Genomic DNA, 56,237 nt, shown 5'->3' on the forward strand with positions numbered 1-56,237 from the left:
CGATCCTAAAGCCCTGCCAAAATCTCGCTATTCGGCCGCTTTTGGTGAGGCTTTCACGGTGTTGATAAGACCCCTTTCTGAGGGTCAAAATGCCGTATCTGCTAGAATTCATGGTCTGTCCGAAAAGAAACAAACGTACGTCGCAAGCAACCAGCCTCTTTAAGGGGATGAGCAAATGCCCATAGACCCAAGCACGATTCAACCGGAAACAGGTGTCAACGACACCACAGGCCCATCGAAGAATCGAGCAAAGAAAACTCGCCTGCCCACACTAAAAAAGCGCCGTCTAGGCGTGGATGACGTCAATATTGTCAACGGGCCCATGCTGAAAAAAGCACTCAGTGGCACTGTGGTGGGCAACACCATGGAATGGTATGACGTAGGCGTCTTTGGGTACCTGATCGGTACCATGGGCCCTGTCTTCCTCCCTGACGCCGACAAAGACGTACAGACACTATTTCTTCTGGGAACTTTCGCAGCCACCTTCTTAGCCCGTCCACTCGGTGGTGTGGTGTTTGGTTGGCTGGGCGACAAAGTGGGGCGACAGAAGGTGCTCGCAGCCACTCTAATGGTCATGGCAGCATCCACGTTCGCTGTAGGACTGCTGCCCGGATATAGCCAAATTGGTATCTGGGCGGCCGTGCTGCTTGTGGTGGTCAAGCTGATCCAGGGCTTTTCCACCGGCGGTGAATACGCCGGTGCCACCACATTTGTCAGTGAATACGCCCCCGATAAACGCCGCGGCTTCTTCGCCAGCATCTTGGACCTGGGCAGCTATATGGGGTTCGCCATCGGTGCCGCACTGGTGTCGGTAATGCAGCTGACACTGGGGCAAGAAGCCATGGAGCAATGGGGCTGGCGTATCCCGTTCCTGATTGCGGGACCGCTGGGCTTAATTGCCGTCTACTTCCGGATGAAAATTGAGGAATCCCCCCAATTCCAGGCAACGTTGGATGCCAATGAGGCCAATTCCAAGTCTGCCGCAGCAGCAGACGAGGACGCTTCCGGCGGGCCCGTCCGCCTTGTCAAGGTCTACTGGCGTCAGATCGTTCTCGCCATGGTTCTCGTGGCCGCGGCGAACACGGCGGGCTATGCGTTGACCTCCTATATGCCCACGTACCTAAGTGACTCAATGGGTTACGATCCCGTGCACGGAACAATTCTGACCATTCCCATTCTTGTTGCCATGGCGGTGTGCATACCCCTAACGGGCCGCCTCTCTGACAAGGTGGGGCGCCGGCCCATTCTCTGGGTTGGTGCACTGAGCACAGTGGTGCTGGCCGTGCCAGCCTTCATGCTCATCGCCGTTGGGCCCGTGTGGACCACGCTGCTCGGCTTGGCACTGATCGCCTTCCCAGTGACGTTCTACGTCTCAAATCTGGCCTCCGCACTGCCAGCACTCTTCCCCACGTCCAGTAGATACGGAGGCATGGGGATTTCCTACAACTTTGCGGTGGCGATCTTTGGCGGTACGGCCCCTTTCATCATGAAGGGTTTGATCAAACTCACAGGCAACGACATGATGCCCGCGTATTATCTGATTCTGACCTCGGCCATCGGCGCGGTGGCCATTTACTTCTTGCGAGAATCGGCCCAGAAACCACTGCCCGGCTCCATGCCGAGTGTGGCAACTCTAGAAGAGGCTCACGAACTTGTGGCCACGCAGGATGAAAATCCGCTGCTGGACATGGACTACCTGCCCTTTGACGACTCCTACGAGCCGCCAACTCCAGGTACAGGCATCCCCGTTACTGTGGGTAGGCCGGAAGCTGTGGACGCATAGTCCCCACGTCCTCCCCTAGCCTCGTCCCTCAGCCGGGGCCCCTCGGACGCGTGGGCCCACCCACGTCCTCCCCTAGCCTCGTCCCTCAGCCGGGGCCCCTCGGACGCGTGGGCCCACCCACGTCCTCCTGCTGCGTCGAGAGCGTGCCAACGTCTCGAGGGCGGGTGAAATTTCACCTGCCCCGGTTGCCAGCCGCAGCGGCTAACCCATCCGGGACTAGTTTCGCCAACCCCATGAGCACCCGGTAGCGCCGCGACGGGATGGACACGGCTTTGCCCGCCGCGTTAGCTGCCAGGCCTTCGCGCACCACTTGATCGGCCTCAAGCCACATCCATGGCTTCACGCCGCCCATGTCCGCACCCATGCGCTCGTGGAATTCGGTGTGCACAAAACCCGGGCAGATGGCCGTAACTTTCACCCCACGCGGGCTGTACCTAAGGTTGGCGAACCGGCTAAAGCTTAAGCCCCACGCCTTGGCCGCTCCGTACGTTCCGCGTGGAATGAAGGCGGAGACGCTTGAAACATTAATGATGCGGCCGTTGCCGCGTTCCAGCATCCCCGGCAGCACGGCGTGAGTGAGTTCCATGGGAGTCTGGGCCAGAATGCGCAGGTGTTCGGCTTCATCCTGCACCGTGTTCTTCTCAAAGGCCTTGACCAGACTGAATCCGGCGTTGTTCACCAGCACCGAGACGGGAACGGCAGGGTCCGCCAGCCGGGCAGCGACGGTGGCCACGCCGTCGTCCGTTATGAGGTCCGCAGGCAAAACATCAACGTCAATGCCAAAGTCATTGCGCAGGCGCACAGCTTTGACCTCGAGCCGGTCCACATCACGGCCCACCAGCACCAAATCATGCTGTGCCCGGCCAAGCTGCTGGGCGAATTCGGCCCCCAGACCGGAGGTGGCGCCGGTAATCAGCGCCACGGGGCGGCCCATCTACGCTGCCTCGGGGAAATCTGTGTACTGCAGATACGGTTCGGGATGTTTTTCTAAAAACCTGACCACGTAGCTGCAGTGCGGGATGATCCGTTTGCCGGACGCCACCACGTCATCCAGCGCGTAGCGGGCCAGCACCTTCGCCAGTCCGCGGCCCTCAAAGCCGGGCTGGCCCACGGTGTGGATCAGATCAATGTGCCCTGGCAGCTCCTCGAACGTGATGATCACGGCCAGTTCCTGCCCCGCATAGAGCTCATACCGGAGCCGGGCATCGTTGCGCACCAGGCGCACTGTGGCATCGAAGGGGTCTGCTTCCAAGGCTTCGTTCACGCTCATAATGTGAGCTTGGCACACTGTGCTGGCGCTGGCAACAGTGCAGCGATCCCCGGCTCGCCCCACATGTTAGGCGCGCATGCTGCCCTGCCACAGAGCGGTGAACGGGGCACCCGAAACCACCCGGTTTTTGATGCCCTCAGTGACAAATGCCTTGGCTGTGCGGGCCGCTTCCAGCGGGGTGGCACCCTTTGCCAATTCCGCCGTCACGGCTGCGGCCAGTGAACATCCGGCGCCGGAAACTGCCACCTCACCAACTTTCGGCGCGGTGAGGACTTCCATGGTCTGCCCATCAAAGAAAACGTCCACGGCGTCTTCCCCCTCCAGCCGCACCCCACCCTTGGCGAGGACTGCTGCACCGCTGATGGCATGGATTTTGCGGGCGGCTTCCTTCAGGTCCTCAACGTTATTAATGCTCATGCCCGAGAGTGACTCGGCTTCGAAGTGGTTAGGTGTGACAAAGGTTGCCAGCGGCAGAAGCTGAGCCTTGAGCGCCTGATCGGTGTCCAGCGCATGACCCGGTTCCTGGCCCTTGCAGATCAGTACTGGGTCCAGCACCACGTTCTTGAAAGCGGCCGCTTTGAGCGCGGTTTCCACGGTGCTGATGGTGGCGGGGCTACCCATCATGCCGAGCTTGACGGTGTCCAAGGTGGTGGGGGCTCCCGAGTTTGCGCCGTAGGCAGCCAAGGTAGCTTCCAACTGGTCCGCAATGACTTGCTGCTCCACCGGAACAAAGCGGTGGTTCCAGTTGTCCTTCGGGTCAAAGGAGACAATGCACGTCAGGTTGACAATGCCGAAAACGCCCAGCTCTTGGAACGTTTTCAGGTCAGCCTGGGCACCGGCGCCGCCGGTTGCTTCGGATCCGGCAATGGTCAGGGCAAGCGCAGGGGCATTATGTGTCATGGAACTATCTTGCCACTTCGCGTTGCCCTACCAATGTTGCCGGGCCGCAGGTAGATTCAGCGTTGCCATGAGATTTTTTGTGCCAACCTCTAGGAGATTGCCTTGGATAAGGAATCAACAGCCGTAGTTTTTATTGAGTTTCAAAATGATTTCACCTCAGAAGGCGGTGTCTTGCATGAGGCCGTGAAGGATTCCATGGCAGCCAACAACACCTTGGACAATGCAGAGAAAGTGTTGGCGGCTGCACGGGAGGCCGGAACCACCGTGATCCACTCCCCCATCAGCTTCGCCCCCGGCTACAACGAAATCTCCAAACATCCCTATGGAATTCTCAAGGGCGTAGTTGATGCCACAGCGTTTGTGAAAGGTGCTTGGGGCGCCGAAATCATGGAGCGTTTTGCACCGCTCGAATCAGACATTGTGATTGAAGGTAAGCGCGGTCTGGACGCTTTTGGCAGCACCAACCTTGACTTCATTCTGCGTTCCAAAGGCATCAAGACTGTGGTGCTGGCAGGTTTTCTGACCAACTGCTGTGTGGAGTCAACCATGCGCACCGCTTACGAACGCGGCTACAACGTCATCACCCTGACGGACGCTGTGGCCGCCACAAGCGTTCAGGAGGGCGAGAGTTCAGTCCAGTTCAACTACCCCATGTTCTCCACACCAACCACCACCGACGAGTTCATTGCTGCCTTGGACACGGCCGCAACGCTGGAGGATTCCTCACGCGGCTACTGACCGTCGTTTCATTCCCCGTTTTCGCTTTTGCGCTTTTTCGCTGAACTTCGGTGAAGAAAAAGCAGCAGCCCGGAACCATGTTTCATGATTCCGGGCTGCTGAAAAGTCGGTGGGCCCTGCGGGGCTCGAACCCGCGACCCACGGATTAAAAGTCCGATGCTCTACCAACTGAGCTAAAGGCCCGACCTAAACGTCGCCCTCACAACAATGAATCCACTGCTGCAAAAGTTGACGCATATTAGACTACCGCACAGCATGCACCAGAATGCAATCGAGCCACGGAATGTTGTTTGCGCCCGGCCCGTTCTCTCGACCCGGCCCGGTGGCAGGGGTAGTGTCGTGTCATGAATGATCGACCAGTTTCCAACGCACCCCGCCCGCACAAACCAGTGCCGTTCTCACCTGCGGACTTTGAGAACCACGCTGGCGGCATCGATCCGGCTCGTGTCTCCGAGGCCGCCCACCTTGCCGCCCGCGCACTGGTCCGCGGCGGCCGTGAAAGTAACGATCCAGAGATAACCAAGCGCCTTGTCAAACTTGCAGATAAGCAGGGGCTTGAGGCCATCGCAGAAATGTGGGCGGCAAGCCCCGCCCGCTCACTCCCCGGCGCACTCTGGCGTCTCTACGCCCTGCGCGCAGCAACATTGCACGATCCTGAAGGCATTAGCGTGTTTTTCCGTGCAGGCCAGCAAAAAGCCCAAGTAGCCAACGCCGTCGCCGGAGTCGCTGAGCCGCCCGGCGCGGAAGAAATCACCGTCATGGCAAACGCCATCCTCTCCGGCGCCTTTGACGGAGATTTTGACATTGCCCTGGACCGCTCCGCCGCGTTTTGCCGTGTAGTGGCGTTAGGTCAGGCCACCTTGGCTGTAGAACGTGGAGTTGCTCACCCCGAACACGCCACTGCCTTGACGAAAAAAGCCCACCAACTGGTGCGCACGGCCGAAGATTTAGAGAGCGCAGCCAAGTCATGGAGGAAAGGCGAACTCGACTAATCAGTCTCACGCATGGGCCCCCAGTTGACACTCGAGCCCAGACGTATAAGACTGAAAGTGGTGCCGAACCGTGGAACCCCCGGGCTCCATTTTATAGCCGCCTAGAGCGGCCTAGTGCCGAGAGGCGCTCCCGGTTCGGCACCACTTTTTTGCCCTGATGCTACCGGGATAATCCGTGCGAATCCGCTAAGAACAAAGGTCTTGCCGTGAAGTTTCGACTTTTTCCCCAAGAGACTGCAGGGCTGCAGGCCCTGACCCGCATGTCAGAGCACATTTTATCCGGCACACAAACCCTGGCCGAGCTACTGGGTGCCGGCCGGGCAGATTTCACCCCCTTGGCGGAAACGCTGCGTAAACAAGAGGCGGAATCAACCGCCAACTTCGCCACGCTCCTGACAAATATGCGCACCAGTTTCATCAACCCGCTGCCCCGCGAGGACCTGTACATCCTGGGCCAGCTATTGAATGAAACCAGTGAGATCCTCACGGGCGCCGGCGAAGTGGTTGAACTCTACGTCCTGGACCGCATTCCCACACGCATTAGCGACCAATTGGAAATTCTCTCCCGCCAAGCAGAACTCACGGCGACGGCCATGAAATCGCTCAATGATCTGGACGGCCTAGAGGATTACTGGCTGGAGGTGCTGCGCCTGTCCAAGCGGGCCGATCACACGCACAGAGTGGTTGTTGCAGAATTGCTGGAAGCCCACAGCCCCACCATATTTACAAAGTACAGCAGCCTGTCCAATCAATTCGCAGCAGCCAGCCGTCAATTGCGCACGGTGGCCACACAGGTGGGCAGCATTATCGTCAAGGAATCCTGACCTTGATAGCGTTCCTCCTCGGAGCCGTGATCGTCACGGCCGCAACTTTCGCCTTCCTGAACGGTTTCCGCGATGCCTCCGCCGCCGTCGCACTTTCCGTGCGCACCCGCGCCCTGACACCCAGCATTGCGGTGCTTTTGGCCAGCCTGTTCAACTGCCTCGGCGCCGTGGCCAGTGTAGCTTTGACGGCAGCCTTTGCGGACAAAATTTTCATGGTTCCCACTGGACGCATCGGGCTGATTCTGCTGCTGGCCGCCCTCATTTCCTCATGCTTGTGGGGTATTTATCTCTGGTGGCGCGGCTTTCCTTCCTCGTCCACACATGCCCTCATCAGCTCCCTGGGCGGCGCGTCGCTGGGCTCGGCGGTCATTGGTTACGCACCCGTGGACGGCATCAATACCACCATGTTCACGCTGGTGCTGCTGCCACTGTTGATTTCCCCGCTGGTGGCGTTTGTGCTGGGTTTCGCCGCGGTTTACCCTTCCTCCTGGGCGGCGCGGAATACGGCTCCGAACCGGGTCAACCGGCGTGCCCGGCAATTGCAGTCAGTAGCTGGCGCCGCCGTGGCTTTTGGTCATGGTCTCCAAGATGGCCAGCGGACCACGGCGGTTGTCCTGTTCGCGCTAGTGGCGGCCGGGTCCATTGGTGCTGGGGAAATACCCGTGTGGGTGGTGGTGTTCACTGCGGCACTGCTCGCCTTGGGCACCTTGTTTGGTGGCTGGCGAATCTCCTACACTTTGGGCCACCGGCTAGTGCGGGTAGATCCCATGCGCGGTTCCGTGGCCCAGATGCTGGGAGCCGGGCTTTTGTTCGTTGGTGCCATTGGTCTGCACATGCCGCTGTCAACAACGCACACTGTCACTGCCGCTATTGTGGGCGCCGGAGCCAATCAGCGTTTCTCCGCAACCAACGGGCGGGTACTGCTCAAAATTGCGCTGGCGTGGATCGCCACACCCGTTGTCTGCGTTATGCTCGGCGCCTTGTTCTTCCTGGCACTGTCCCCGCTTGCCTAGGCTTAGCCGCCAGCTGGATCAGGCGTTGGCTGCTTCGATGATCTCTGCGTGCAAGCGCAGCAGGGGGGCCGTGCGTTCGGCCGGGCCGCGACCAAAACCACACTCTGTGGCGATGCCAAAGGACTCCAAGCCTGCACCGGCCAGCGCTGGGCGGGCGGCGGCGATTCGCTTGGCCGCGCCGTCAACACCGTCTTCGTGGTGTACCAGGCCCAGGAACAGCCTTGTTTCGGGGTGCAGGGTCAGGCTGGCCAGCGGAGCAAAGTAGGCGCTGTCATGGCGCTCTATGGGGACCGGCAGGTGCACAAACTCGATGGGGCGGGTGATCTTGGCGGACAGCGCATTGGCCACGGCAGTGAGGTTTGCGGCGTCGGCGGGCTCAACGAAGTGTTTCTCGGCAACGTCGCCGTAGCAAAGGTGGATGCCAAACTGCACATCAGCGGGGATTACGGAGGCAAAGGCGGCGGCCATGGTGGAAACTGCATCGATGATGCGCGCCGGGGTGGGGTTGGCGCCGTCCATGTACCAGAACTCAGGGATATTGGCGCCCGCGCAGACTTGTTCAATGTGGCTAAATTCAACGGCCAGATCTATTTGGATGGCCAGGTCCGTGGCGGGGATACCGGCAGCTATTTGAGCAATTTCACGTTCCATGGCTGCGGCGTAGGCCGGGTAAACAAGGCCCTGGTCAGCGTCGTTTAGGTATGAACTCAGCGGGGCCATCGGTGTCGGCAGGGCAACCTGGAAGCGGGTGCCCTCGGCGATGGTGCCGGCCTCGCGCAACGCCTTGAAATTCTGGTAGCTGGCCAGCGCCGCCTCGGCATAACCCAGCGGGCCAAACGTCAGCTCGGCGGCGGGCACTGAGCCGTCAAATCTAATTTTACGCAGATCGAAACCTGCAATCATGAACGGCTCACCCGGCACACGGCTCAGTCCCGGGGTGGCTTCGATTCTGGCGCCCTGAAAGAGTATCCAGTGGAACCTCTCACCCACTTCGCCGTCCGGGATGCGTGCGGCGTGAGTGCCGAGGTTCTCCGCCACAATGCGCAGCGTGTCCGCAGCTGTGGGCTGGTTGATGGAGCCTACCAGGTGGGCGCCGCGGACAGCAGGGAGTGAAGTCATGTTTCCAGCGTATCGCCCGGGGTGTCCAGAATGGAAAGCGCGCCCGCCTCCCACATCTGCGCCCGGTCTACGGGGCGCAGATGTGGGAGGCGGGCGTATTTTTTGCGGTATTCAGCGTGGCGGAGGTTAGCCGAAGCGGCCGGAGACGTAATCCTCAGTGGACTTCTCTGCGGGGTTGTTGAAGATGGTGGCCGTCTCGGCAAATTCAATCAACTTGCCGGGCTTGCCGGTGCCGGCAATGTTGAAGAACGCGGTCTTGTCAGAGACGCGGGCGGCCTGTTGCATGTTGTGCGTGACAATCACCACCGTGTACTCATCTTTTAGCTCATTGATGAGGTCCTCGATGGCGAGTGTAGAGATGGGGTCCAAGGCCGAGCAGGGCTCATCCATCAAGATCACATCCGGGGAGACCGCGATGGCGCGGGCAATGCACAGGCGCTGCTGCTGGCCGCCGGACAGGCCGGAGCCGGGCTTTTCCAGCCGGTCCTTGACCTCGTTCCACAGATTGGCGCCGCGCAGCGACTTCTCCACGAGATCATCGGCATCGCTGCGTGGCATGCGCCGGCTGTTCAACTTCACGCCGGCCAGAACGTTATCGCGGATGCTCATGGTAGGGAACGGGTTGGGGCGCTGAAAGACCATGCCAATTTGGCTGCGCACCGTCACGGGGTCTACACCGTCGGCGTACAGGTTGTCGCCGTCAAGCAGTACCTTGCCCTCTACCCGGGCGCCGGGGATAACCTCATGCATGCGGTTCAGTGTGCGCAGGAAGGTTGACTTGCCGCAGCCTGAGGGGCCAATGAAGGCGGTGACGGACTTGGCGTCGAGGGTGATGTTGACGTCCTCCACAGCCCGGAAATCGCCGTAGTAGACATTCAAATCGCTGACATCAATACGTTTTGACATGGTTCAAGGTTCCGTTCAGAAGAATTTAGCGGCCGGTTTTCGGCGCGAAGAGGCGCGCCACTAAGCGGGCGCCGAGGTTCAGTAGCATGACGAGCAGGATCAGCAGCAACGCCGCAGCCCAGGCACGTTGGGTGGACGGGTCAGAGTTTGAGGGCGAAGTGGGCGTCATAATCTGCGTGTAAATGAAGGTGGGCAGCGATGACATCCAGCCGGCAAAAACGTTCATATTGATGCTGGTGGCGAACCCGGCAGTGACTAACAGTGGTGCGGTTTCACCAATAACCCGTGCAATGGCCAAGGTCACACCGGAGGCAATACCTGAGATCGCCGTCGGAATAACCACCTTGACAATGGTCCGCCACTTGCGCACGCCCAGTGCGTAGGCGGCCTCGCGCAGTTCATTGGGCACAATCTTGAGCATTTCCTCACTGGAGCGCACCACCACAGGGATCATCAGCACGGAAAGGGCCACTGCGGCCACAAACCCGGTCTTGGTGCCCGGCCCCAGGATCAGGGCGAAGAAGGCGGCCGCGAACAGGCCGGCCACAATCGAGGGGATGCCGGTCATGACGTCCACCAGGAAGGTGATGACTTTGGAAAACTTGTTTCCGGCACTGTATTCCACGAGATAGATGGCGGTTAGCAGGCCCACCGGAACCGAGATGATGGTGGCCCAGAGGGTGATCAACACCGAGCCCACCAGCGCGTGATAGACACCGCCCAGCACCGGGGTGCCATCGGCCACGGCGGCGTTGTCGACGGCGCCCGTCACACCATTCATGGAGGTACTCAGGAAGCCGGGGGTCAGCAAGCCCGGGACCCCATTGAGCAGAACAGTCCAGATGACCGAAACCAGCGGCAGCAACGCCACGAGAAAGGCGCCGTAGATGAGGGAGCTGGCCAGCTTGTCAGTGGCTTTGCGGCGGCCCTCAACAATGGCGGCGGCCGTGACGTTGGCTGCGGCAAAGAGCACCGCGGAGAGCACGGCCCAGCCAAAAACGTTGAAGCCAATAAGAGACAGGAGAGCCGCAGAGACAACAACGGCGCTGGCCGCAATCACCCAGGGAGTGTAGCGGGGCAGGCGGCCGCGGGTCAGTGCGGAACGTTTGCGTTCAGTTATGAGCGTGGCCATACTAGTTGGCTCCCGAGAATTCTTTGTGGCGGTTGATAACCCAGCGGGCCACCATGTTCACTGCCAAAGTGATGAGGAACAGCACCAGACCGGCTGCGATGAGTTCGTGCATGCGCAGGCCAAAGGCCTCCGGGAAGTCAAGGGCAATCTCCGCGGCAATGGTCTGATTGCCGGAGCGAATCAAGGAGGCGATCAGCGGCCCGGAGGAGAGCACCAGCGCAACCGCCATGGTCTCACCAAGAGCCCGGCCCAAACCCAGCATGACGGCGCTGATGATGCCGCCGCGGGCAAAGGGCAGAACTGCCATGCGAATCATTTCCCACCGGGTGGCCCCCAACGCCAACGCCGCTTCTTGGTGCAGCATGGGGGCCTGCAGGAAAATCTCCCGGGTGAGTGAGGCGATGATGGGCAACACCATGACGGCCAGCACAATGCCCGCCGTCAAAATGGTCTTGCCCGTCCCGGACGCCGGTCCGGCGAAGATGGGAATCCAGCCTAAGTGCTCAGCCAGCCACGCGTAGGGCGCTTTGAGGGAGGAAGCCAGAAAGCTGGCTCCCCAAGCGCCGTAGACAACTGAGGGAATCGCTGCAAGAAGGTCCACCACATAGCCCAACCCCCTGGCCAGGCGCCGCGGGGCATAGTGCGAGATGAACAAGGCCACTGCCACCCCGATGGGCGTGGCGATGAGCAGTGCAATCGTGGCTGCAATCAACGTGCCAATGACAATGGGGAAGATGTAGGAGAAGAACCCCTCTCCCCCCGTGATCTCGGCAGGGTTCGCACTAAAAGTGGGAAGTGCCTGGACAACCAGGAACAGCGCCACGGCAAACAACACGGCAACTATCAGCGCACCGGCGCCCAGTGCCGCACCGGAGAACACTCGGTCTCCTGTGCGGCCTGACGCAGAGCGCCCTGCCCCCGATGTGGGTGCGAGCTTTGTGGTGGTCAATCTAGTACTTTCTACTGACTCTTGCTTCGAACTCTTGCCTAGAACCGGCGCTTACTTACTGGCGACGCTGATGGAGTCAATTGACGCCTTCGCCTTGGCCGCCAACTCGGCGGACAGGGGCGCGCTCTTGGCGGCGTCGGCTGCCTGCTTCTGACCTTCGTCGCTGAGAACAAAGGAACCGAAGGCCTTGACCAGGTCAACTGCGCTGGTATCCGGGTAGGAGGCGCAGAACACGCCATAGGAGACCAGCACTGCCGGGTAGGCTCCGGCAACGGTGGTGGTGCGGTCCAGCTTCAGGGATAGATCGTTGGCACTGCGCCCTGCCACAACAGTTGCAGCGTCAACTGCTTTGGCTGCAGCCTCGGCGGTGACGGGCACAAACGCGTCTCCAACCTTCAGCTCAACTTTGCCCAAGGCGTCAGTGACTGCCGAGTCATCAGCGTAGGTGATAGCGCCGGCTGTCTCGATGACGGTTTTGACAACCCCCGAGGTGCCCTTGGCGTTCTCGCCGGGCAGAGCTGAGGGCCAGTCACCGGACTTCTTATCAGTCCACACACCCGAGGCGGCTGCGGCCAAGTAGTCGGTGAAGTTCTCGGTGGTGCCAGAGTTATCGGAGCGGTGCACGGGCGTGATGGCCAAATCCGGCAGTGTGGCGTCCGTGTTGGCTGCCTTGATGGCCGGGTCATTCCAGTTCTTAATTTCGCCCCGGAAAATCTTGGCGATCGTGTCGGCGTCGAGCTTGAGGTCCTTGACGCCGTCCACATTGAAGGCCACCGCGATCGGTGAGATGTACCAGGGGACGTTGATGGCGCCGTCGGGCCCGCACTTTTCCTTGGCGGAGGTGAGCTCTTCGTCCTTCATGAACGCGTCCGAGCCGGCGAACTGCACGGCTCCTGCAATCAGTGCCTTGCGTCCCGCGCCGGAGCCTTCGGGTGAGTACTGAATCTTGGCGCCGGAGTTCGCGGACTCAAAGCCGGCCTTCCACGCGTCCATAGCGGCGGAGATGGAGCTGGCGCCCGTACCGGTCAGTGTTCCGGTGACCGTTGAGCCGGTGCTTGCCGTGGTGCCCCCGCCGTTACCGGGGGTGACCACGTTGTCCGTACCGCATGCTGTAAGTGCCAATGCGCCGACGGTGAGAACTGCTGCTACGCGGCCAATGTGAAGTGCCTTCACGCTTTTACCTCTTCGATGGGTTGCATTCTTCTTTTTCATTACTCTTCGAGAGTAGGAGGCTGAAGTGAAGCCGGGGCCCCTCCCAAGTGAACGCAAGGTTAACGCTTCAGGGATTCTTCGCCTTCACTTACCGCAGCTTTAATGCCCGACGCCGGTCACCTCCTTCTTGTTTCGGCCCACCAATCGGGATCAGCCGCTGCGCATAGACTAATTCCATGCCAGGTTCAGCCCCGTCGGAGCCCACTGGGACGGCCGCCACAGTTCTCTTTCTCAAGCGCCGTATCCGGCTCGGCCTGCGCCGCAGCGCAAGCTCAGTTCTGCCCGCCTTGTTGATGGCCATTTGCGCTGTTTCCGCCTACTACTTTTCAGAGCTGGTGTTGGGGCATCAAGGCCCCTTGTTTGCCGCCACCAGCGCCATCATCGCTCTCGGCTTTTCTAGGGACCCGCGTGTGCGCCGCGTCCTTGAAGTGGGCCTGGGTTGCACCATAGGCATAGCCCTGGGAGACATGTTGCTGCACTGGCTGGGCTCCGGGATCTGGCAGGCCGCCTTAATATTGTTCCTCTCCATAGTGTTGGCCCGCTTCTTGGATAGCGGAGCCATCTTCACCACGCAGTTGGCACTGCAGTCCCTTCTTGTGGTGCTGTTACCGATCCCGGCCGGCGGCCCATTTACTCGCAGCCTGGACGCGGTTGTAGGTGGCTGCTTCGCCTTGGCAGCTACGTTCTTGATCCCCCGGGACCCGCGCCGTGAGCCCAAGGATGATCTCAAGGAAGTGCTCGGTGAGCTTTCCCTGGTGTTGCGTGAATGCGCCTCCGCCTTGGCGTACAACGATTCCACCACTGCCTGGCATGCACTGGTCCGCGCCCGCGGCCAGCAACCCCGCATTGACGCCATGCGGCAGGGTTTGCGTGGCTCTGTTGAGATTGCCCGACTTTCCCCCTTGTACCGCCGGCATTTACAAGAAGTTGAGGGGCTGGCGAAGCTCATGGTGCGGGTGGATTATGCCATGCGTTCGGCCCGGGTTTTAGCCCGGCGGCTGGCCAGTGTCATCAACAATGCGGCCCTTTCTGAGGCCGGGTCCATGCACTTGGCCGAAGTTATGAGTGAGACGGCAGCTGCCGTGGATGAGCTGGGTGCGGCCCTTGCCGATACCACTTCACGCATTACGCTGAGCCACGCCCGTGATTCCCTGGCAGACATTGCCATTCGTTTGCACCCGGCTACCTTGGAAATAACGCGCATGGAGGGAGAAACAGTGGTGTTGCTGTTCCGCACACTCATGGTGGACCTGTTGGAAGCCGCCAAGATGGACCCCGCCGACATCCGCTCATTATTGCCAGCACTCTAATAAGCGGGCGCAGCGCACTTCACCTGAGGTGCCGCGGGCACTTCACCTGAGGTGCCGGAGCGCCGGGCCGCCCGCGGATGTCGGTGCCCGGCGCTAGGCTTGAACCATGGCAGCAAAGAGCGCAAAAACAAACTCGGGACAGAATTTCCGTTGCACGGAGTGCGGCTGGAGCGCCGTGAAATGGGTTGGCCGTTGTGGCGAATGCCAGGCTTGGGGCACCTTGGAAGAAATTGGCACCGTGGTTGTCAGGACCACGGCGGCCACCACTGTTCTGCGCCCAGCCCAGCTGATTGCGGACGTTGACGCCTCCAAGGCCGCGCACAACCTCACGGGAGTCCCGGAGCTGGACCGTGTTCTAGGTGGTGGCATGGTGCCAGGGGCCGTGATCCTACTGGCGGGGGAACCCGGTGTGGGAAAGTCCACCCTGCTGCTGGATGTGGCTGCCAAATTTGCCCGTAATGACCATGGCCGTGCACCCCAAAAGGTGCTGTACCTAACGGGTGAGGAATCGGCGGCCCAGGTGAAGTTGCGTGCCGAACGTATTGGCGCGGTTGCGGACACTTTGTATCTGGGCGCCGAAACGGATCTTGGCACCGCTCTGGGCCAGGTGGAAGCAGTGCAGCCGGCACTGTTGATTGTTGACTCGGTGCAGACCTTTAGCAGCGCCATGGTTGATGGGGCAGCGGGTGGGGTCTCGCAGGTGCGCGAGGTGGCGGCCTCACTCATTGCTGCCGCCAAGCGGTTGAACATGACCACTTTGCTGGTGGGTCATGTGACCAAGGACGGTTCCATTGCCGGTCCCCGCCTTTTGGAACACTTGGTGGATGTGGTGTGCCAGTTCGATGGTGAACGCCACTCCCGTCTGCGCCTGTTGCGAGCCGTGAAAAACAGGTACGGGCAAACCGATGAGGTGGGCTGTTTTGATTTGACGGACAACGGCATCGAAGGTCTGGCAGATCCCAGCGGGCTGTTCACCTCACGTATTTCGGCACCCGTTTCAGGCACCTGCATCACGGTGACCATGGAGGGACGGCGCCCCCTGCTCGCCGAGGTTCAAGCACTTCTAACCCCGTCCCTGGGGTCCTCGCCGCGGCGCACTGTCAGCGGTCTGGATTCCACCCGTGTTGGCATGCTGCTTGCCGTGTTGCAGCAGCGGGCAGGGCTGCGGTTGGACGCCGATGACAGTTATGTGGCCACGGTGGGCGGGGCCCGGTTGAGTGAGCCTGCCTTGGACCTTGCTGTGGCCATGTCCATTGTTTCGGCTAAAACCAACAAGGTTGTCCACGCCAAGATGGTGGCTTTTGGGGAGGTGGGACTAGCCGGTGAGGTGCGCCCTGTGCCAGGCATCAACCAGCGTATCCAAGAGGCCAGCCGCCTGGGTTACACACATGCTCTGGTGCCGGCAAGCGCCAATGGCCCCGGTCCCATTCCACCGGACTTCACGGTCAAACAGATCGAGCACATCGCCGAGGCAACGGAACTTCTGCTGCACCTTTAGGGGTTTTGGAGGTGATCAGGACACAGATCGGTCAAGATGCGCGCGCCTAAAGGCAAGGCGAGGCTCAAAGGTGTAGGGCTCCTACTATTATGGGCACTGTGACTTGCGCGGATTCCCGCGCTTGAAAAGAAGGAACCGCCCATGCTTCGCAGCCCCGAAGAGGCCCTCAAGGCCACTCTTGCCCGTGTCGCGCCGGGAACGCCACTGCGTGATGGGCTGGAACGTATTCTTCGAGGCCGCACGGGTGCACTCATTGTGCTCGGTTCAGATAAGACCATTGAAAGCCTGTGCTCTGGCGGCTTTGAGATCGGCATAGACTTCGCCCCCACCAGCCTTCGTGAACTGGCAAAAATGGACGGTGCAATAGTCTGCGACAAGGACGCCACCAAGATACTCCGCGCTGCCGTCCAGCTGGTCCCTGACCCCAGCATTGAAACCCAGGAATCAGGCACCCGGCACCGCACGGCCGAACGCGTAGCAATCCAAACCGGTGTCCCGGTAGTTTCCGTTAGCCAATCAATGCAGATCATTGCCCTCTATGTGGATGGCTTGCGCTACGTCCTTGAAGGTTCGGAAAAAATTCTGGCCCGCGCCAACCAAGCCCTGGCTACTTTGGAACGTTACCGGGCACGGCTGGACCAGGTGACAAGTTCATTGTCGGCGCTGGAAATTGAGGCCATGGTTACTGTCCGCGACGTAGCTATCACCTTGCAACGCCACGAGATGGTGCGCCGCATTTCCGAAGAAATTGCCCAGTACGTCCTTGAACTGGGTGTGGATGGGCGCTTGCTCTCCCTTCAGCTCGAAGAACTTTCCGCAAGCCGCGGCTCCGGTGCGGATATGGTGATCCGCGATTACACCGACCCGGAAACAACAGATGTTGACGCCGCTGTGGCTGCCCTGCAGGAGATTGACCAGGCTGACCTCATAGACCTGAACGCAATTGCCGGCATTGTTGGCCTGGTCTCTGGCAATGACTCCATCGACGCCATCATCCAGCCTCGCGGCTACCGCCTGGTTTCGGGCTTGAAGGCCGTCCCGCCCGCCATTGCGGGGCGTCTTGTTGACCATTTTGGTGGCTTGCAGAACCTGATGGCAGCCACCATTGACGAGCTCATGATGGTTGATGGGATCGGCGAGCTCCGCGCCCGCAACGTCCGCGAGGGCCTCTCCCGCATTGCCGAAGCCAGCTTGTTGGACCGTTTCCTCTAACCCGCAGCTGCGGCAGGGGTGCCACAAGCTAGTCCACGGGCGCCAGTTGCTACGTCAAGGTGAAGGTGACCTTTTCGCTGGACCATTTCCCTAGGGTGGCCACCAGAACATACGTGGCGCCACCGCGGCCGGGTTGGGAGACTACCTTGGCGCAGTCAGGTGCCGTCCGGTTCTGCTGCCACACAAAGTTGGCTTTCTCCGAAGCACCCGGGGCCAGGTTCTTGACCAGATCCGTGCTATCCATTTGGCAGTACGCGGAGTTGAAGATGATGTCTTCGCCACTGGTGATCAAAAATTCCATTTGGCTGGTGCCCACGTTGATATCGCAATGGGTCTTGCCGGAATTTGTCACCTGCAGGGTGAGCACTGGATGATCATCTGGCCCATAGGAGGGTTTGTCTACGCTGGCCTTGACTTTGATCCCGGCCTCATCGCACACATCCGACGGCGGAGTTCCCGCCTTGGCAGCGGGCTTGGCTTTTTCAGTAGGGCTGTTGCCAACCACAGCAGGTTGGGTATCATTTTTGCTCCCACCGCCAAGGAACCCGGAGATCAAGAAGGTTCCTGCCACAATCGCGGCTACAACCAGCAGCGTCAGGACCGCCACTACCATGCGACGCCGGCGGTAGACCTTGGCTGAAACACCGGGCTGCCGTGGTGGCTTTCCCTGAGGCCCTGCGCCCGTCGATGCGGGTTTGCCACCGGGCGCAACTGAGGAATTCTTGCCACGTCCGGAACTACTTGAATTTCCCACAAACCCAAGCCTAGCGAAATCCCGGAGCTGCGCCTGACCAACCACGCCGTCAGCCGCCTAACCGTTAGCGGCTACGCTAAAAGGAACGCTCACCTTCCCCGCTATGTTCATCACCCTGGCCACCGGCCAGTTCTCCCTCGCAAGGAAATTCATGCCCACCACAGCGCCCTCCCGCGTTCCCACAGAAGTCCTGCACCACCGCATCAATGCCTGGTTCCAGCGCGAAGCCAGAGACCTGCCATGGCGCCATGATTGCTCTGCCTGGGGCATTCTTGTCAGCGAGATCATGTTGCAGCAGACACCCGTGGTGAGGGTGCAACCGGTGTGGGAAGCGTGGATGGAGCGCTGGCCCACCCCGGCAGACTTCGCGGCGGCTCCGGCCGCCGAGGTGCTGCGCGCCTGGGGCCGTTTGGGCTACCCCCGGCGAGCTTTACGGCTGCATGCTGCCGCCACTGAAATTCTTCAAAAGTACGACGGCGCTGTGCCGAACACGTACACGGAACTTCTGGCGCTTCCCGGCGTGGGGACGTACACGGCTGCGGCGGTTGCCGCGTTCGCGTATGGCCAGCGCACCACCGTGGTGGACACCAATATCCGTAGAGTGCACGCCCGGCTAGTCATTGGCCAAGCACTGCCGGCACCGGCACTAACTGCTGCCGAAATGACATTGGCGGCCCAGCTCCTGCCCGAGGACCGCGATAAATCTGTGCTGTGGAACGCATCAGTGATGGAATTGGGGGCTTTGATCTGCACGGCTAGGAGCCCAAAGTGTGAGCAATGCCCTGTGTTTGAGCAATGTGCCTGGATTGCTGCGGGCCAGCCGGAACCTACCTACATTCCAAAAGGGCAACCATGGGCTGGGACAGACAGGCAGGTGCGCGGGGCGGTTATGGCTGTGCTGCGGGCTGCCAGCTCGCCCATCCATGCAGACCTCCTGTGGGATGCACAGGCTGCCCAGTTACACCTGGAAGTAACGGCCGAGCTGGCAAAACTGCACCAGTTGAACACCCACGCGCCCCAACTAGAGCGTGCCCTCGCAGGCCTGGTGGTAGACGGCCTAGCCCAGCTCTCACCCGCCGGGTACCAACTCCCCGCGTAACCCTCAGGCCGCTGGAGCTGAAATGACGGGCAGATGACAGCAACGGAGGTAGTTGTTAAGATCGGAGGCCTGTGGACAGGCCTCCGATCTTAACAACTACCTCCGCATCGCCTTGCCGGCGCGCGAACCACCCGAAAATGACAGCCACCACGTCCTGGTATCTCAGATCTCTCCGAATCCGGCTTCCACTTGCGTGCGCACCAGTTCCACGGCCCGTTGCGCGTCCGGACCCGTGGCCGAGACGTTCAGCTCCGTGCCCTGTGCGGCACCGAGCGTCATCAGCATCATGACCGACTGCCCGTCCACCCCGTTGATTTCAATATCCACATCCATGGCCCCGAGTGCGCCTGCCAGTGCCCCCGCCGGGCGGGCGTGCAGGCCCATGGGGTTGATGAGCCTCAGCACAGCCGTCACAGCGGTATCAGCCACGGCAGCGGATGAAGCTGGCCCCTCGGCAGCGGCCGGCGCGGGTACGGCGGATATGGCTGGTGCAGCCAGCGCCGTCTCGGCGGCCTTGAGTACCACCTCGAGTGATGCCCCGGATTGTGCGGCCACCGCGGCAGCAACCGCACCTTCAACCAAAGGCGCGTCGGCCAAGCGGACCAGCTCGGGGCTGCCCATGAATTCCAGCGCGGCTTCGGCCGTCATGACGGCCGAGCCAAGATCGGTCAGCACCACTGCCCCGGCCCCGGTATCTGCCTGCCCCAGCGCACTCATGACCTTTTCCAGCGATGTCCCAATGCCGCCGTCGTCCATGCCACCGGCGGGAATCAAAACCACATCGGGGGCCATCTGCTCGGCCAGTTCAACAACCCCGGCCGCCAGCTGGGTGCTGTGGGAGACAATGACCAACCCTACGCTCATGCGCCCTCCCCCGCGGCCTGTGCTGCTGCACGCAAAATCAGTGCCGAGGAGACCGAGCCCGGATCGCGGTGCCCAATCGCCCGCTCCCCCAGATAGCTGGCGCGGCCCTTGCGGGCAATCAATGGATCCGTGGAGACGGAACCGGCCTCGGCAGCCGTGGCTGCCGCAGCCAAGAGGGCCGCCGGAGTGGCCCCGGAGGCAGCAGCTGCGGACGCGGCGTCCACGGCCGGGGTCCAGGCGTCAATCATGGTCTTCTCTCCCACTGACGCCTTGCCACGGGCAACCACACCGTCCCGTGCGGCGGCCAGGGAGGCGGCGAGCGTGTTTGAATCCAGCTCGGCTGCGTCCCCCACGGCTGTGGCGGCACGCAGGAATGCCGTGCCATAGAGCGGCCCTGCAGCCCCTCCCACCTTCGACATCAACGTCATTGCCACCAGCTTGAAGGCGGCTCCGGGGGTGGCGGGCGGCTCGGCGTCGAGCTTCGCCAGGACGGCACTGAAGCCGCGGTCCATATTTTCGCCGTGGTCCCCGTCTCCAATGACCCTGTCCAGCTCAATCAAGGCCATCCGGTTTTCGGCAATGACCTTTGCTGCCAGCCGCAGCCATTGCACGGCCCAGGCAGTGTCAAGTGTCGGTTTCATTTACATCCCCCAGCGCAGTGCAGGCGTGTTCACGGGTGCATCCCACAGCTCAATCATTTCATCGTCCAGGCGCAGCACCGAGATTGAGCAGCCCTGCATTTCCAAGGCGGTGATGTAGTTACCCACTAGTGAGCGTTCCACAATGAGTCCGGCAGCTTCCAGGACCTTGGCGGCGTGCCGGTACACAATGTACAGCTCACTTGCCGGGGTGCCGCCCATGCCGTTGACAAAGAGCAGTACCCGCTCCCCTGCCGCCGGAGCAAGGTCGCTCAAGATCGGCTCCAGCAGCCGATCGGTAATTGCGTCGGCGTTCTCCATGGGAATCTTGTGGCGCCCCGGTTCGCCGTGAATGCCAATGCCAATCTCAATCTCATCCTCGGCCAGTTCAAAACTGGGCACCCCGGCATGAGGGACAGTACAGGCGGACAGTGCAACACCCATGCTGCGCACGTTGTCGTTGACGCGCTGGCCAATTGCGGCCACGCCGTCCAGATCATCCCCGCGCTCTGCGGCAGCACCTGCGATCTTTTCCACCAGCACGGTCCCAGCCACCCCGCGGCGCCCTGCCGTGTATAGCGAGTCCTCCACGGCAACGTCGTCGTTGACTAGGACGGTGCGGACAGAAACGCCTTCAGCCTCAGCCATTTCGGCTGCCGTCTCAAAGTTGAGCACGTCACCGGTGTAGTTCTTGACAATATGCACCACGCCGGCACCAGCGTTGGCTGCGATGGTCGCCGGAATAATGGCGTCGGGAGTAGGCGAGGTGAACATGGGGCCGGGAACTGCGGCGTCCAGCATGCCATATCCCACATAGCCCGCGTGCAAGGGTTCATGGCCACTGCCACCGCCCGAAATCAGGCCCACCTTGCCGGCCCGGGGCGCGTCCTTACGGGTCACAAAGAGCGGATCAGTGTGCACCCTTACATGTCCGGCATGTGCCTGGCCAAATCCCTCCACCGATTCATCGACTACCGTCTTGGGATCATTGATGAGCTTTTTCATGACTAAACCCTCCGAAATCACACAGCGATTAGTGGGGTGCCTTGGAACGGCCCCCCTCTGAACCCTACCCGGGCCTATGCCCCGTTGGTAGAGATGTCAGCTCTTCGCTGCGGTTACTACAACTGGCAGATCATCCTGGTATTGCCCAGAGTATTGGGTTTAACCCGGGCAAGATCCAAAAATTCGGCAACACCTTCATCGGCGGATCGCAGCAGTTCGGAGTAAACGGCGGGATCAACAACGCTCTGGTCGGCCATGACGGTGAAACCACTGCGGAGAAAGAAGTCCACCTCGAAGGTCAGGCAAAAGACACGGCTGACGCCGAGTACTCTGGCATTTACCAGCAACTTTTCAACGATCGCCCGGCCAATTCCCCTGCCCCGTAAGGTATCAGTAGTGGCGAGGGTGCGGATCTCTGCAAGGTCTTCCCACATGACGTGCAGCGCCCCGCAGCCAACAATTTCGCCATCAATTTCTGCAATCAAAAATTCTTGGATGGCCTCGAAGTAGGTGACGGACTCCTTGGAAATCAGAATTCTCTTCTCGGCCAGCGGGGCCACCAGATTCTTGATGGCGTGGACATCGGCCGTCCTGGCAGGCCGGAGGACAATAGCGGGGGCAATGATTTGTGCAGTCACCGCTTCAGTCTATGACCCCGGGGGCACCTTAAACCGCCACCACTTAAACCACATCCCACTTAAACCACAGACGCCCGGTTAGCTAACTAACCGGGCGTCTGGCGAGGTACTACTTTGTTGCTTTAGGTTTGGTTCTTTAGGCCGAGGCCGTGATGGCGTCCGGGATGTTCGGCTTGGCCGTGCCCACAAAGGTGAACTTCGCCTCGTCGCCCTCGCCCTCAACGCCCACTGAAACGATGTCGCCATCCTTGAGCTCACCGAAGAGAATCTTTTCGGAGAGGTTATCCTCAATCTCACGCTGGATGGTGCGGCGCAGCGGCCGGGCACCCATCGCCGGATCGTAGCCCTTGGTGGCCAGCAGGACCTTCGCGGCCGGGGTGAGCTCAATGCCCATGCCCTTATCTGCCAAACGAGTCTCCAAGCGTGCAACCATGAAGTCCACGATCTCGATGATCTCGTCCTGTGTGAGCTGCGGGAACACCACAACGTCATCAACACGGTTCAGGAACTCGGGGCGGAAGTGCTGCTTGAGCTCCTCCGAGACGCGTGCCTTCATCCGGTTGTAGCCGGTCTGTGTGTCCGAGCCGGACTGGAATCCAGTGGCAATCGACTTGGAGATGTCGCGCGTTCCCAAGTTGGTTGTCATGATGATGATGGTGTTCTTGAAGTCCACCACTCGGCCCTGGCTGTCGGTCAGACGACCATCTTCGAGAATCTGCAGCAGCGAGTTGAACAGATCGGCGTGAGCCTTCTCCACCTCATCGAAGAGCACCACGGAGAACGGACGGCGGCGGACCTTCTCGGTCAGCTGGCCACCTTCTTCGTAGCCAACGTAGCCCGGAGGGGCACCGAACAGGCGCGAAACCGTGTGCTTTTCCGAGTACTCGGACATGTCCAAGGTGATGAGTGCGTCTTCGTCGCCGAAGAGGAACTCAGCCAAGGCCTTGGCCAGCTCGGTCTTACCAACACCGGTGGGACCGGCGAAGATGAACGAACCACCCGGACGCTTGGGGTCTTTCAACCCCGAACGCGTACGGCGGATCGCCTGCGAGATGGACTTGATGGCTTCGTTCTGACCCACCACACGCTTGTGCAGTTCATCTTCCATCTTCAGCAGACGCGTGGACTCGGCCTCGGTCAGCTTGAAGACCGGGATACCGGTGGAGTTCGCCAATACCTCAGCGATGAGTTCTTCGTCGACCTCGGAGATCTCATCCAGGCCACCTGACTTCCACAGGCGTTCTTTCTCGGCACGGGCGGTGATGAGCTTCTGCTCATCGTCGCGCAACGAGGCGGCACCCTCAAAGTCCTGAGCGTCAATGGCGTCTTCCTTGCGCTTCTTGACAGCAGCAATTTCACCATCCATGGCCTTGAGCTCGGGTGGTGCAGTCATGCGACGGATGCGCAGACGGGCACCGGCCTCATCGATCAAATCGATGGCCTTATCCGGTAGGAAGCGGTCACTGATGTAGCGGTCAGCCAAGGTAGCAGCCGCCGTCAGCGCACCGTCGGTGATCGAGACGCGGTGGTGTGCCTCGTAGCGATCACGCAGACCCTTGAGGATCTCAATGGTCAGCGGAACGGTGGGTTCCATCACCTGGATGGGCTGGAAGCGGCGCTCAAGAGCGGCGTCCTTCTCAATGTGCTTGCGGTACTCATCCAAGGTAGTGGCACCAATGGTCTGCAGTTCACCACGAGCCAACATGGGCTTGAGGATCGAGGCAGCATCGATGGCACCTTCGGCGGCACCGGCACCCACAAGGGTGTGGATTTCGTCAATGAAGAGGATGATGTCCCCGCGGGTGCGGATTTCTTTGAGGACCTTCTTCAGGCGCTCCTCAAAGTCACCTCGGTAGCGTGAACCAGCCACAAGGGAACCCAGGTCAAGGGTGTACAGCTGCTTGTCCTTGATGGTCTCAGGCACGTCGCCGCGCACAATGGCCTGCGCCAAACCTTCAACAACGGCTGTCTTGCCCACGCCGGGCTCACCAATGAGGACCGGGTTGTTCTTGGTGCGGCGAGAGAGGATCTGCATGACGCGTTCCATCTCATGCTCGCGCCCAATGACCGGGTCAAGCTTGTTTTCCCGTGCCGCCTGGGTCAGGTTCCGGCCAAACTGGTCCAGCACCACCGAACCCGCGGGCTGGCCCTCGGGTTGCTGGCCGCCACTGGCCGCCGGCTCCTTGCCCTGGTAGCCGGAAAGCAGCTGGTTGACCTGCTGGCGCACGCGTCCAAGATCCGCTCCGAGCTTTACCAGCACCTGCGCGGCAACGCCTTCGCCTTCACGGATCAGCCCGAGCAGGATGTGCTCGGTGCCAATGTAGTTATGGCCCAGCTGTAGCGCCTCACGCAGTGAAAGTTCAAGAACTTTCTTGGCGCGCGGGGTGAAGGGGATGTGCCCGCTAGGAGCTTGCTGCCCCTGCCCAATGATCTCTTGGACCTGTTCGCGAACACCGTCCAGCGAAATGTTCAAGGACTCCAAGGCCTTGGCGGCAACACCTTCACCCTCGTGGATGAGACCGAGCAGAATATGCTCCGTGCCAATGTAATTGTGGTTGAGCATGCGGGCCTCTTCTTGGGCCAGCACAACAACACGTCGGGCTCGATCAGTGAATCGCTCAAACATTTCGCCACACTCCTTTTACTGCGTACTTTGATGCTACGCAGTAGCCGGGCCTCGTGGGGGCGTGTTCGCCACAGGGGAAATAAGAATCCTTGATCCTGCTGGTTAAAGTACGACGGCGGGGCCACCTCATGAGGTGGCCCCGCCGTCGTTCTTGGGTGGGCTAAGCGTGGAAAAGCTTACGCCTGACCGCCCTGCGCTGCATGGTAGGCATCGCGAATCTCTGCCTGAATGCGGCCCCGTTCGTGGACTTCGAACCCATTTTCACGAGCCCAAGCACGGATCTGAGCTACGTCGCTGCCAGATTTGGGGGCAGTCGCAGCTCCGCGACCACGGACCGCACGGCCTCCTGCACGGCGCCCGGCAGCAATGTATTTGCCAAGTGCCGTACGCAATGCTTCTGCATTCTCGTTTGAGAGGTCAATTTCATAGCTGATACCGTCCAGCCCAAAGGTGACATTTTCATCAGCGGGGCTCTGGTCAATATCGTCTACAAGTGTGATGTGAATTTTCTGTGCCATGGGGAGTAATCGCCTAACATAGATTTAATGAATACTTCTGAATAAATTATGGTTCGAAAATTCTTTCACGTCAAAGTTCAATCAATAGCAGCGCCGTTAGCTGCCTTGTTCACCGGAGGAATCCGCTTCCCGCTCCGCCTTTATCATTGCTTCACGCTCTGAACGATCCGCATTGAATATTGCCTTCATGGCGAAGTAGAAAAGTGCACCAACACCCAATGATGGCAGAATAACTGCAATGTATTCCATTTTCTTTGCTGCTCCTACTCTGGCTTCATCAAGGGAAAGAGAATGGCTTCCCGAATACCAACACCTGTGAAGAGCATGACCAAACGGTCAACACCCAGGCCCAGACCCCCCATGGGTGGGGCACCGTATTCCAAGGCCCGCAGGAAGTCTTCGTCCAACTGCATGGCTTCAGGGTCTCCTGCCGCCGCTGCCAGTGATTGCTGGGTCAAACGTTCGCGCTGGATTACCGGGTCAATGAGCTCAGAGAATGCTGTTCCGGTTTCCCGGCCGTCAATAATCAGGTCCCACGCCTCAATGAGGTTTTCCTTGTCCCGGTGCGGACGGGCCAGGGGCTGGGCCGAGGGCGGGTAATCGCAAACGAAGGTGGGCTGAATTAGTGTCGGTTCTACAATTTCACCAAAAAGTTCCGTGACAAGCTTTTCAGCATCCCAGGCCGGATCAATTTTGATGTTGCGCTCGTTCGCAATGGCGCGCAATTGCTCTGCCGTTGTCTCGGGGGTGATTTCCTGGCCAACACCGTCGGAGAGGCCCTGATAGACGGGTAGCCATGGCCATTCTCCGTCGAGGTTAATTGGTCCGCGATCAGTTTCAATGACACGTGAACCCACGGCATCTGCTGCCGCAAGAATAATGCGCTGCATGATTTTTGCCATGGTGAATTGATCACCATAAGCCTCATAGGCTTCCAGCATGGTGAATTCCGGGCTGTGCGTTGAATCGACCCCTTCATTGCGGAAGATTCGGCCCACTTCAAAGACCTTATCCATGCCCCCAACCACTGCACGCTTCAAGTACAGCTCAATTGCAATACGCAAAGTCATGGGCTGGTCAAAAGCGTTAAGATGCGTGTGGAACGGGCGGGCTGAAGCCCCACCATGGATGAGCTGCAAAATGGGCGTTTCAAGTTCAATGTATTCTTCGCCGTGGAGCGTGTCCCTGATGGCCTTGACGATGGCTGAGCGCATCCGTACTTGGTCGCGGGCGGTGTCGCGGACAATCAAGTCAACATAACGCTGGCGCACACGCATTTCTTCGGAGAGTTCTGCGTGCAGAACAGGCAGCGGGCGAAGCGCCTTTGATGCCATAGCCCATTCGGATGCCATGATGGAGAGTTCACCGGTACGGGAGCTGATGACCTCACCCTTGAAGAAGACGTGATCGCCTAGGTCAACCAGAGCCTTCCAGTCGGCCATCGCGCCTTCGCCCACATTTGCGAGCGAGAGCATGATCTGCAGACGTGCTCCGGCACCCGATTGAAGTGTGGCGAAGCACAGCTTGCCCTTGTTACGTATATACACAACCCGGCCGGTGACACCAGCCACATCACCTGTTGCTGTGTCTGCTTCAAGTTCCAGATATTTTGCGCGGATCTCTTCGAGTGTGTGGGTCCGCGCCACCCCAACCGGGTAGGCCTGTTCGCCTCGTTCAAGCAACTTGGTTCGCTTGTCCAAACGGACAAGCATTTGCTCAGAGGCGTCATTGGGTTCAGGGGAAAGGGTATTTTCTGCGCTCACGAGTTAACAGCTTAGTTGGTGAATCTGGGTGAATCCTACGTGCCTAGTTTTCCACCCTCTTACTAGCCTCCCCTCACCTTCCCTGCAGAAGAGTTCTACTCTTCTTTGTGACGGTTCTAGGCGGGCTCTGCGGTAGAGCCGCGCACTACCAGCGTGGCCGGCAACGTCTTGGGTACCGTCTGCGCAGCCTCTCCAGCCATGAGCTTCTGTAATTCCCTACCGGCGAGCCGCCCCATTTCCAGTGCCGGTAAATGCACTGTGGTGAGGCCAGGATTCGAAGTTGCAGAATATGGCAGATCGTCAAAGCCAGTCACTGCTAGCTCTTTCGGAACAGCCAGTCCCGCAACACGCGCTTCCTGCAGAACCCCGTAGGCGTGGGTGTCTGTTGCACAAACGACGGCGGACACCCCCTTGTGCGACCAATCCGACCAGGAGTCAGTGAACGCCAGAGCCGCCGCACCGACGTCAATCATGGAACTGCCTTGGGCCACCACTTTGAGTCCGAGCTGGGCTGCGGAACGGTGGAAGGCCTCGCGGCGCACACGGAACGTCTCCGTACCTGTTGAGCTGTCAAGATAAGCCACCGCAGCGTGCCCTTGCGCTTCCAGGTGGAGTGCCAGCAAGTGGGCGCCGTGGGCAACATCGAAGTTGATTGAGGGTGCTGCGCTGGTAATACCGGCGGCATCCAAAAGCACCATGGGATCGCTCATTTGAAGCTCGGCCAAAAAATGTGCACTGGGGGCGTCAACTAACAAACCCGCCGGGCGCAGCGCCAGCAGCTTGCGCACATCTTGCGGTGCGGGGGTTTGCCCGGCCTCGGTCACCGAGAGCAGTAATTGGAAGCTCTCGCCTAGAACTTCCTTAACACCGGCAATGACCTTGGCAAAGAAGGGATTGGAAACATCCGGGGCCACCAAGATGACAATATTGCTGCGCCCCTTGGCGAGTGAGCTGCCCAAACCGTTGACAACATAACCCAGCTCGGCAACAGCTTCTTGGACCTTGGCAATGTTTTCCTTTGAGACCCGGCCCGCGGTCTTGCCGCTGGTCACCAGTGAAACCGTTGCTACTGAGACTCCGGCCCTGGCTCCCACCATGGCAGCCGTGACACGCACGGACCCTTCGCGGGGTACAGAGGAGGTTTTAAAATCATCCATGCAGCGATCCTATCGAGGCCACTGCGGAGTTGTTATAAGCGCAATGGATCAAACGCTTAACGTAAAGTGCGTTAAGCGTTTGACGTGAGGTGCTTTTCGGTGCCAGACTAAGCGCTGAGCAAGATCCCGGCCCGCCGGAATCCCCCCAACGACGTGGAGAATTAAGTGAATACGGAACAGAACCTCACCGCAGGTCTCACGGCCCCCACCGGCGCGCCCCGCAAGATCATCCTTGACTGCGATCCCGGTCATGACGACGCTGTAGCGCTGCTTTTGGCACACGGCAACCCGAACATTGAGCTGCTCGCCGTGACCACGGTGGTGGGTAATCAGACCCTTGAAAAGGTCACCCGTAACGCCCTTTCCGTGGGTACCATTGCCGGCATCACCGGCGTCCCCTTTGCCGCGGGCTGCGACCGCCCGCTGGTGCGCACCATTGAAACGGCGCCAACAATTCATGGCGACTCCGGCATGGACGGCCCCGATCAGCCCGAGTCAAGAATCGAGCTTGACCCGCGCCACGCCGTTGACCTCATCATTGAAACTGTTATGGCGCACGAGCCCGGCACAATCACCTTGGTGCCCACTGCCGGCTTGACCAACATTGCTATGGCTGTCCGCAAGGAACCACGCATCGTTGAGCGCGTGAAGGAAGTTGTCCTGATGGGCGGCGGTTATCACGTGGGTAATTGGAGCCCTGTAGCTGAATTCAACATCAAGATTGACCCCGAGGCCGCACACATTGTCTTCAATGCGGGCTGGGAAGTTCTCATGGTGGGCCTTGACCTCACGCACCAAGCACTCGCCACACCCGAGGTTGTTGCCGCCATCGAGGCTGTGGGCACAAAACCGGCCAAGTTCGTTATGGAACTCATGGAATTCTTCACGCAAACCTATAAGGACGCCCAGGGCTTCGACTACCCACCGGTCCACGATCCCTGCGCCGTGGCCTACGTCATCGATCCAACAGTTATGACCACCCAGAAGGTTCCCGTTGACATTGAGCTCACCGGCACACTGACCTTGGGTATGACCGTGGCCGATTTCCGCGCCCCGGCACCGGCCGGCTGCAAAACCTCAGTGGCTGTGAGCCTTGATCATGAGAAGTTCTGGAACATGGTCACCGATGCCCTGGTACGCATTGGCGAGGTTGACTTGTGAGCCACCCTCTCTCCACCACGAATAAGTTTGCCAAGACCGGCAACATCACGGCCCTCATGGTGGCGTTGCTAACTGCCTGCATTGCCTTCCAGCTCAATGCCTCCATGCTCAGCCCGGCGCTGGTCACGATGGGCGAGGAACTCAACGCCAGCCAAGCGGCCATTGGCCTGTCCCAAACGTGGTTCTTCACCGCGGCAGCTGTGTTCTCCTTGTTCCTGCCCCGCCTGAGCGACATCATCGGGCGCAAAAAGGTCCTGATCTCCATGATGGCAATGATGGGCGTTGGTTCCATCATCTCGGCCATGGCCCCAGACATCACGTGGCTCTTTGTAGGCCGGATCATTCAAGGCATTAGCGGACCCACTGTTCCGTTGTGCCTAATCATGCTCCGTTCCGCCGTGCGGGATCCCAAGAAGTACGGCGCACTGATGGGCCTTGTCACGGCCGTCAATGGCGGGATCGCGGGCATTGACTCCTTCGTGGGCGGCTACTTTGCCGAACACTTTGGCTTCCGCAGCATTTTCTGGCTCATGGTTGTTGTGGCCGTGATCGCTACTGTGCTAATCGCGTTCCTCGCCCGTGAATCAAAGCCCGGCGAAGGCACGAAGATGGACTGGCTTGGCGTATTTTTCATTGTTATTGCCGTTGGCGCCCTGCTGACCGCACTGAACGAGGCCACCAAGTTGGTGGGCAGCTTCACGCCCGGTCCGTTGCTGAGCGCACTGGCCTTGGCTCTGGTCTCCGTGCTAGCTTTCATGGCGTTCTGGACAGTGGAGAAGCGTTCGGCGCATCCCATGGTGGAGATTGTGCACCTGCGCCAGCGCTCCACTTGGGCGCCGCTGCTGACAACAACGCTGACCATGACCGGTATTTTTGCCGTGATCAATGGCATTGTGCCGGCCTTCGTGCAGGGCGCCGATCCCGGATTTGGGATCGGCGCCACCGAGATGAGCCTGCTAATCCTGACCCCTTACGCTCTACTCGGCTGGGTTTTTGGCCCCATCACAGGCCGTCTGGCCCCGGTGTTTGGCTACACCAAGATGCTCAGAATTGGCCTGCTGGGCAGCATTGGCTCCCTCGCCATCATCGGCTTCCTGGGCTTGCATAGCCTGCCGTGGATGATTGCTGGAACCGTATTGCTGGGCATTATGTATGCCGGTACGGTGAACATCATGCTCAACGGTCTTGGTGTGGTGCTGTCCCCCGAAGGAAACCCTGGCTTCCTGCCTGGCATGAATGCCGGCGCTTTCAATCTAGGTGCCGGGCTCAGCTTTCTAGTGCTGCCGGCCATTTTAGTAGCAACGGCTCCACTAGGTGGCCACGGCTCCTATTTGACAGTGGTTGTTGTGGCCTTGGTTCTGAGCGCCGCCGCGTTCGCCGCCTCGTTGCTGGTGCCTAAACCCCTCGATGCCGAGGTGGGTCCATGAAAGCTTCCAGAATTGTTGTTGCCGGGTCCCTGAACGCAGATCTGACCATTTATACAGAACGCCTGCCCTCCCCCGGCGAAACCCTGCATGGCCACGGTTTTGCCATCAATCCCGGCGGCAAGAGCGCAAATCAGGCAGTTTCCGCCGCCCGCTTAGGCGGCAATGTCACTCTCTTGGGTGCTGTTGGAAGCGATTCCAACGGTGAGATGCTACTGGCTTCCACGGCTGGTGCCGGCGTTGACGTCAGCCACGTCCGGCGAGTCAGCGAACCCACGGGAGTTGCCATCATCTCGGTTGATGCCCGGGGCGAGAACAGCATCATCATCTCTGCCGGCGCTAACGGTACCCTCTCCCCCGCGGATATGAACCCGGAGCTGTTCAACGGCGCCGGCGTGGTGTGCCTGTGCCTAGAAGTTCCTCTGGAGACCGTGCAGGCTGCTGCCCAGGCAGGGCACGACGCCGGAGCAAGCGTCCTGCTCAACCTCTCTCCGTACGCTGCGATCACCACAGAGCTGGCACAACTGAGCGATGTTTTGCTCGTCAACTCCCACGAGGCCTCGCAATTCCTTGATGGCTTCATCATGCCTGCCCCGGATGCCCCGGTAGCCGCGTGGCTTGGCGCCGTGGAGAAGTTCGCCGGACGTGGATTGCATCAGGTTCTAGTCACACTAGGGGCGGCGGGATCCATGGTGCTGGACGCACACAACATAGATAATCCAGTAGTGCGCATAGCCCCGACAGCCGTTGACGCCGTGGACACCACTGGAGCCGGTGATGCTTTCACAGGCGCCGTTGCCGCCCGACTCGCAGCTGGCAGCACCCTTGTGGAGGCTGCCCGCTACGCCTCTGTTGCGGCGGCATTGGCTGCTACCAAGAAGGGCACCCAGACGGCCTACCCCTCAGGCACAGAAGTAGACGCCATCCTCCAGTGATGCGCACCAGCAATTTGCTCTAAGAAAGCCCCGACCATACTCTGGCCGGGGCTTTCCATTCTGCTCTGCGCACAGTTCCGGTTGCCGCGTGAGGGTGGCGGCGTCAGCCCAAGGGCATGTTATCTATGAGCCGAACCGGGCCCACCTTGGCAGCGATCAGCACCAGAGCCTCGCCGGTGAACGGCGTGTCCTGGCAGTTTTCGCCGCGAACTTCCAGCGTGGCCGGATCTACTACTTCCAAGTAGTCCAGGTCAACGCCTGGGGCGCTACGCACTAAATCCACGGCGGAATCAATGTCCAGTGGTTCATGGGCATCGGCCCGGCGCTTCAGGAACGCCAAGGCACGGAAGAGTACCAGGGCGGATTCACGCTCCTGCTCCGAGAGGAAACGGTTCCTGCTCGAAGAGGCCAGCCCGTCCGCATCACGCACGGTGGGGACGGGAACAATCTCTACCGGGAAGTTCAAATCAGCCACCATCTTGCGCACCAAGGTGAGCTGCTGGGCGTCCTTCTGCCCAAAATAGGCCCGGTACGGTAGACGCCCGGCAGCATCAGGGGCCGCCAATCCACGCCCGGGCATGCCCACGTGCAATAGTTTGGCGACTACCGTCAACGCGCCGTCAAAATGTCCGGGGCGTGAGGCGCCCTCGTACATGTTCCCCAGCTTCCCGGCCGTGATCCGCACCATCGGCTCCCCCGTGGGGTACATTTGCTCCACGGTTGGGGCGAACATGAAATCAACGCCCACCTTTTCCAGCAGCGCCAGATCGGCATCGGTGGTGCGCGGGTAGCGGGCCAGATCGGTGGCGTCACCAAATTGCAGTGGGTTCACAAACACACTGGCCACCACCACGGAGTTCTCCGCCACCGCGGCCGCCGCCAGCTGGGCGTGGCCATGGTGCAGGGCACCCATGGTGGGCACCAGGGCCAGGGTACCGACTGCCCGCGCCCCAGAACCTACCTCGCCGCCTCCGGCCCCGGCCCTGGACACTAGCAGCGCGGACGTTTTGGCCTTCAGCTCGGCAATGGTCCTTACAAGTTCAATGCTCATGGTCTTCTCTCATCAACGCTTCTTACAACTGCCGCACCACCCGTCACCCAGGTGAGAGGAACCTAGCTTCCGGCTACGCCCGTGTCAGCTTCGTCGTCGGGCATCAACGCCGCCTGGATACCAAGATACGCCTCCGCGGAAAGCATCCGGCGCTTGGCCGCCCGGGCAGCCGTGCTGGCAGACATGGCCAGGTACGCGTCAAGGACGTCAGCGGAAGAAGTGTCCAGCGCGTACTCGCGTAAGGCGGACGCGTGGGCCGCCACGGTTCCGGCATCCCCGCGCGCCACCGGACCGGTCAGTGCCGCTTCCCCCGTGGTCAGTGCATTCTCCAAGGCTGCACGCAGCAAGGGACCCAGCACCTGGCCACTTGACTCCACGCCAATATCAGCCAATATCTGCCCCGCCTGGGCCACGAGAGTGACCATGTGGTTCGCCGAATGCGCCAGTGCCGCGTGGTAAAGGACACGGTCAGCCTCGGCAATAACCACCGGTTCCGCCCCCATCTCCACCACCAGTGCTTGGGCGATGGGCAGCATGGCGGGCTCGGCGCTCACTCCGAAGCTGCAATCAACCAGCCGCGTAAGGTCTAGGCTCATGCCGGTGAAGGTCATGGCCGGATGCAGAGCCAGGGGAATCCCACCGGCCGCCTTGACAGGGGCCAGCACCGCCGTACCGAAACGTCCCGAGGTGTGCGCCACCAACTGCCCGCCCTGCCATGCCCCCACGGCGCCCAGCCCCGCAACAAGATCGCTCAGGGCATCATCCGGAACAGCCAACAGCACCAGTTCCGAGCGTTCCACAATGTCAGCCACGTCAAGGACCGGGACTCCTGGCAGCAGCAGTTCCGCCCGCTCACGGGATTCCTCTGACACCGCAGAAACACCCACAACAGCGTGCCCGGCACCGCGCAGCGCCGCCCCAAGGACTGCTCCGACCTTGCCAGCTCCAATGATTCCAATGCCAAGCCTGCCAGGCTTAATCGCCATTTTCCGTCTCCTCAGGGAGTTCTTGTGGTGCCGCGGATGCGAGCCATTTCTCGTCACGGTGGATCCGGCGTGCGGTTGCCGCGCGGGCGGCTTGTTCATTAAAGAGTGCCAATGAGTTGGCAACTGACATGTGACGGACCAAAGGCCTGATGGGGCCAACAGTGGAATGCAGTTCGAAGCTGGCCAGGCCCAACACCGCCATGAGCGGGCCTTGGTGCAGACCGAGGGATTGGGTCCGCTCATGCGGCACCACCTGCAAACGCCGGACGATCCTGCCATGGCGGCACAACAGGGCCGTTTGGGTGGCCCGGAAAGCGTTATAACGCCAGGCAAAGGGATCGAGCCAGCGGGCGGAGGGCGGGGAATGCACAAAGCCCTCCCTATTACCGGGGCCCTTGAGCCCTGCGGTAAACACCTCGAAGGGATTTTCCACGCCGGGGTCCGGAAATACCAGTCCCAGCACGGCCATGACTTCGGCTAATGTTCCGGCCGGGAGCATGACGGTCCGTGAGCCATGATCCGAGGAATCGGCCCCATAACCGGCCACGTTCACATGAACCTTGTACCAGCCAAAGGGGCGCCACATGGGCCCCTGGCTAATACCAACCGCTTGGATCCGGCCCGGCGGAATGGTCTGAGCTCTCGTTTCCAACAGGCCGTAGTGCAGGCGGATGCCATCAGGTGAGAGTGCAATCCGGAAGTTAAAGTCACCTGTGATGGCTTTCCAGTAAGAGGCTGCCAACCCAATGAACAAGGGCACGGCAGCAACTAAAATACCGAGCTCACCGCTCCACACAGTAGCTACCACCACGGCACCCACCACCAGCAGGGCGGTAACCGTGGTCCCGCTGAACACGGCGGCGCCAATAATTCTGGTCGGTTTCAGGGCTAGAACGTGACTTTCCGGCGCCTCCGCCACCTCGGTCGGTGCCAGAGGGTCAACGGACAGGCCTGCCGCACGGGCCAGAATCGCGGCCCGGAGCCGCTTGGCCTCCGCCAGCTTAAGGAAGGACAAGCGCATGGCCGACTTCCCGCCGTCGGCCACATCAAATTTCAGCTCCGCCAAGCCAAAGGCCCGCGCCAGCAGGGGTTGGACCACATCAATAGCCTGCACCCTGTCAATGCGGGCTCGGCGCTGCTGACGGAACACCACACCGGAGTTGATGTGCACGTGATCATCGGTGACCTGGTAGCGGGTAAAACGCCAGGATAAGAAGAACGCCAGGCCAAAGATCACAGCAGAGGCAGCCACCACAAGCACCATGATCAAAAACGCCATGCCGCCAGGAGTGGGCAAGGCACCTTCAATCCCGTCGCCGGAAAATATCGAGTCCAGCGAGTTTCGGCCAAAGACAAACATGACGGCAACAACTGCCACCCAGCCGCGGACCAAGGGTGAGACGGGATGAACCCGATGCCATTGCTCCGGCGCGTCCGTACGAAAGGGCTGCTCTTGGAAGAATTGTTCGCTCACAAGCCGGCCAGTTTCGCCTCACCGCGGGCCGATAACTGTTCTCTCAGGCGCCCGGCCTCGGCTGCCGGCAGCCCGTTGAGGAGCGCATTGGTCCCGGGCGAGGCCGTATGCAAATGAATGGTGCTCAAACCCAGCATGCGTTCCAAGGGCCCCATGGTGACATCCACATATTGCATGCGCCCGTAGGGAACCACCATGACCCGGCGGAACATGATCCCGCCACGGATAAGCAGATCATCGTCCCGTTCGGCATAGCCGATGGCCCGCACCTGGCGTGGAATAAGAATCATTTCCCAGAGAAGAATCACCACCACAATGATCGGAGCCAGCCACGCCAACCAGGCCGGATAACCGGCCCAAACTCCGCTGCGGTGCAGGATCAGCGGTACGGCCGTGATGGCCAGGACTAGCAAAGCCCCGATTACCGCGGTGATGAAACGGGCAATTACGAGTTTCCCGGAGACAGGAAGAAAAACCACGCCCTCAGGATCAATTGAGTGGCTCTGAGATTTAGGCAAACCCTTCCTCCCCCTGTGCTTCACGCTTGGGCCGGGTGGTGGTGCCGGGTTCGTTGTCTTCCGGCGGCACCTTGCAAAAACGCTCCACCATCACACCGATGGCCACCATGACGAGCCCGCCGGCCAAGTGGGCCACCATGACCCAGATAATCGAAAGATCGCTGCGCATGGCAATAGTTGGCAGCTGGTTGATGAGGATGCCGGCATGCCAGCCGAAAAGTACGGCACCAGCATAGGCGCAGGCCTGCGCCAAGATCACTGTCCGGGCAGCCAACAACGGATCGAGTGCTTTTTCCCGCTTGCCGTCACGCCAACGGCGCACCTTCAGGCCCAGAATGAGGCAGACCACGGATATCAAGCCCATGGTGATCAGCGAGCTCAGCGGCAGCACAGGAAGGGCCAGGCTGGCCCGGGACGTAAGTTCCGTACCCACCCAGGCAAGGACAGCCAAAACAATAGCTACGCCTACCAACCACGCGGGCCTGATAGTCCGCATCGTGCTTCTCATTGTTGCCTCATCGCTTCATTGGTGACTACTTATTTAACCGTACTGGTTTTTGGGCCGTTGGGAATTCGTAGCCTTAGGGAAACTGCTAAGGTGCCAGTGCTGCGGGTTCATCTGGCACATGGAAAATCCCTGCCATGTCAGGAGCGGACTGGGCCAGTTGCGCCACAGATTCGCCCACTAGGGTGGCGTTGGGGTCCATGAGTGACCAGGGGTAGAGCACAAACGCTCTTTCGCCCGCACGCGGGTGCGGCAGCGTCAGCACCGGGTCTGAGCTTTGCTCGTCCCCGTAAATGATGATGTCAACGTCTAGAGTGCGGGCGCCCCAACGCACCTCACGGGTGCGGTGATGAAGGCTTTCCACAGCCTGGCAGTGTGCCAAAAGTTCCCGGGAGGTCAGCGTTGTCTCCACGGCAATAACCATGTTCAGGAAGTCCGGCTGCCCGGCCGGCCCGCCAACAGGCTTCGTGGACACCACGGGAGAAACGTTTTGCAGCCGCACTTCGGGGCGGTCCACAAGATCACCCACGGCGCTTTGCAAAGTACCTTCGCGTTCACCGAGGTTGCTGCCAAGAGCCAAAATGGCCCGGGTCAGCACACGGGTGGCGCTCATGAGCTCTCCACGGCCGTGGTGGCGGGCTGCACCGATTCACGGGTACGGAAAACAGTGATGCTGACATCCCCAAACGGCACCTGGATGGGGGCCTTGGGCTTGTGAACTGTCACTTCAACAGCCTGAACCACGGGAAAGTCAGCCAAAATCTTCTCGGCCAAGCACACACTCAGCGTTTCAATCAGGTCAAAGGCCTCACCTGTCACTACAGCCACGATGGCTTCTGCCACGGCGCCATAATCTGCCGTCTTGGACAAGTCATCCGTGGCAGCGGCCGCACCCACATCCATGTGCAGGACGGCGTCGGTGATGAACGGTTGCCCGTCCCTTTTCTCATGCTCAAAAACACCGTGGTACCCAATGGCCGTAACTCTCGTCAAGCGGATCGTGTCAAGCACGCTCACTGTGCTGCACCGGCGGCTGCAAGACGCTCTTCACGCCTTTTCTTCCCCTGCAGGAGCCGTGCGGCTACCTTTGCAGCGTCAAGGCTGGCGCCGACGTCGTGCACCCTAACGCCCCAGATGCCCTGCGTACCGGCCAAGGCCGTAGTGGCTGAGGTGGCGTCGTCGCGTTCTTTCGGGGCAGCGGCCTTGCCCGCACTGGTCAAGAGCGATCCAAGGAAACGCTTCCGCGAGGTACCCACCAGCACCTTGTTGCCCAACGCCGTCACCCGGTCAAGGTTTGCCAGCAGTTCCCAATTTTGTTCGGCATTTTTGGAGAAGCCAATGCCCGGGTCAAGGATCAGATTTTCTGCCTTGACTCCGGCGGCGTAGAAACGCTCACGAATCTCGCCGAGTTCGGCCACCACGTCCTGCACAACATCCGTGTACTGCGTAAGTGAATCCATGTGGCGTGAGTCCCCGCGGCTGTGCATCAAAACGTACGGGACTTGGCGTTCGGCGATCAGCGCGATCATGTCCTCATGTACGTTGGTGCCAGAGATATCATTGATCATCCCTGCCCCGGCATCCAGCGCCAGCGCTGCGGTAGAGGCGTGGCGGGTATCCACGCTCACCAGTGCACCGGCCTTGGCCAAGGTGCCAATGACATGCAGGATGCGCTCCTGCTCTTGGGCCGCTGAGACTTCCACTGCACCGGGGCGCGTGGATTCACCGCCCACGTCGATGATGTCCGCTCCCCCATAAAACATGCGCAGCCCATGGGCGATCGCGGTCTCGGTGGAGTCATAGTCACCGCCGTCACTGAAGGAGTCCGGGGTGCAGTTCAAGATACCCATCACCACGGCACGGTCTGTGGGCAGAGCGGCAAAAGTTGCCAGCGACTTACGGGCCCGCAGAACGGGCAGAGGCGAGGTGGCCGGGCCCGTTCCGGGCGCAGCAGCGAGGGAATCCATGGTGTTTAGTTTTACCTTCCGAGAATCAGGGACATGGCTTCAGCCCGGGTTGCGGGTTCGTGAAGCAAGCCGCGGACAGCGCTTGTGACTGTCTTGGCCCCTGGTTTACGCACGCCACGCATGGACATGCACATATGTTCACATTCAATGACGACAATGGCGCCACGAGGTTTAAGATGCTCAATCAGGGCATCCGCAATCTGGCTGGTGAGGCGTTCTTGCACCTGTGGACGCTTGGCATAAATATCCACCAACCGTGCCAGCTTGCTCAATCCCGTCACTCGCCCGTCCGACGACGGGATGTAACCTACGTGGGCACTGCCGTGGAACGGCACTAGATGGTGCTCACAGGTTGAATAGAACGGGATGTCCTTAACCAGCACCATTTCCTCGTGGGAGATGTCAAAGGTCACGCCCAAAACTGCTGCGGGGTCCTGGTGTATGCCGGCAAAAACTTCACCATAAGCCTTGGCAACACGTTTGGGTGTTTCCAGCAGACCGCTACGCTCCGGATCTTCACCAATGGCCAGAAGAATTTCCCGCACAGCAGCCTCAATGCGCGGCAAGTCCACCTTGTATTCATCCTCGTATTCAGTCACGGATGTGATCTTACCGGGATTAGGGCTGGCCTGGGAGCTGAGGGGCGTCACCCTTGCCCAGATCGATGCCAGGAGAGTTACCGGGTGCGTCGAGTTCTCCACTGAGCTGTGCCTTGGCGATCTGATCCTCAGGGGAGAGCGTTTCAGGGTTCGGCTCACCCGCGGCTGCGGCTTCGCGGCGTTCCTTTTCAGTGATGACAGGGGGCAGGTCCGAGACCGGGCGGGATTCTTTAGACAGCCAGACCCGACGCTGGGCGGGCTTGCGCAGATCAATGAAGATCTTTGCAATCTCGGCCTGGTTCAGCGTTTCACGTTCCAGCAGTTCCAGCGCCAACCGGTCCAAGATGTCACGGTTCATGATCAAAGCCTCGTACGCGTCATCGTGAGCCTGGTCGATGAGCTTGCGGACTTCCTCGTCAACCATGGAAGCAACCGCTTCGGAGTAGTCCCTGTCATGGCCTGCCGAACCACCCAAGAACGGTTCGCCGGCCGCCGTACCCAACTTCACGGCACCAATGCGCTCGCTCATGCCGTACTGCGTGACCATGGCGCGCGCAGTTCCGGTGGCCTTTTCAATATCATTTGATGCACCAGTGGACGGATCGTGGAAAACGATCTCCTCAGCAACACGGCCACCCATGGCGTAGGCCATCTGGTCCAGCAGTTCATTGCGGGTGATTGAGTACTTGTCATCCTCCGGAACCACCATGGTGTAACCCAGGGCGCGGCCGCGCGGAAGAATGGTGATCTTTGTGACCGGAGCCGTGTTGTGCATGGCTGCGGCAACCAACGCGTGTCCACCCTCGTGGTACGCGGTGATCTTGCGCTCCAGTTCCTTCATGACGCGGGTGCGCTTCTGCGGGCCTGCCATGACGCGGTCAATTGACTCGTCCAGGGCCCTGTCATCGATCAGCTGGGCGTTGGAGCGGGCTGTCAACAGGGCAGCCTCGTTGAGCACATTGGCCAGATCGGCACCCGTGTAACCGGGAGTCTTCTTAGCAACGGCGTTCAGGTCAACACCGGGAGCCATGGGCTTGCCCTTGGCGTGCACCCGCAGGATCTGTTCACGGCCCAAACGGTCCGGAGCCTCCACGGGGATTTGACGGTCAAAACGGCCCGGACGCAGCAACGCGGGGTCCAGGACGTCGGGACGGTTGGTCGCGGCGATCAAGATGACGTTGGTTTTGACGTCAAAGCCGTCCATTTCCACCAGCAGCTGGTTGAGGGTCTGCTCGCGTTCGTCATTACCGCCACCAATGCCGGCACCACGGTGACGGCCAACGGCGTCGATCTCGTCAACAAAGATGATGGCCGGGGAGTTGGCCTTGGCCTGCTCAAAGAGGTCGCGGACTCGGGAAGCACCCACGCCAACGAACATTTCAACAAAGTCAGACCCTGAAATGGAGTAGAACGGCACATTGGCTTCGCCTGCAACGGCGCGGGCCAGCAGGGTCTTGCCGGTACCGGGAGGGCCGTACAGCAGCACGCCCTTGGGGATCTTGGCACCCACAGCGGTGAACTTGTCGGGGTTTTGCAAAAAGTCTTTGATCTCGTGGAGTTCCTCAACGGCTTCATCAGCACCGGCAACATCATTGAAGGTCACCTGCGGGTGGTCCTTGGTGAGCAGCTTGGCCTTGGACTTGCCGAACTGCATGACCTTGTTGCCGCCGCCTTGCATGCGGGAGAACAGGAACCAGAAGATCAAACCGATCAGGACGAACGGGATGAGGAGGGAGAAGATGCTCGACCAAAAGTTATTGGACGCAGGCTGGTCATCAAACTTCGCCAGCTTGGCGTTATCAATGACCTCCGGCAGGGTGGTTGCGCGGTAGTTGCCGTAGAAGAACTGGACGTTTTTGCCCTGGTCCTTGCCGTCGGCATTGACATAGTTGTCCTTGAGGATCATGTCCACTCGGCCTTCGGAACCAAAGATCTTAGCTGAGGCAACCTTGTCATTTTTGAGCAGGCTCAGGCCATCTGAAGTTCCAATGCGGCTTTGGCTTGTGCCGGTCAACGTAAATAGGCCGGCTCCAATGAGCACAACAACCACAATGATCCAGATAAATGGACCCTTGAAGAGTTTTTTGACTTTCATGTGTTCGAGGCCAGGCCTCGTCCCTTCCGCTCAACCAATTCATACTCGTACAGGACGCTACCGGCACGTCCCCGACTAATAGCTTTACACCGTTCGTCTTGCTACACGCACAGGATCGCCCTTTAGTTCCCTGAGGGCATAACGAATTCGGCAATTCTGCAATTGTTGCTCGCTCCAGGATCGCTTATTGACTCTCGAGGAGTAAAAGCCACTATCTGAGTGTGCCGCCCTGAGCTTATGCGCCTGGTTGACTGCTGCCATGGCACAGCCTTCACAATGACGCCGCTGCAGGTGCTTCGCGTGCTCATCATTAGAGCGGCAGGGCCCGTCACGGCGCGACAACGCTTAAAAGGTTGCGCGCCCGCTTCCATAGAGGGAACGGGCGCGCCACAGTGCACTTTATTCGTAAATGTGCGGTGAGAGGGTGCCGATGAAGTCCAGGTTGCGGTACTTTTCAGCAAAGTCCAGACCGTAGCCCACAACAAATTCATTGGGGATCTCGTAACCCACATACTTGACGTCAATCTCAACCTTGGCTGCGGCAGGCTTGCGCAGCAGGGTGCAGATTTCCACCGAAGCCGGTCCGCGCGACATCAGGTTGGCGCGCAGCCATGACAGGGTCAGACCCGAGTCAATGATGTCTTCAACAATGAGCACATGCTTGCCCATGAGGTCGGTTTCCAGGTCCTTCAGGATCCGGACAACGCCGGAGGACTGGGTGCCGGAACCGTAGGAGGAAACAGCCATCCAGTCCATGGTGACGTGGCTGTGCAGGGCGCGGGACAGATCAGCCATGATCATGACAGCGCCCTTGAGAACTCCCACCAACAGGACATCACGGCCCTGGTAATCGGCATCAATCTGCGCGGCCAGTTCGGTTACGCGTGTTTGGATTTGTTCTTTGGTAAAAAGAACGTGCTTGAGATCGGCTTGGACGTCTTGTGAATCCACCCATGACTCCTGTTTGTGAAGGATTGGTACTGGTTTTTAGGCTGTTTCTTGGTGCGTGTTGCGCTCAACTGCTGCGCTTAAGAACAAGCTTCCCATAGCTGGCGCCTTCGTGGGGAACACTGTGCTTGCGGGAAATTCGCCAGGCACTGACTTTTCCGGCCAGTTGCACCGGTCCGGCCGATCCGCTCCGGGCTAACAGTGTTTCGGCGGCAGCCAGCCGTTCAAGGCTGGGCTGCACCCCTCCAAGTTCGACGGCGGCCAGCGCCAACACTCTCATCCGTAGGGCCGCAGGCAGTCCCCTGAGGCCGTTCTCGCTCAGTGCAATCTGTGGGAATTCCGTGCCTGATTCGGTGCTGCGTTGCGCCAAGGTGACATATTCTGCTGCGGCAAGTTCATCAAGGAAGTCAGCGTCGTAACCCAAAATGGTAGCCGAGCGTGCCAGCGACGCCGCCACACCAGGGCCAAGTTCGGCACCGAGGAACGGGAGCACCGTGTTGCGTACGCGGACTCGCAGATAGGCGGGGTCTTGGTTGGCGGGGTCGTGCCACGGGGTCAGGCCCAGGGCCTGACATATGGCCAATGTCTCATCGCGACGCAACCCTAAAAAGGGGCGGACATACATGCCGCGGCGTTCACGCATGCCGGCCAGGGAGCGGGTTCCGGAGCCACGGGCCAGCCCCAGCAAAACGGATTCCGCCTGATCATCTAGGGTGTGACCCAAAAGTACCTGATCGGCGCCCAGCTGGTGTGCTGTCGCCTCAAGTGCCCCAAAACGGGCAGCGCGAGCAGCTGCTTCAGGGCCCGCGCCGTCGTGCTCTAGGTCCACGGTCCGCACCACAACCGGGTCCAGGCCAAGCCCGCGCAACTGCCCGGCGGTGGCTTGAGCAACCTCGGCACTGCCTTCTTGCATCTGGTGGTCAACCACCACGGCCCCCACCCGCACCTCGCCACGCGTGGCAAAAAACGCACACACGGCGGCCAGCGCCAGAGAGTCGGGGCCGCCGCTACAGCCCACCAGGATCAGTGGCGGATTCTGGACTGGGCGGTTCTTACCGGTGGTTTTCAACCCGAGCAGACCGCCCACCATGGCCCGGGCCTTGCCCACGGTCGGATCGAGCCGGCCTCGGGAGGTGCCCTGCGCCGTCATTAGAGCCCCATCCGTTCAACCCAGAGGCGGGCGTTGTGAATTTCTTCCTCCGTGGGCAGATTTTCCACTTGGGTCCACACGTTATTGAATCCCTCCATGCCGACAACGCCAACGGCGTCGCGAACAAATTTGGCACCATCGCTGTACTGACGCATTTTGGCGTCTAGGCCCATCAGATTGCGGATGAACTTTTCAATCACACCGCGGTCCTTGCTGCGGCTGTTGAAGCGCTGGCGAATGGTGCGAACTGTGGGGACAATACTTTGGTCAACACCGTCCATGACCACGTTGGCGTGCCCTTCCAACAAGCTCATGACCGCGGTTAAATGCGAGAGTGCCGCCTTTTGATCAGGGTTCTGGATCAGGTCAAGGACACTGCCGCGGTGAGCTTCACCAGCGGGAGCCGCCGCCTTCTCCTTCTTGCTGCCCAGTGATTTGGCAGATTCCAGAAGGCGCTCACCAAAGTTCTCGGAGTCACCCACCAACAGAGCCCCGAGCTTCTCAATCTCACCGAGCATGTGGTGGCGCAGCCACGGCGCAGCAGCGAATTGGACCCGGTGGGTCTGCTCGTGCAGGCAGACCCAGAGCCTGAAATCGGCAGGGTCAACTTTCATCTCACGCTCAACCGTGATGATGTTTGGCGCCACCAGCAAAAGCCGCCCACCCGAGGCCTGCTGTTTGGGCGAGGCGGAGGGCGCCAACGCGGCAAAGGGATCGTACTGGCCCAAAACTTTGCTGGAAAGGAACGCCAGGGCGCCACCCAACTGGGCACCCGTAACAGTGGCGCTCAGTGCGGATCCGCCGGTGTTGCCCGCCTTGGACGATTCGGCTGCCTTGGCAGCGAGTGCGCGTAGTACGGGGTCCATCATGACTTCAAAGCTCTGAGTATTAGCCTTGGCCCAAGAGGCCCTATCGACTATGAGAACCTCAGAATCACGCAGATCCCTTGCCGCTTCGAGCTGGGAGATTTCATGGACGTAGGGCACCGAGCGTTCGGCCATCAGGCGCATATTTTCCACGGCTGCGGATATTTCCGAGCCCGATAAGGCCGGCCCGGCAGGCGCCAAATTGGCAGCTGTTCTGGCCGCGAGGCCCCAATTGACCATAGTGGGAGGTGGTGTGGCTGCGTCATTGCTGTGCGGGCTCATGAATCCATCAGATCACAATTCCCTGACAAGGCGCTGGCCACTGACAGCTGCGCTAGGTCCGTGCACTACGTCCGTGGCCGCGGGAGCACCTGGGTGCGGTTAGCCGTGGGTCAGGTTAGCCGTGGGTCAGGTTAGCTCTGGGCCAGGATGGTGGCGGCGTCATCAACTACGGGACGGGCGGCGCCCGCGCCGCCGCTCAAACCATTGCCCAGTATGGAGAAGGCCAACAACCGGCCGTGGGAGTTGATGACGTAACCGGACAGGGCGGTCACTTCATTGAGTGAGCCCGTCTTGGCCCGCACCAAACCTGCGCCAGCCAGATCAGGCGCCGTGACAAAGCGCTGCGATAGTGAGCCGCTCAGCCCGGCAATGGGCAGCCCGGGCAGGGCTTGGCCAATGTCAGAGGAAGGGTCCGCCAGCATAAGCAATATCAGTGCCACCAAACGCTCGGAACTGATCAAGTTGCCAACTCCAAGGCCACAGTTGTCAGTGGTGAGAACACCGTCCATGGACAGCCCCAGCGCTTCCGCCACTTGGCGAACAGCTGCCACGGAGCCCGCGTTGCTGGCTGCGCTGCCCAACTTCACGGCCACCATCCGGCCCAGGGCTTCCGCCACATAGTTATCAGATTCAGAAAGCATGTACTGGACTTGCTCGGCAACAGTGGCTGAGTCCACGCTGGCTAGTACAGCACCGGCCCCAGCCCCGGTGGTGCGGGAAATTAAATCCGTGGTGGCTACGCCGGCGTCTGCGAGCGCATCGGAGAACGTCTGTGCCGCCGTCATAGCAGAATCCTGGGGCCGCGGTCCGCTGAGCACACCAGGTTCGTAGCGCCCGACGTTCAGCGCAAGCGGGAAAATAGGGGCAATTTCACCGGCCTCAACGTCCCCTTCCGTCCACTGGGGATTCAGCGCGGCGCCCGTAAACAAGGTGTCATCCACCTTGAGGGTAACCGGGCCCTTGACCCCCGCGGCGGCGAGGGCTGTGGCGGTTTCGGCCGCCAAGTCGGCCAGCCCGGCATGCCCTAGGGTGGCTTCCGGATCGCCTTCCCCGGCGCCAAGCATGGTGTCTCCGCCGCCGCGCAACACAATGTCATTGGCCGTGGCCCCGGCCAGGACTTGGGTAGGCAAACGGGTGCCGGGGCCTAGCGTGTCCAGGGCTGCCGCCGCTGTCAACAATTTCAAGTTCGACGCCGGTGTCCGCGCTACCTGCCCATCCTGGGAGAACAGCGCCTTCCCGGAAGAAACATCGCTGACATACATGCTGAAGGTGCCCGCGCCGTCGTACTTCAGGGCCTGGCTCAACTCGGCTGAGAGTTTGGCCGTGTCAGGCAGTGGAGCCTCGGCGGAGAGGGGTGAAATTCCGCTCAGCGTGCTGATACTGGTGGGTGCCAGCTGGGCGGCGGGTACAACGGCCACCGCGGCCGGATCTTGAGGAAGGAAGGCAGGGAGCAGATTCAGTCCCACCGGCACCGTAACGGCGGCCAATGCACAAATGAGCAAGCCACTCGTCACAGCTTTTGACGTGCGTCCCATGAAATAGGCGGTTCCTTCACAGCAGGTGGCTTCGGCTCGCGGCCTCAGCAAAAGGGCAATATTGTGCCCAAAAAGAACGGGCGGGTTTTTAGCGCAACAAAAGCGCCTATATCCTCATACTAGACTCAAATCCTGTGCCGGGCTGGGTTCGCCCGCACACACAACATCATGAGGAGCATAACGATGAAGCACGACGTCACCATCGAGATCCCCCGCGGATCACGCGTCAAGTACGAAGTTGACCACGAGACCGGCCGCGTGCGCCTGGACCGCGTGTTGTTCACCTCCATGGCGTACCCCACGCACTACGGCTTCTTCGATGACACCCTCGGCGAAGACGGCGATCCTCTGGACGCCCTAGTGCTGTTGCAGGACTTTGACCTGCACCCAGGCGTTGTGGTGGATGCCCGCCCCATCGCCGTATTCAACATGACGGACGAGTCCGGTGGAGACGCCAAGGTTCTCTGTGTTGTTGATGACAAGCGCTTTGATCACATTCAGGAACTTTCCGATGTGGACGAATTCCTGATCAAGGAAATCGAGCATTTCTTCACCCGGTACAAGGACCTGGAGCCCGGCAAGTGGGTCAAGGCTGAAGGCTGGGCCGACCGCGCCGCCGCAGAAGCCGAGCTGACCGCCTCCATCAAGCGCTACAAAGACACACAGCACTAATTCTCCGCTGCTGGCCAAGCACCGAGACTGACACACGCCGACGGCGTGCCATAGCGTCCAGGGAGGTTGAAATTTCGACCGCCGTGGCCACTATGGCACGCCGTCGGTTCTTTCTTTTAAGTTCACCCCTGCTGCCATGGACAGTTCTGCCCATGGCAGCACCTCTGAGCTGTCAATAGACTGGCCATTGTTCAATTCCTCTTCTTCTTGAGCTTCCATAAAGGAGCTCACAGGATTCACAGTCTCGAAAGGACAGCCATGGACGGTTTTATTGGCGCTGACATTGCTGACCTTCGGGACTTCGCCAAGACCATGGACAAGGCCTCCCATGCCCTGTCACAGCAAGCACAACTGCTCTCCAACGTGGTGAACCAGTCCCGCGGATGGAAAGGGCCAGACGCCGACCGTTTCCGGCAAACATGGAACTCGTCGCACCGCCCCACCCTTGCTGCCACGTCCCGCACGTTGGCGGAAGTTTCCACCATGCTGCGCAAGAATGCTCAGGAACAGGAAACGGCAAGTTCGACCGCCAGCATTGATGGCACTGGGGAAAGTTGTGTTGCTCCGGCACCTCAGGACAATGGTTGGAACGCACAGAACACTCTGATCGATTGGGGTAAGGCGCTCGTTGGCGGACTCTCAAAGGGCAAAGATGCGCTCACTTACCTCAAAGACTGGAAGGGCCTACTGTCAAGCAAAACGATTTTCGACCTCAAGGGGAAACTACCCAACTTCGCTCAGTTTGGGGACGACTTCAAAAATGCTCTTGGCGTCTTCACCAAGGCTGATGGAATAGTCGGCAAGATCGGTACCGGGCTCAAGGCCTTCGGTCGGTTCGCGGGCGTGGCCGCCGCACCCTTTGCCATTGGGGGCGGCATCCACGACATGTTCTGGCCCGACCACGACGGCGGACGGGGAGTCATGGACCGTATCTCCGGCGGAATGAGCGTGGTGGCCGGAGGCGGAAGCCTCCTCATGGCCGTGGGTCTGCTCAGCAACCCTGTGGGCATTGGAATTGTTGTAGGTGCTGGAGTTATCGCTGCCGGGTGGGCCGTTGGTAACTTGATTGCCGACACTAAATGGGGCCAAGCCATGGGGCGAGGGATCGCAAACGCCGCTGGTAATGTCTTTGATGGGGCCAAAAAGGCCGTTGGCGGCGTAGTTGAAGGTGCCAATAATGTTGTGAACGGGGCGAAGAATTTCTTCTCGAATCCCGTTAAGAGCCTTGGAGGATTGTTCGCATGACCACCGAGAAAACCATTGAATGGACCCAACGGGACATCCAGTGCGCAGAGTCCGTGCTCGCGAATTCAACCGGCGAGGGCTTCAGCCTGCCCATGTTGACCGACGAAGAAATAGTGGCACTTGACGGGCTGGAACGCTCCCAAGCCGTGGCCCTGCCCTGGCTTGACCTGCACACCGAGCAAAGGGAGCTCGCCTGTAATGTGGCGCTACGCTCCCTCTTGTCTAAAGGATTGGCTTTCCCGCTCATAGGGGAAGGGGAGACAGCACCATCCGGGCTTGGTGCAGCGGATGAAATCACCGGCATTTTAACTCTTCGGCGGTTGGGCGAACGTGTTGTTACAGCGGAGCTGACCAAAGACGGTGACCGTGTATGGATGTACGGCTATGTGCACGCGGACCAGGTACTTGAAGAAGTCGTGGACAGTGCCGGATCACACACTTTCACAGTTGTCAGTCGCCTCGAGTTCCCCGATCGTCTCATGACCTTGGCCAATGCCGCCGAAGTTGATTGCGCTGATGGCGACCCCCTGTCATTTACGGCAGAGAGGTTCGCGCAAGTTGCCGAAGCCACATTAAAAGACACCCGGGGCGTGACAACCATTTCGGCCATCAGCCTGGATCCGGACACTTTCAGGCACTACACCATCTACACCCAGGGTGATCAGCTCCATGGCATGAGCGCCAGCGAGGACAACGGTATGGCAATGCTGAATCTGGCAACAATCTCCCGGGCCACTGGTGTGGGAGCAATTCGTGAAGTTGTGGAGGCGGGCCTGTAGTGTCTTTTCTTCCTCCGCATCAGTCCAACAACCATGCCCCTGTGCCTGTTGGCTCCTGGAATCCCAAAAGAACCGCTCAATTCGGCAATGGCACGTGGGGGGTCCGCGCCAGTGATGGGAAACTCATTGGCGCATGGGCCTTGGATTTTGCCGTGGTCATGGTGTTGACTCTCATAGTGGCCCTAGCCATGGGAAAAAATGGCGCGGCCACAGCAATCGTTGCTGGAGTTGGCACCTGGATTGCCAGCTCTTGGATATATGGCTTCTTGTGCCTGCGCGGCCACACTCTGGGCACTTTGGCTGGGGGCACCCAACTTGTAAAACTCCGTGACGGAAGTGCACCGGGGTTCTGGCGGAGCGGTTGGCTCATGTTCCTGCGCACAGTACTTTTCCCCGGCTGGCTGATAGTGATTCTCTTTGCCATCCTTGGCGCAGGAGACCCAAACGTGGCTTCCAAAAGCACTTATCACGCCAGCATCGACAAGCAGCAAACGCGGGCATTGCAAACTGCGATGAGACCCTGATCCAACCCTTTGTATTGACTTGAAGATGCTACAAGCCAAGACTTGAGGCACCTGCCCCGCCGCACCGGCGGTTGGCCTGGGACAAGGGGATTTCTCACCATGAGCACCACAGCCAATCCGCTCGGAGCCAAAGCTCAACAGCAACCTGATCCCCGCCCTGATCTTGCTGGGCAGTCTTCTGGTGCCGTTTTGTGTGGTCCTCTTTGTGTTGGAACGCATGGTAGGAAACACCACAACCCTCAGGGTCATTTTGGCATTTGTGGTGGGCGGGATTTGCGGGGTTCTCGGCGCGTCCCTGCTCGAAGCGGACCTGGCCAACAACCTCTTCACCTATGTGTCCGTGGGGTTCATTGAGGAACTGGTCAAGGGCATCGTCCTGATCGTGATCGGCTGGCGGGTCATCCCCAAATCTGCCAGCCAGGGTGCTCTTCTGGGAGCCGCGGTTGGCGCAGGTTTTGCCGCTTTCGAATCCGCCGGCTACGCCTTCAACGCTGTCATTACAACCCAGGGTCTGGACCTCATCACCTTGCTTCAGACTGAGGCATTACCTGCCATCCTGACACCTGTGGGCCACGTGTTGTGGACTGCCATCCTCGGCGCTGTCCTGTTCGGCGCAGCCCGCGGGTGCACACATTTCCGGTTCCGCTTAAGCATCTTCTACGCCTACGTGGCAGTAGCCCTCTTGCACGGCTTGTGGGATTCCATGAGCGGTATCGGCGCCATTGTGGCCTTGTTGCTAACCGGAACCACTATCGCGGACATGCGCTTCGGTTTCATCCCGGCAGGTTCTGAACAGGCCGCGGCGTCTTTAGCCACCGTCCTGCTGCAGAAGGCGAGTGAGCGTTGGGCAAAAACGCGCCGATGCTGCGGGAGCGTGCTCGTTTGGAGGCCCGGAAGTGACCGAGCCATTCGAAACTGGGCGGAACTGTTTCTTAGGCGAGAAGGGAGCGTAAGATCGCGGCAGCACCGTCGTCGTACACGGAAGCTGTGACCTCATCAGCAACAGCCTTGACCTCATCGATGGCTTGGCCCATGGCCACGCCTCGGGCCGCCCAACGGAGCATTTCAATGTCATTGGAGCCGTCGCCCACAGCCACTGTCAGTCCCTGTTCAACGCCCAATCTGGAGCGCAGCACCTCAAGAGCGGAGGCCTTGGTGACACCGGAAGCGGCAATGTCCAGCCAGGCACTCCAGCCGATTGCATAGGTGACCCCGTGCAGGCCGGCAGCCGTAATGGCGGCCGCGAAATCCTCCGTACTGGCCTCGGCGCTATTGACCACAACCCGGACGGCCTTGGCCGCCAACAAGTGCTGAAAATCCACGCCTCGGGCTTCAATACCAAAGCTGGCATCCTGAAAACGGGAGGTTGCCAGGAAGTTCCCGTCGGCATCTTCTAGTGCAAACCGGGCGCCAGGCACCTTATCCCGCAAGGCGTTCAGGGCAGGGGCCGGATCAAAGGTCACCCGCTCAATGACCTCATACCCGTTAGCAAGGTCAGGGTCCAGGCGGATACTCACCCCGCCGTTGGAACACACCCCAAATCCGCGGCGCATCCCTATTGCCTCCACTATGGGCAGCAGAGCGCCCAAGGATCGGCCCGTGGCGAGGATAACGTGATGCCCGGCGTCGACCACGGCCTGAGCGGCCGCGCGCACACCATCGCTCATGAGCCCGTCGTGATCAACCAAGGTGCCGTCAATATCTAGGGCTACTAGATACTTTGTTACTTCTTCACTCCGGTCATCGATGCCGGAAATTACGCTATTTACTGTCATTGTCATACCCCCAAGTCAAACAGATGGGGCTGAGAAAAACACACTCAGTGACTGTCAAAGCCGTGAACACCGGGTAAATACTCACAACCCTATGCACAGTGTGAGTATTTACCCGGTGTTCTTTACAGCAAAGATTCCGGCAGTTACAGGACGGGGAAAACTTCCAAGCCGCCCATGTACTTGCGCAGGGCCACCGGGACGTTGACAGAGCCATCCGCGTTCTGGTGATGCTCCAAAATGGCCACAATCCACCGCGTGGTAGCGAGCGTGCCGTTGAGTGTGGCAACAGCGCGGGTGCCACCCTTACCGCCGTCGTCCGCGGTTTGACGCTCACGGATGTTCAACCGGCGCGCCTGGAACGTGGTGCAGTTGGAAGTGGACGTCAGCTCACGGTAGGCGTCCTGGGTGGGAACCCACGCCTCACAATCGAACTTGCGGGCGGCGGACATGCCCAGGTCACCGGCTGCCGTGTCAATGACACGGTAAGGCAGTTCCACCTTGGCCAGCATTTCCTCTTCCCAGGCGAGCAGGCGCTGGTGTTCCTCGGCAGCCTTTTCAACCGTGGTGTAAACAAACATTTCCACCTTGTTGAACTGATGCACGCGGATGATCCCGCGGGTGTCCTTACCGTGCGAGCCGGCCTCACGGCGGTAGCAGGAGGACCATCCGGCATAGCGTACGGGTTGTTCAACGTTGATGATCTCATTGCCATGGTAGCCGGCCAGGGCCACCTCGGAGGTGCCCACCAGGTACAGATTGTCCTCGGCAAGGCGGTAAATTTCGGCGTCGTGCTCCACATCGAAGCCGGTTCCGGCCATCGTCTCGGGCAACACCAAGGTGGGGGTGATCATGGGTGTGAACCCGGCTTCGATGGCCTGGTCCATGGCCATCTGCAGCAGCGCCATTTCAAGGCGCGCACCAACACCCTTGAGGAAGTAGAAGCGGGATCCGGAGACCTTGGCGCCACGTTCCATGTCGATCGCACCGATCAACTCACCAATTTCCAGGTGGTCACGCGGGGTGAAGTCGGGGAATTCGCGCGGCGTGCCCACCGTTTTGAGAACAACAAAGTCATCTTCGCCGCCCTCGGGGACGCCGTCAGTGACAAGGTTGGCCATGCTCCGTACCAGCGTGTCCTGTTCGGCGCTGGCTGCCTCGGCTGTTGCTGAGGCCGCCTTGACGGCTACCGCCAACTCCTTGACTTCGGCCAGCAGGGCTTGTTTTTCTTCGCCCTTTGCCTTGGCCACCTTCTTTCCAAAGGCATTTTGCTCGGCGCGCAGGGCCTCAAAAGAGGTGATCGCGGACTTGCGGGAGCGCTCCGCGGCGATGATGGAGTCCACCACAGACGGTTCGGCACCACGGGCACGCTGGCTGGCACGGTAAATTTCGGGATTTTCGCAGAGGTCTCGTACATCGATCACGTCCTAAGCTTATCCAATCAATGCAACTTCAACCGCTATGGTTAGACAATCATGCCTACCGAACTTCTTGTAGCCCTCATTGTGGTCATCATTGTGCTTGCTTCCGGCGCCAGCTGGCTCGGTGTGCGCAAGCTCGCCCAAAAGCACACCCGCAGTGCCGTGGCAGATTCTCCGCACAAAATCAATCTGGCCAAGCAGCAAGTTGTTTTTATCTACAACCCCACCAAAAACGGTTCCGACGCGGCGAAAACCCTCATCAGCCGCTCGGTGTCCATGGCTGGCTGGCCGGAGCCCCTCTTGATGGAGACCACCGCGGAGGACCCTGGTTTCTCCATGGCTGCGGCGGCACTGGAAGCCAAGGCCGACGTCGTTATTGTGGGCGGCGGCGACGGTACGGTACGCGCCGTGGGCCAGACCCTGCGACACACCGAGATTCCCCTTGGCATCATTCCCTTGGGCACCGGGAATCTTCTTGCCCGCAATCTGAGCCTTGATGTCACTGATATTGCAGGGTGTGTCCAGATAGCTCTCTTTGGCCACCAGCGCCACATAGATGCCGGGCTGATGGAGCTCGAGGACGGCATCACAGGCGCTATTTCAAAACATTCCTTCATGGTCATTGCCGGTCTGGGCATGGACGCAGATGTCATGAATGACACCAATTCCAAGCTCAAGGAGCATGTGGGCTGGTTAGCCTACAGCGAGGCTGGGCTGCGTCATTTGGCCGGACGGCGCAAGAAGATCAGCATCACTCTCGATGATGAGCCCGCCCAACAGCGCAAGGTCCGTTCGGTATTGTTCGCCAATTGTGGCCTGTTGCCGGGCGGCATTGACTTTGTGCCCGGGGCCTTAATTGACGACGGCGTTCTGGACGTTGTGGTGATCAGCCCGCGCAGCGCTTTCGGCTGGCTGGCGATGGCCGGAAAAGTGGTGTTTCAGCACAAAAACCACCTGCCGGTCATCAATTTTTACCGCTCCCGGAACCTGACCATTCGCACGGTCCTGCCGGTGGAGACCCAGATCGATGGAGACCCGTCCGGGCCAGCGACAGCCGTCAAGGTCAGTGTTGAGCCCAAGGCCGTGCTGGTCCGGGTCGCTGCACCCAACGGCCCGGCCTAGCCCGCTGGGGGTTCAGCCGGCACACCAGCCTGATTTGGGCCTAGTCGGTTTCGGGCCTAGTCGGTTTCGGGCCGGTGCGATTGTTCCTGGATGAGGCGTTGCTCTTCATCGAAGCGCAACTCGTTGGCGTCATCACCCTCGTCACCAACTGATGTGTCCTTGCCGGTATTTTTACCCGGGTTCACAATGGTGCCGTCTTGGCGATTATTTTGCTCTGCATGCTGATCCATGATTGACGCGCCTCTTCCCTGGTGGGAGCAACTTCTTTCCATCTCCTGCAAGTGATCTTGTGGAGATAGGCCAAGCATAGACTTGCCGGTCCTTGTCCGAAAGGGATGCGCCGGTGGCAGATACTAGCGGAGGGCCTGGACCCAGTGTGCGGCGTCCTCAAAGGCCGTATCCGAGTTGTAGGGGCGAATCAATGGCGGCTGTTTGTCGGCGCGCGGATAGGACCCCAGGAAACGAATTTCAGCGGTTACCCGGTGCAGGCCCCGCAGCGCATCGGCCACGCGAGCATCACGGATGTGCCCCTCCAAATCAACACTGAAAACATAGTGCCCCAAAAATTGTCCCGTGGGCCGGGACTCAATGCGGCTCAGGTTCACACCGCGGCTGGCAAATTGCTCCAGCAGAGCCATCAAGGCGCCCGGGTGGTCATCAGGCTGGGCAATGGACAGCGTGGTCCTGTCAGCGCCTGTGGGCTCCGGCAAAGATCCAGGACGTGCCACCAGGACAAACCGGGTCACGGCGCCCATGTTGTCCTCAATGCCTGCGGCGAGGATGTTGAGCCCCGTTTGCTCTGCCACCAGCGGAGCGCACACCGCAGCTTGGAACGCATCCGTACCCTCCAGCAGCGAGTGGGCGGCAGCCGCCGTCGAATTTGCTGGCACATGCGAGGCAAGTGGCAGGTGTTCGCCAAACCATTCCCGTGTCTGCGCCCAGGCATGCGGATGCGTGCCCACGGAGCTGATGTTCGCCAACTCCACCCCGGCCGGCGCCACCAGGACGAAGCTGACGGGGACCACTACTTCATGAATGATCCGCAACTCCATTCCCTTGGAGATGGCATCCAGCGTGGCCGGAACACCGCCTTCAATGGAATTCTCAATGGGCAGCATGGCAGCAAAAGCTTCACCGGCGCGCACCTTGGCGAGGGCGGCCGCAGCATTGGTTGACGGGATCCGTAGCATCGCACCAGCGCCCGGAACCTGTAGCAGGGCAGCCTCGGTAAAGGTTCCTTCCGGCCCAAGAAAGGTCAGGGGCAAGCTGGAGTCAAAGGGCGCGTCTGTCATGGGGGGCCTGTCGTTGATGGGGGAAGGGAGTTAGAGCACGCGCGGGGCTTGATCGTTGGTGGAAACCATGGGCTTGTCTGCCTCAAACCAGGCACCCATGCCGCCAATGACGTTGAAGGCGCTGTAACCGTTTTGCACCAGCCAGGTGGTGGCCCTCAAAGATCGTCCGCCAGTGCGGCAAATGACGTTGACGTCAACGTCAGGGTCCAGCTCCTCAAATCTGGCCGGCAACTGCTCCAACGGGATGTGCAGGGCACCGTCCACATGGCCGGCTTCCCACTCGTAGTCTTCGCGGACATCCAGGATCACAGCATCCCCGCCCAGATCGGCGACCGTTACGTTCATGATGTCTGACATGTGATTCTCTCCTTGAAAATAAAAGCCAATACTAACTAAGCCTAGCTCCCGAGCTGCCCTCTATGAGCGCAACGAACACCCGGGAGGGAGCTGCTAACTAATATGCACACAATTGCAAATATGACGTAACGCGTCTCGAGTGCGAAAATTGAAGATGTGAGCTCACAAAACAGCCCCGCCGATCAGGCAACGGCTCCCCCCAAGAATCCTGACACCGCATTTTTTGGCCAGCCAAAGATGCTGCTGAACCTCTTCAGCGTCGAGCTGTGGGAAAGGTTCTCCTTCTACGGTATGCAAGGAATTCTTGCCTACTACATGTACTACTCAATCACCCAGGGCGGCCTGGGTATTGACCAGCCCACCGCGTTGGGGATTGTTGGCGCGTACGGTGGCGGCGTTTACCTGTCCACCATCCTCGGTGCGTGGGTGGCTGACCGCCTCATGGGTTCGGAAAAGGTGCTGTTCTACAGTGCCATCATGATCATGGCCGGTCACCTCTCCCTTGCACTGGTTCCGGGTGCCGCGGGCCTGGCTCTGGGTTTGATTCTCATTGGCGTGGGCTCCGGTGGTTTGAAGGCCAACGCCACCGCCCTAGTGGGCAGCCTCTACGCCAAGGACGATAACCGCCGCGATGCTGGTTTCTCCATCTTCTACATGGGCATCAACATTGGTGGACTCATTGGCCCTCTGGCCACAGGTTGGTTGCAGGTCACATACGGCTTCCACGTTGGTTTCGCCGCAGCGGCTGTGGGTATGGCCTTCGGTCTGCTCCAGTACGGTCTGACACGCAAGAACCTGCCCCAATCCGCCCACGAGATCCCGAACCCGCTCCCCCGCGCACAGTACGGCAAGTTTATTGCCCTGGCAGTCGGTGGCGTGGCACTGGTCGTGGTTGCTGTGACCTTGAAGCTCATCACGGCAGAAAACCTCAAGTGGGTCATTGTTGCCGTGGTTATTGTGGCCGCGGTTGCTTACTTTGCCGTCATCCTGGCCAACAAGACGGTCACCGGCCTCGAGCGCAGCCGCGTGTTCTCCTTCATCCCGCTGTTCTTGGCGAGCGCCGTATTCTGGTCGCTCTTCCAGCAGCAGTTCACCGTGATTGCCCTCTACTCTGACCAGCGCCTGGACCGAACCATCCTCGGCTGGGAAATTCCGGCGAGCTGGGTTTCCTCGATCAACCCGGTGTTTATTATCATCCTGGCTGGCGTGTTTGCCGCGCTGTGGACCAAATGGGGTGACCGCCAGCCTGGCACACCCGTGAAATTCTCCGTGGCACTGGTTGTCATGGGACTGGCGTACCTGTCCTTCATTCCGTTTGCCGGCATGGCTATGGTGCCGATGCTGGCCATAGTGTTCATCCTGCTGCTCTTCACGGTGGCCGAGCTCATGCTTTCCCCCGTAGGTCTCTCGCTGGCCACCAAGCTGGCACCGGCGGCCTTCCAGACGCAGATGGTGGCGTTGTTCTTCCTCTCCGTCGCACTCGGCACGGCCATGTCCGGGGTGCTTGCTCAGTGGTACAACCCCGCTAATGAGACCCCGTACTTCCTAGCGATCGGTCTAGTGTCCATTGCCTTCGGCGCCGCCTTGTTCCTGGCCAAGAAGCCCATCAAGAAGTTGATGGCCGGGGTCCGGTAGCC

57 protein-coding genes and 1 tRNA gene are annotated in these 56,237 nt (G+C 60.0%); 19 read left to right on the forward strand and 39 right to left on the reverse strand.

Features of this window, described 5'->3' with window-relative positions:
• Positions 1-175 precede the first annotated feature (175 nt).
• Complete coding sequence (locus RY113_RS10385; protein ID WP_315914497.1) at positions 176-1,783, forward strand: MFS transporter; 1,608 nt, start codon at positions 176-178, stop codon at positions 1,781-1,783.
• 172 nt (positions 1,784-1,955) lie between these two features.
• Here RY113_RS10385 and RY113_RS10390 read toward each other — a convergent pair whose 3' ends face one another.
• The 3 genes from RY113_RS10390 to RY113_RS10400 all read right to left on the reverse strand — a co-directional run bounded on the left by RY113_RS10390 (position 1,956) and on the right by RY113_RS10400 (position 3,953).
• Positions 1,956-2,717: an SDR family NAD(P)-dependent oxidoreductase gene (locus tag RY113_RS10390; RefSeq protein ID WP_315914498.1), complete on the reverse strand. Its 762-nt coding sequence runs from the start codon at positions 2,715-2,717 to the stop codon at positions 1,956-1,958.
• Positions 2,718-3,053, reverse strand: a complete 336-nt coding sequence (locus tag RY113_RS10395) for a GNAT family N-acetyltransferase (protein ID WP_110105839.1) — start codon at positions 3,051-3,053, stop codon at positions 2,718-2,720.
• A 66-nt stretch (positions 3,054-3,119) separates the two neighbouring features.
• Positions 3,120-3,953, reverse strand: coding sequence for a hydroxymethylpyrimidine/phosphomethylpyrimidine kinase (locus RY113_RS10400; protein ID WP_315914499.1), 834 nt, complete (start codon positions 3,951-3,953; stop codon positions 3,120-3,122).
• A 102-nt stretch (positions 3,954-4,055) separates the two neighbouring features.
• Between RY113_RS10400 and RY113_RS10405 the strand changes: the two genes are divergently transcribed.
• Entirely contained in the window at positions 4,056-4,691 is a 636-nt protein-coding gene (locus tag RY113_RS10405; RefSeq protein ID WP_110105837.1) for a cysteine hydrolase, read from the forward strand.
• A 110-nt stretch (positions 4,692-4,801) separates the two neighbouring features.
• On the opposite strand, the gene RY113_RS10410 is transcribed toward RY113_RS10405, so the two are convergent.
• Positions 4,802-4,874 (reverse strand) — tRNA-Lys (locus RY113_RS10410).
• A 161-nt stretch (positions 4,875-5,035) separates the two neighbouring features.
• Here RY113_RS10410 and RY113_RS10415 point away from each other — a divergent pair.
• The 3 genes from RY113_RS10415 to RY113_RS10425 all read left to right on the forward strand — a co-directional run bounded on the left by RY113_RS10415 (position 5,036) and on the right by RY113_RS10425 (position 7,520).
• Positions 5,036-5,683: a hypothetical protein gene (locus RY113_RS10415; RefSeq protein WP_315914500.1), complete on the forward strand. Its 648-nt coding sequence runs from the start codon at positions 5,036-5,038 to the stop codon at positions 5,681-5,683.
• Positions 5,684-5,889: 206 nt separating this feature from the next.
• Positions 5,890-6,507, forward strand: coding sequence for a DUF47 domain-containing protein (locus RY113_RS10420; RefSeq protein WP_110105835.1), 618 nt, complete (start codon positions 5,890-5,892; stop codon positions 6,505-6,507).
• Positions 6,508-6,509: 2 nt separating this feature from the next.
• Positions 6,510-7,520 (forward strand): anion permease, encoded by a 1,011-nt coding sequence (locus RY113_RS10425; protein ID WP_315914501.1) that lies wholly within the window; start codon positions 6,510-6,512, stop codon positions 7,518-7,520.
• Positions 7,521-7,538: 18 nt separating this feature from the next.
• Here the strand turns inward: RY113_RS10425 and RY113_RS10430 are convergent, their stop codons facing one another.
• The 5 genes from RY113_RS10430 to pstS all read right to left on the reverse strand — a co-directional run bounded on the left by RY113_RS10430 (position 7,539) and on the right by pstS (position 12,799).
• Positions 7,539-8,639: a hypothetical protein gene (locus RY113_RS10430; RefSeq protein ID WP_315914502.1), complete on the reverse strand. Its 1,101-nt coding sequence runs from the start codon at positions 8,637-8,639 to the stop codon at positions 7,539-7,541.
• Positions 8,640-8,765: 126 nt separating this feature from the next.
• On the reverse strand, positions 8,766-9,545 hold the full coding sequence (gene pstB, locus RY113_RS10435; protein ID WP_110105832.1) for a phosphate ABC transporter ATP-binding protein PstB: 780 nt from the start codon (positions 9,543-9,545) through the stop codon (positions 8,766-8,768).
• Between the two features lie 25 nt (positions 9,546-9,570).
• The gene (pstA, locus tag RY113_RS10440; RefSeq protein WP_110105831.1) at positions 9,571-10,677 is read right to left on the reverse strand and encodes a phosphate ABC transporter permease PstA; all 1,107 of its coding nucleotides are present in this window, start codon (positions 10,675-10,677) and stop codon (positions 9,571-9,573) included.
• Position 10,678: 1 nt separating this feature from the next.
• Positions 10,679-11,626 (reverse strand): phosphate ABC transporter permease subunit PstC, encoded by a 948-nt coding sequence (pstC, locus tag RY113_RS10445; protein ID WP_315914503.1) that lies wholly within the window; start codon positions 11,624-11,626, stop codon positions 10,679-10,681.
• A 51-nt stretch (positions 11,627-11,677) separates the two neighbouring features.
• Positions 11,678-12,799: a phosphate ABC transporter substrate-binding protein PstS gene (pstS, locus tag RY113_RS10450; RefSeq protein ID WP_315914504.1), complete on the reverse strand. Its 1,122-nt coding sequence runs from the start codon at positions 12,797-12,799 to the stop codon at positions 11,678-11,680.
• 215 nt (positions 12,800-13,014) lie between these two features.
• Between pstS and RY113_RS10455 the strand changes: the two genes are divergently transcribed.
• From RY113_RS10455 to disA, 3 genes are all read left to right on the forward strand, one after another.
• A complete protein-coding gene (locus RY113_RS10455) occupies positions 13,015-14,148 on the forward strand; it encodes an FUSC family protein (protein ID WP_315914505.1) in 1,134 nt (377 codons plus the stop codon).
• 106 nt (positions 14,149-14,254) lie between these two features.
• Entirely contained in the window at positions 14,255-15,646 is a 1,392-nt protein-coding gene (radA, locus tag RY113_RS10460; RefSeq protein WP_315914506.1) for a DNA repair protein RadA, read from the forward strand.
• 141 nt (positions 15,647-15,787) lie between these two features.
• Positions 15,788-16,858: a DNA integrity scanning diadenylate cyclase DisA gene (gene disA / locus RY113_RS10465; protein ID WP_110105826.1), complete on the forward strand. Its 1,071-nt coding sequence runs from the start codon at positions 15,788-15,790 to the stop codon at positions 16,856-16,858.
• Positions 16,859-16,907: 49 nt separating this feature from the next.
• Here disA and RY113_RS10470 read toward each other — a convergent pair whose 3' ends face one another.
• Positions 16,908-17,612: a hypothetical protein gene (locus RY113_RS10470; RefSeq protein ID WP_110105949.1), complete on the reverse strand. Its 705-nt coding sequence runs from the start codon at positions 17,610-17,612 to the stop codon at positions 16,908-16,910.
• Between the two features lie 151 nt (positions 17,613-17,763).
• On the opposite strand from RY113_RS10470, the gene RY113_RS10475 reads away from it, so the two are divergent.
• Positions 17,764-18,711: an A/G-specific adenine glycosylase gene (locus tag RY113_RS10475; protein ID WP_110105948.1), complete on the forward strand. Its 948-nt coding sequence runs from the start codon at positions 17,764-17,766 to the stop codon at positions 18,709-18,711.
• A gap of 162 nt (positions 18,712-18,873) precedes the next feature.
• Here RY113_RS10475 and dhaM read toward each other — a convergent pair whose 3' ends face one another.
• The 9 genes from dhaM to RY113_RS10520 all read right to left on the reverse strand — a co-directional run bounded on the left by dhaM (position 18,874) and on the right by RY113_RS10520 (position 27,920).
• On the reverse strand, positions 18,874-19,575 hold the full coding sequence (dhaM, locus tag RY113_RS10480; RefSeq protein ID WP_315914507.1) for a dihydroxyacetone kinase phosphoryl donor subunit DhaM: 702 nt from the start codon (positions 19,573-19,575) through the stop codon (positions 18,874-18,876).
• Positions 19,572-20,216 (reverse strand): dihydroxyacetone kinase subunit DhaL, encoded by a 645-nt coding sequence (gene dhaL, locus RY113_RS10485; protein ID WP_315914508.1) that lies wholly within the window; start codon positions 20,214-20,216, stop codon positions 19,572-19,574. Before dhaL ends, dhaM begins: the two co-directional genes overlap by 4 nt.
• Positions 20,217-21,218: a dihydroxyacetone kinase subunit DhaK gene (dhaK, locus tag RY113_RS10490; RefSeq protein ID WP_315914509.1), complete on the reverse strand. Its 1,002-nt coding sequence runs from the start codon at positions 21,216-21,218 to the stop codon at positions 20,217-20,219.
• Positions 21,219-21,334: 116 nt separating this feature from the next.
• Positions 21,335-21,841: an amino-acid N-acetyltransferase gene (locus RY113_RS10495; RefSeq protein WP_110105947.1), complete on the reverse strand. Its 507-nt coding sequence runs from the start codon at positions 21,839-21,841 to the stop codon at positions 21,335-21,337.
• Between the two features lie 151 nt (positions 21,842-21,992).
• A complete protein-coding gene (locus tag RY113_RS10500; RefSeq protein ID WP_110105822.1) occupies positions 21,993-24,482 on the reverse strand; it encodes an ATP-dependent Clp protease ATP-binding subunit in 2,490 nt (829 codons plus the stop codon).
• A gap of 176 nt (positions 24,483-24,658) precedes the next feature.
• Positions 24,659-25,000 (reverse strand): Lsr2 family protein, encoded by a 342-nt coding sequence (locus RY113_RS10505; protein ID WP_110105821.1) that lies wholly within the window; start codon positions 24,998-25,000, stop codon positions 24,659-24,661.
• Positions 25,001-25,096: 96 nt separating this feature from the next.
• Positions 25,097-25,249 (reverse strand): hypothetical protein, encoded by a 153-nt coding sequence (locus tag RY113_RS10510; RefSeq protein WP_170120936.1) that lies wholly within the window; start codon positions 25,247-25,249, stop codon positions 25,097-25,099.
• 14 nt (positions 25,250-25,263) lie between these two features.
• On the reverse strand, positions 25,264-26,712 hold the full coding sequence (lysS, locus tag RY113_RS10515) for a lysine--tRNA ligase (protein WP_110105946.1): 1,449 nt from the start codon (positions 26,710-26,712) through the stop codon (positions 25,264-25,266).
• Positions 26,713-26,879: 167 nt separating this feature from the next.
• The gene (locus tag RY113_RS10520) at positions 26,880-27,920 is read right to left on the reverse strand and encodes a LacI family DNA-binding transcriptional regulator (RefSeq protein WP_315914510.1); all 1,041 of its coding nucleotides are present in this window, start codon (positions 27,918-27,920) and stop codon (positions 26,880-26,882) included.
• Positions 27,921-28,085: 165 nt separating this feature from the next.
• Between RY113_RS10520 and RY113_RS10525 the strand changes: the two genes are divergently transcribed.
• The 3 genes from RY113_RS10525 to RY113_RS10535 are packed head-to-tail and all read left to right on the forward strand — an operon-like array spanning position 28,086 to position 31,440.
• Entirely contained in the window at positions 28,086-29,081 is a 996-nt protein-coding gene (locus RY113_RS10525) for a nucleoside hydrolase (protein WP_315914511.1), read from the forward strand.
• 56 nt (positions 29,082-29,137) lie between these two features.
• Positions 29,138-30,508 carry an MFS transporter gene (locus tag RY113_RS10530; protein WP_315914639.1) on the forward strand — a complete coding sequence of 457 codons (1,371 nt, stop codon included), beginning with the start codon at positions 29,138-29,140 and terminating at the stop codon, positions 30,506-30,508.
• Positions 30,505-31,440 carry a ribokinase gene (locus RY113_RS10535; protein ID WP_110105819.1) on the forward strand — a complete coding sequence of 312 codons (936 nt, stop codon included), beginning with the start codon at positions 30,505-30,507 and terminating at the stop codon, positions 31,438-31,440. The genes RY113_RS10530 and RY113_RS10535 overlap by 4 nt, the downstream gene beginning before the upstream one ends.
• Positions 31,441-31,543: 103 nt before the next feature.
• Here RY113_RS10535 and panC read toward each other — a convergent pair whose 3' ends face one another.
• The 14 genes from panC to dacB all read right to left on the reverse strand — a co-directional run bounded on the left by panC (position 31,544) and on the right by dacB (position 45,416).
• A complete protein-coding gene (gene panC / locus RY113_RS10540) occupies positions 31,544-32,491 on the reverse strand; it encodes a pantoate--beta-alanine ligase (RefSeq protein ID WP_315914512.1) in 948 nt (315 codons plus the stop codon).
• A 62-nt stretch (positions 32,492-32,553) separates the two neighbouring features.
• Complete coding sequence (locus RY113_RS10545) at positions 32,554-33,477, reverse strand: DUF2520 domain-containing protein (protein ID WP_315914513.1); 924 nt, start codon at positions 33,475-33,477, stop codon at positions 32,554-32,556.
• The gene (locus tag RY113_RS10550) at positions 33,467-34,951 is read right to left on the reverse strand and encodes a PH domain-containing protein (RefSeq protein WP_315914514.1); all 1,485 of its coding nucleotides are present in this window, start codon (positions 34,949-34,951) and stop codon (positions 33,467-33,469) included. Before RY113_RS10550 ends, RY113_RS10545 begins: the two co-directional genes overlap by 11 nt.
• On the reverse strand, positions 34,948-35,430 hold the full coding sequence (locus RY113_RS10555) for a PH domain-containing protein (protein ID WP_245932117.1): 483 nt from the start codon (positions 35,428-35,430) through the stop codon (positions 34,948-34,950). Before RY113_RS10555 ends, RY113_RS10550 begins: the two co-directional genes overlap by 4 nt.
• A gap of 31 nt (positions 35,431-35,461) precedes the next feature.
• Positions 35,462-35,965 carry a DUF3180 domain-containing protein gene (locus RY113_RS10560; protein WP_110105815.1) on the reverse strand — a complete coding sequence of 168 codons (504 nt, stop codon included), beginning with the start codon at positions 35,963-35,965 and terminating at the stop codon, positions 35,462-35,464.
• A gap of 97 nt (positions 35,966-36,062) precedes the next feature.
• Positions 36,063-36,587, reverse strand: coding sequence for a 2-amino-4-hydroxy-6-hydroxymethyldihydropteridine diphosphokinase (gene folK / locus RY113_RS10565; RefSeq protein WP_110105814.1), 525 nt, complete (start codon positions 36,585-36,587; stop codon positions 36,063-36,065).
• On the reverse strand, positions 36,584-36,991 hold the full coding sequence (gene folB / locus RY113_RS10570; RefSeq protein ID WP_110105813.1) for a dihydroneopterin aldolase: 408 nt from the start codon (positions 36,989-36,991) through the stop codon (positions 36,584-36,586). The genes folK and folB overlap by 4 nt, the downstream gene beginning before the upstream one ends.
• Positions 36,988-37,941: a dihydropteroate synthase gene (gene folP / locus RY113_RS10575; RefSeq protein WP_315914515.1), complete on the reverse strand. Its 954-nt coding sequence runs from the start codon at positions 37,939-37,941 to the stop codon at positions 36,988-36,990. The genes folB and folP overlap by 4 nt, the downstream gene beginning before the upstream one ends.
• Before the next feature lie 11 nt (positions 37,942-37,952).
• Complete coding sequence (gene folE, locus RY113_RS10580; protein ID WP_308467752.1) at positions 37,953-38,540, reverse strand: GTP cyclohydrolase I FolE; 588 nt, start codon at positions 38,538-38,540, stop codon at positions 37,953-37,955.
• 19 nt (positions 38,541-38,559) lie between these two features.
• Complete coding sequence (ftsH, locus tag RY113_RS10585) at positions 38,560-40,635, reverse strand: ATP-dependent zinc metalloprotease FtsH (RefSeq protein ID WP_315914516.1); 2,076 nt, start codon at positions 40,633-40,635, stop codon at positions 38,560-38,562.
• A 399-nt stretch (positions 40,636-41,034) separates the two neighbouring features.
• Positions 41,035-41,586 (reverse strand): hypoxanthine phosphoribosyltransferase, encoded by a 552-nt coding sequence (gene hpt / locus RY113_RS10590; RefSeq protein ID WP_110105810.1) that lies wholly within the window; start codon positions 41,584-41,586, stop codon positions 41,035-41,037.
• A 64-nt stretch (positions 41,587-41,650) separates the two neighbouring features.
• On the reverse strand, positions 41,651-42,733 hold the full coding sequence (gene tilS / locus RY113_RS10595; RefSeq protein ID WP_315914517.1) for a tRNA lysidine(34) synthetase TilS: 1,083 nt from the start codon (positions 42,731-42,733) through the stop codon (positions 41,651-41,653).
• Positions 42,733-43,881 carry a zinc-dependent metalloprotease gene (locus RY113_RS10600; protein ID WP_110105809.1) on the reverse strand — a complete coding sequence of 383 codons (1,149 nt, stop codon included), beginning with the start codon at positions 43,879-43,881 and terminating at the stop codon, positions 42,733-42,735. Before RY113_RS10600 ends, tilS begins: the two co-directional genes overlap by 1 nt.
• 131 nt (positions 43,882-44,012) lie before the next feature.
• Positions 44,013-45,416, reverse strand: a complete 1,404-nt coding sequence (gene dacB / locus RY113_RS10605) for a D-alanyl-D-alanine carboxypeptidase/D-alanyl-D-alanine-endopeptidase (RefSeq protein WP_315914518.1) — start codon at positions 45,414-45,416, stop codon at positions 44,013-44,015.
• 183 nt (positions 45,417-45,599) lie between these two features.
• On the opposite strand from dacB, the gene RY113_RS10610 reads away from it, so the two are divergent.
• Positions 45,600-46,088 (forward strand): inorganic diphosphatase, encoded by a 489-nt coding sequence (locus RY113_RS10610; protein ID WP_110105807.1) that lies wholly within the window; start codon positions 45,600-45,602, stop codon positions 46,086-46,088.
• Between the two features lie 90 nt (positions 46,089-46,178).
• Here RY113_RS10610 and RY113_RS10615 read toward each other — a convergent pair whose 3' ends face one another.
• A complete protein-coding gene (locus RY113_RS10615) occupies positions 46,179-46,319 on the reverse strand; it encodes a hypothetical protein (RefSeq protein ID WP_170120935.1) in 141 nt (46 codons plus the stop codon).
• Positions 46,320-46,346: 27 nt separating this feature from the next.
• Here RY113_RS10615 and RY113_RS10620 point away from each other — a divergent pair, with 27 nt between their 5' ends.
• The 4 genes from RY113_RS10620 to RY113_RS10635 all read left to right on the forward strand — a co-directional run bounded on the left by RY113_RS10620 (position 46,347) and on the right by RY113_RS10635 (position 49,627).
• Positions 46,347-47,333 (forward strand): hypothetical protein, encoded by a 987-nt coding sequence (locus RY113_RS10620; protein WP_315914519.1) that lies wholly within the window; start codon positions 46,347-46,349, stop codon positions 47,331-47,333.
• Positions 47,330-48,112, forward strand: a complete 783-nt coding sequence (locus tag RY113_RS10625) for a hypothetical protein (protein WP_110105805.1) — start codon at positions 47,330-47,332, stop codon at positions 48,110-48,112. Before RY113_RS10620 ends, RY113_RS10625 begins: the two co-directional genes overlap by 4 nt.
• Positions 48,112-48,636 carry an RDD family protein gene (locus RY113_RS10630; protein ID WP_315914520.1) on the forward strand — a complete coding sequence of 175 codons (525 nt, stop codon included), beginning with the start codon at positions 48,112-48,114 and terminating at the stop codon, positions 48,634-48,636. Before RY113_RS10625 ends, RY113_RS10630 begins: the two co-directional genes overlap by 1 nt.
• 217 nt (positions 48,637-48,853) lie before the next feature.
• The gene (locus RY113_RS10635) at positions 48,854-49,627 is read left to right on the forward strand and encodes a PrsW family glutamic-type intramembrane protease (protein ID WP_315914521.1); all 774 of its coding nucleotides are present in this window, start codon (positions 48,854-48,856) and stop codon (positions 49,625-49,627) included.
• Here RY113_RS10635 and RY113_RS10640 read toward each other — a convergent pair.
• Together RY113_RS10640 and serS are read right to left on the reverse strand one after the other, a co-directional pair.
• Positions 49,569-50,417: an HAD family hydrolase gene (locus RY113_RS10640; RefSeq protein ID WP_315914522.1), complete on the reverse strand. Its 849-nt coding sequence runs from the start codon at positions 50,415-50,417 to the stop codon at positions 49,569-49,571. The two genes, RY113_RS10635 and RY113_RS10640, sit on opposite strands and share 59 nt — an antisense overlap.
• Before the next feature lie 137 nt (positions 50,418-50,554).
• Positions 50,555-51,832 (reverse strand): serine--tRNA ligase, encoded by a 1,278-nt coding sequence (serS, locus tag RY113_RS10645; protein ID WP_110105802.1) that lies wholly within the window; start codon positions 51,830-51,832, stop codon positions 50,555-50,557.
• A 51-nt stretch (positions 51,833-51,883) separates the two neighbouring features.
• Between serS and RY113_RS10650 the strand changes: the two genes are divergently transcribed.
• A complete protein-coding gene (locus tag RY113_RS10650) occupies positions 51,884-52,951 on the forward strand; it encodes a diacylglycerol kinase family protein (protein WP_110105801.1) in 1,068 nt (355 codons plus the stop codon).
• Positions 52,952-53,007: 56 nt separating this feature from the next.
• Here the strand turns inward: RY113_RS10650 and RY113_RS10655 are convergent, their stop codons facing one another.
• The 3 genes from RY113_RS10655 to RY113_RS10665 all read right to left on the reverse strand — a co-directional run bounded on the left by RY113_RS10655 (position 53,008) and on the right by RY113_RS10665 (position 54,600).
• Positions 53,008-53,181, reverse strand: coding sequence for a hypothetical protein (locus RY113_RS10655; RefSeq protein WP_315914523.1), 174 nt, complete (start codon positions 53,179-53,181; stop codon positions 53,008-53,010).
• 123 nt (positions 53,182-53,304) lie between these two features.
• Entirely contained in the window at positions 53,305-54,243 is a 939-nt protein-coding gene (gene pheA, locus RY113_RS10660; protein WP_110105800.1) for a prephenate dehydratase, read from the reverse strand.
• A gap of 30 nt (positions 54,244-54,273) precedes the next feature.
• Complete coding sequence (locus RY113_RS10665; RefSeq protein ID WP_315914524.1) at positions 54,274-54,600, reverse strand: rhodanese-like domain-containing protein; 327 nt, start codon at positions 54,598-54,600, stop codon at positions 54,274-54,276.
• A 237-nt stretch (positions 54,601-54,837) separates the two neighbouring features.
• Between RY113_RS10665 and RY113_RS10670 the strand changes: the two genes are divergently transcribed.
• On the forward strand, positions 54,838-56,235 hold the full coding sequence (locus RY113_RS10670; RefSeq protein WP_110105940.1) for a peptide MFS transporter: 1,398 nt from the start codon (positions 54,838-54,840) through the stop codon (positions 56,233-56,235).
• Positions 56,236-56,237 lie beyond the last annotated feature (2 nt).

The organism is Arthrobacter sp. lap29 (genome assembly GCF_032458965.1).
Classification (GTDB): Bacteria; Actinomycetota; Actinomycetes; order Actinomycetales; family Micrococcaceae; genus Specibacter; species Specibacter psychrochitiniphilus.

Coding starts and splice junctions, on each gene's coding strand:
- RY113_RS10385 (WP_315914497.1), top strand. CDS start 176: ATGCCCATAGACCCAAGCACGATTCAACCGGAAACAGGTGTCAACGAC.
- RY113_RS10390 (WP_315914498.1), bottom strand. CDS start 2,717: ATGGGCCGCCCCGTGGCGCTGATTACCGGCGCCACCTCCGGTCTGGGG.
- RY113_RS10395 (WP_110105839.1), bottom strand. CDS start 3,053: ATGAGCGTGAACGAAGCCTTGGAAGCAGACCCCTTCGATGCCACAGTG.
- RY113_RS10400 (WP_315914499.1), bottom strand. CDS start 3,953: ATGACACATAATGCCCCTGCGCTTGCCCTGACCATTGCCGGATCCGAA.
- RY113_RS10415 (WP_315914500.1), top strand. CDS start 5,036: ATGAATGATCGACCAGTTTCCAACGCACCCCGCCCGCACAAACCAGTG.
- RY113_RS10430 (WP_315914502.1), bottom strand. CDS start 8,639: ATGACTTCACTCCCTGCTGTCCGCGGCGCCCACCTGGTAGGCTCCATC.
- pstB (WP_110105832.1), bottom strand. CDS start 9,545: ATGTCAAAACGTATTGATGTCAGCGATTTGAATGTCTACTACGGCGAT.
- pstA (WP_110105831.1), bottom strand. CDS start 10,677: ATGGCCACGCTCATAACTGAACGCAAACGTTCCGCACTGACCCGCGGC.
- RY113_RS10455 (WP_315914505.1), top strand. CDS start 13,015: ATGCCAGGTTCAGCCCCGTCGGAGCCCACTGGGACGGCCGCCACAGTT.
- radA (WP_315914506.1), top strand. CDS start 14,255: ATGGCAGCAAAGAGCGCAAAAACAAACTCGGGACAGAATTTCCGTTGC.
- disA (WP_110105826.1), top strand. CDS start 15,788: ATGCTTCGCAGCCCCGAAGAGGCCCTCAAGGCCACTCTTGCCCGTGTC.
- RY113_RS10475 (WP_110105948.1), top strand. CDS start 17,764: ATGCCCACCACAGCGCCCTCCCGCGTTCCCACAGAAGTCCTGCACCAC.
- dhaM (WP_315914507.1), bottom strand. CDS start 19,575: ATGAGCGTAGGGTTGGTCATTGTCTCCCACAGCACCCAGCTGGCGGCC.
- dhaL (WP_315914508.1), bottom strand. CDS start 20,216: ATGAAACCGACACTTGACACTGCCTGGGCCGTGCAATGGCTGCGGCTG.
- dhaK (WP_315914509.1), bottom strand. CDS start 21,218: ATGAAAAAGCTCATCAATGATCCCAAGACGGTAGTCGATGAATCGGTG.
- RY113_RS10500 (WP_110105822.1), bottom strand. CDS start 24,482: ATGTTTGAGCGATTCACTGATCGAGCCCGACGTGTTGTTGTGCTGGCC.
- RY113_RS10505 (WP_110105821.1), bottom strand. CDS start 25,000: ATGGCACAGAAAATTCACATCACACTTGTAGACGATATTGACCAGAGC.
- RY113_RS10510 (WP_170120936.1), bottom strand. CDS start 25,249: ATGGAATACATTGCAGTTATTCTGCCATCATTGGGTGTTGGTGCACTT.
- lysS (WP_110105946.1), bottom strand. CDS start 26,712: ATGCTTGTCCGTTTGGACAAGCGAACCAAGTTGCTTGAACGAGGCGAA.
- RY113_RS10520 (WP_315914510.1), bottom strand. CDS start 27,920: ATGGATGATTTTAAAACCTCCTCTGTACCCCGCGAAGGGTCCGTGCGT.
- RY113_RS10530 (WP_315914639.1), top strand. CDS start 29,138: ATGGTGGCGTTGCTAACTGCCTGCATTGCCTTCCAGCTCAATGCCTCC.
- RY113_RS10535 (WP_110105819.1), top strand. CDS start 30,505: ATGAAAGCTTCCAGAATTGTTGTTGCCGGGTCCCTGAACGCAGATCTG.
- panC (WP_315914512.1), bottom strand. CDS start 32,491: ATGAGCATTGAACTTGTAAGGACCATTGCCGAGCTGAAGGCCAAAACG.
- RY113_RS10545 (WP_315914513.1), bottom strand. CDS start 33,477: ATGGCGATTAAGCCTGGCAGGCTTGGCATTGGAATCATTGGAGCTGGC.
- RY113_RS10560 (WP_110105815.1), bottom strand. CDS start 35,965: ATGCGGACTATCAGGCCCGCGTGGTTGGTAGGCGTAGCTATTGTTTTG.
- folK (WP_110105814.1), bottom strand. CDS start 36,587: ATGAGCGCCACCCGTGTGCTGACCCGGGCCATTTTGGCTCTTGGCAGC.
- folP (WP_315914515.1), bottom strand. CDS start 37,941: ATGGATTCCCTCGCTGCTGCGCCCGGAACGGGCCCGGCCACCTCGCCT.
- ftsH (WP_315914516.1), bottom strand. CDS start 40,635: ATGAAAGTCAAAAAACTCTTCAAGGGTCCATTTATCTGGATCATTGTG.
- tilS (WP_315914517.1), bottom strand. CDS start 42,733: ATGACGGCGCAGGGCACCTCCCGAGGCCGGCTCGATCCGACCGTGGGC.
- RY113_RS10600 (WP_110105809.1), bottom strand. CDS start 43,881: ATGAGCCCGCACAGCAATGACGCAGCCACACCACCTCCCACTATGGTC.
- dacB (WP_315914518.1), bottom strand. CDS start 45,416: ATGGGACGCACGTCAAAAGCTGTGACGAGTGGCTTGCTCATTTGTGCA.
- RY113_RS10610 (WP_110105807.1), top strand. CDS start 45,600: ATGAAGCACGACGTCACCATCGAGATCCCCCGCGGATCACGCGTCAAG.
- RY113_RS10620 (WP_315914519.1), top strand. CDS start 46,347: ATGGACGGTTTTATTGGCGCTGACATTGCTGACCTTCGGGACTTCGCC.
- RY113_RS10625 (WP_110105805.1), top strand. CDS start 47,330: ATGACCACCGAGAAAACCATTGAATGGACCCAACGGGACATCCAGTGC.
- RY113_RS10635 (WP_315914521.1), top strand. CDS start 48,854: ATGGTAGGAAACACCACAACCCTCAGGGTCATTTTGGCATTTGTGGTG.
- RY113_RS10640 (WP_315914522.1), bottom strand. CDS start 50,417: ATGACAATGACAGTAAATAGCGTAATTTCCGGCATCGATGACCGGAGT.
- RY113_RS10650 (WP_110105801.1), top strand. CDS start 51,884: ATGCCTACCGAACTTCTTGTAGCCCTCATTGTGGTCATCATTGTGCTT.
- RY113_RS10655 (WP_315914523.1), bottom strand. CDS start 53,181: ATGGATCAGCATGCAGAGCAAAATAATCGCCAAGACGGCACCATTGTG.
- pheA (WP_110105800.1), bottom strand. CDS start 54,243: ATGACAGACGCGCCCTTTGACTCCAGCTTGCCCCTGACCTTTCTTGGG.
- RY113_RS10665 (WP_315914524.1), bottom strand. CDS start 54,600: ATGTCAGACATCATGAACGTAACGGTCGCCGATCTGGGCGGGGATGCT.
- RY113_RS10670 (WP_110105940.1), top strand. CDS start 54,838: ATGCTGCTGAACCTCTTCAGCGTCGAGCTGTGGGAAAGGTTCTCCTTC.